Below are 57,671 nucleotides of genomic sequence, written 5' to 3' on the forward strand. Positions count from 1 at the left end.
GAAGAAGAAGTTACCGAAGACGCTGAGGATATAGAGACCGTGGAAGTATATTCCACGACAGATTCTTCCAAAGACATTCAGATCGGTGCTGACCATGCCGCAGAAGACGAAGAAGATGATGTGCCACAGGCAAAAGATGTGGAAAAATTGTCTGATTCCGTTTACTATCGGATGTATCTGGATGAAGTCAGAGGACGCGGAGAGGCAGACGAAGCAAAAATGCGAGAGCTGTATCAGCAGATTTTGCAGGGAGATCAGGATGCTGTCAACGGAATCGTAGACGGATGGTTGATGCGGATCATTCACATGGCGGGTATGTATGATGATGTGCCGGTCAATATGGAGGATCTGATTCAGGAAGGAAATATGGCGCTCTGGATGGCGCTGAGTGCATTGCCGGAGGTAGAAGGAGCCGCAGAGCTGGATTCTTATCTGGAAAAACAGGTAGTGGCAGCATTTGAAAATCATATCCGCGAGGTGACTGGCGATACCGATCAGGTGCAGGCGGTGCTTGGAAAGGCAGCGCTGCTGCATGAGGCACGTAAGTATCTGGCAAAGGAGAATTCACAGGATCCATCGATTAGACAGCTTAGTGAGTACACACATATTTCGCCGGAAGAAATACAGGATATACTGGCGCTCCAGAAGGAAAAAACGGAGTAAAAGTAGTGAAGAAAAACGACTCAATATTGAATCACGGGGACTAAGACGTCCCCTTAGATTAAATATTGAGTCGTTTTTCATACAAGTTACTGAAAGATTCGTTTTTTCTTTCTTCCGCGCCCTTCTATAAATTAAAGTATAAAAAGCGAAATTTTACCGTTCTTCCGGTAGCAGATATTTATTGAACAGCGGAATGACCGGATTTAGGTTGTTTTTTCTCCAGACAGCGACGAGATGCAGTGGATCTGTCTTGTAAAATGGCAATGACAGCACCGCAGTATTGGAGTTGGAGATACAGTTTTCGTCCAGTACGGAGAATCCCAGTCCGGCTTCTACTTTCAACAGAATATTCTGGATGGAGGATGCGTAAATGGTATTGGACGGTGTAAATCCATGTCGTTCGCAAAACTGCACGATGTTGTTGTAGGCACCTTTTGAAATGGCAGGATCGATGGCGATCATGGTTTCTGTACTCAGAGAGTCGAAATGAATTTCGTCTGATTTGGCCAGTGGGTGTGCCTTTGAAATGACACATTTTGGTGCTGATTCGAAGAAAACCTGATAGATGATATCATCGGTCGGATAATCGATTAGGTCAAAATCAAGTGTCAGCGCAATATCAATTTTACCATTCATAAGGGATTCCCTCAGTTCCTGAAAGTTTCCACTGATGATATCGATCTTGATGTTCGGATGTTTTTCGCGAAGTGCATGCAAGGTATGCGGCAGAAAGTTTTCGGAACGCTGTGTTTCGATGACACCGAGTACGATGGATCCATTTTCTCCAAGTTCGGCGTTGCGTGCTTTTTGCACGGCAGCTTCCCCTAATTTTAATAATTTTGAAAATTCTTCGTATAATACCGCACCACAGGGGGTGAGGCGTACGTATTTTTTTGTACGGACAAAAAGCTGCATTCCAAGTTCTTCCTCAAGATTGGAAATGTTTCGGCTTAAGGAAGACTGTGCCACAAACAGATGATTTGCGGCTTCTGTGAAGTTTAAGTATTCAGCTACATTCAAAAAACATTTAATCTGAAAAATTGTCATCGTATTTCTCCATGAATTATTGAATATAAATAAAAAGATAAGTTTGTTAAGCAAAAAATAAAAAAGTTTAAGCAAAAAGTTAAGCGCAAATAAAAGTCTGGTTACCGGCATATAGAGTATGTTAGTAAATAGGTGCAATTATCTGCATGAAAATTTAAGGTCTGCGCAGCAGCACAATTTCTTCCTTGTACGGTGGATACGTTTTTTTCGGATTTTCCGGATCGACTAAGTATGGAGTCTCCAGAATCTTCGGAATGTTTTCAAAATCCGGATGATGAACAATGGTGTGCAGTGCATCAAAACCAATCTCACCCTGTCCGATATTTGCATGGCGGTCTTTGTGTGAGCCACAAGGATTTTTACTGTCATTGATATGAAATACCGCAATCTGATCTTTTCCGAGTATCCGGTCAAACTGCTCGATTACACCGTCAAAATCATTTATAATGTCGTAACCTGCATCGTGTGTATGGCAGGTATCAAAACAGACACGCAGACGTTCCGGATGACAGACTCCGTCATAAATCGCAGCGAGTTCTTCAAAGGTTCTTCCGATTTCGGAACCTTTTCCTGCCATCGTTTCCAGTGCGATATAGCATCCTTCGGATTCTGCCAGCACTTCATTTAATCCTTTGATGATCTGAGCTGTTCCGGCTTCCACACCGGCACCGACATGTGCTCCCGGATGCAGGATCAGAATCTGACTTTTCATGGCAACGGTGCGCTGAACTTCCAGTGTCAGAAAATCAACGGCAAGCTGAAACGTTTCCGGTTTTACCGTATTTGCCAGATTGATGATGTAGGGCGCATGTACGACGAATTCTTCCATGCCGTACTGATGCATGGCTTCCCATCCGGCATCGATATTTAATTCTTCCACCGGTTTGCGTCTGGTATTCTGTGGAGCCCCGGTATACAGCATGAACGTATGGGCTCCATACCCGGCAGCTTCCCTGACAGAATTTAAGAACATGTCTTTTCCGGACATGCTCACATGAGAACCTATTTTCAACATATTTCCTGTCTGCCGCGCTTGTAAAAAACACGGCATTTCCCCTTATTCATAGTTGTTTCCAGTTAAAACGATTATATAAGATATATATTTTCGTATATGTATTTAGTATAGTACAAAAAATAAAATTTGCCTAGCGGTAAGTAGAAAAAGAAGGACCATCTTAAGTGAAAAAACTTTTGCCCAAAAGCGCGTTGAAATGAAAAGTTCTCACTTTAAGGTTGGCAAACGGATGGAAATTAGGTACAATAAAAAGTAATTATGTATGAAAAGATGACTTTTTATAGCGACACAGTGAAAATACATAAAAATGTGTGTTCAGAATGATTCCTATCAGAAATGCTCTGTGTGGGTGCACATTGTCTGAGAGACGATGGTTTTATGCCGACTGAAACAAAGTGTAGAGTATAGTAATTCTGAGCGTATAAAAAAGATTGGGAGAGGAAAAAGAATGCCTAAATTTGAGGTGGAATTAAAAAAAGTAGTGGATGATTCCTATGAGATTGAGATCGGACATGGACTTCTGGATCTCGTCGTAGCGGATCTTGCAAACGGTCTGGTTGGAAAACTTCATAAATTTGCGATTATCACAGACAGCAATGTGGAACCGTTGTATGCACGTCCATTGGAACAGAAATTGCTGGATGCCGGATATCAGACCGATGTTTTCGCGTTCCCGGCAGGAGAAAAAAGTAAGACACGCCAGACAAAGGCGATGATCGAGGATGCGATGCTGGAAAAAGGCTATCGCCGCGACTGCTGTATTCTGGCAGTAGGTGGTGGTGTTGTTACCGATCTGGCAGGATTTATCGCAGGTACTTATGGCAGAGGAGTACCGTTTATTAATTATGCAACCAGTCTGTTGGCAGCAGCAGATGCTTCCGTGGGTGGCAAGACTGCAGTAGATACCCCGCTGGCAACAAATCTGATCGGACTGATCAATCAGCCGAAAAAAGTATATCTGGATCTGGATACCTGGAAAACATTGCCACAGCGCGAGATTTACAGCGGACTGGCAGAGACCATCAAGCATGCGTGTCTGGCTGATGCAGCATTTTTCGATTATCTGGAAGCGCATATGGATGAAATCCTGGAGCTTGATCAGGAAGCATGTGAGCATATCGCAGAGAAAAACTGTAGCATCAAATATCATGTAGTTATGCAGGATGAACGCGAGCTTGGATTGCGCGAAGTGTTAAATCTTGGACATACCGTGGGACGTGCGGTGGAGACCGTCAGCGATTATCGCCTGCTGCATGGTGAGGCAGTTTCTATCGGTCTGGTGGCTGAGGCGCGTCTGGCACAGAACATGGGATATTTGTCAGAAGCAGATGCTGAGCGTGTGATCGCATTGCTGAAACGCGCAAAATTGCCAACAGAGATTCCGGAATATATCGACCGGGAAGCACTGGTGAAGAAACTGTATACAGACAAAAAAGTACGTGACGGGAAATTGCGTTTTGTCATTCAGGATGGCATCGGTGCCATCGCAACCTTCGGTGAGAATGTTTATGCATCTCCAATCTCTGAGGAAAAAGCAAGAGAGATCATTATGCAGTTATAGTACATGCTATAATTTGTAAAATACTCACCGCTTGTAAAAGTGGGAGTCTCAATTCCAACTGAGATAATGGAGGCAAAACGCAGGAATGAGATATGAGCGCAAAAAGGAGGAAAATTCGGAAGTTTTTTATGAAGTGCTGGACAACAGTACAAAAGCAGCAGAATTTTCCTATCAACAGAAATTCGATGAGACGGGACAGGTCTGTGAACAGTTCTGGATCAGGCGGATTCATCTGGAGCAGAAGTGTCTGGACTACCGTTATTTGGATGCGATACTGCAGTTTATCCAGTATAAATGCTGGTGCAGTGGCTGTCGGTCCATGTATGTCAGACTCAGCGCCAGAAATTTGATGGATATCGAGCGATACAAGCGTTATGGTTTTTATGTGATCGCGCAGGAAGAACAGACGACCGTACAGGGGGAGGTTTCCTGTGCCTATGTTCTGAAATATCCATTGCCCAGAGAGTGGGAAGAAATGATGAATAAAAAAGAGAGGGCTTTTTACTATGAAGGAAAGAGATAAATTCGGGTCCCGATTGGGATTCATACTTGTGTCTGCCGGGTGCGCGGTCGGACTGGGAAATGTGTGGAAATTTCCCTATATCTGTGGTCAGAACGGCGGCGCGGCTTTCATTCTGATCTATCTGGTATTTTTGGCAATTCTTGGTTTGCCGATCCTGATCAGTGAGTTTGCGGTTGGACGAGGAAGCCGCTTAGGAGCATCTAAGGCATATGAAAAATTAGAACCGGCAGGAACCAAATGGCATCATTTTAAATGGTTTTCTATTTTCGGAAACTATCTGCTGATGATGTTTTACACCATGGTCGGCGGATGGATGCTGTTTTACATTTACCGCAGCGCCAGCGGAAAACTGACAACCATGTCTGCAGATGAAGTTGGAGCAGCATTTTCCGATATGCTGGCTTCTCCGGGAACGATGGTTGGCTGGATGATTCTGGCGGTTTTGATTGCTTTTGGAATCTGTGCACTTGGCTTGCAGGGCGGTATGGAAAAAATCATGAAAGTCATGATGAGTATTCTGATCGTGTTGATTGTCATTCTGGCGATTCATTCTCTGGTGTTGCCAAACGCCATGGAAGGTGTAAAATTCTATCTGGTGCCGAATCTGGATGCCATCAAGAGTCGTGGTCTTGGAGCCGTAGTATTTGACGCCATGACGCATTCATTCTTTACATTGAGTGTTGGTATCGGTGCCATGGAAATTTTCGGAAGCTACCAGAAGCGGGAGCATTCCATTCCGGGCGAGGCAAAAAATATTGTTATTCTGGATACGTTTGTTGCATTAATGGCAGGATTTATTATTATTCCGGCATGTTTTGCATATGGTGTACAGCCGGATGCAGGTCCGTCCCTGCTGTTTATCACCTTACCAAACGTATTTAACAACATGGCAGGCGGCAGAGTATGGGGAACCTGTTTCTTCATCTTTATGTCCTTTGCGGCGCTGTCTACCATCATTGCCGTATTTGAAAATATCATATCCTTTTATATGGATATGGGCGGCTGGAGCAGAAAAAAAGCAGTTGTGTTCAATATTGTGCTTATTATCGCACTGTCTCTGCCGGCGGTACTTGGATTTAACCTGTTATCCGGTTTCCAGCCGATGGGTGCAGGAACTTCCGTGATGGATCTGGAAGATTTTCTGGTATCCTATAACCTACTTCCACTTGGAAGTATGATTTTTGTCCTGTTCTGTGTAAAGAAAAATGGATGGGGCTGGGACAATTTCCGCAAGGAAGCAAACGAAGGAAAAGGTATGAAGATTTCCAACAAACTTCAGTTTTATATGACCTATATCCTTCCGGCAATCATTGTTGTGGTATATCTGAAGGGATACTATGACACATTTGCGAAGATGGGACCGAAGGTTTTGGCAGGCTGGATGGCATTTGCGGCAGCACTGTTGATCACAATTTTTACCCTGTCTTCTTTAAAGAAAAAAGAAAAATAGTGAAGTTTCGGAGCCATGTCATTGTTGCATGGCTCTGACTTATTGTGAAAAAAGACTACTAGTGTTAGTTTAAAAACAGAATGTGTATGAATAAGAGTACCTTTTGCCAGATAAGAGTGCTTATGGAATATATGGAGTGAAATATATTATGTAGAAAAAGGTAATGCATTTTTGAAGTGAAATAGATATATAGAGTTGAATAAATTGGAAAGAGAGAAGTAGAATGAGAGTGTTAGAAAATTTGGAGCCGAAAGAAGTTTTTTCGTATTTTGAAGATATTTGCAGTATTCCACATGGATCCGGAAATACGCAGCAGATCAGTGATTACTGTGTAAATTTTGCAAAAGAACATGGTCTGAAATGCCGTCAGGAAGCATGTGGTAACGTGATTATTTGGAAAGATGCCACATCGGGGTATGAGCAGGCACCGACAGTAATCTTGCAGGGCCACATGGATATGGTAGCGGTCAAAGATGCCGACTGTACGCTGGATCTGGAAAAAGACGGCCTGCTTCTGGAAATCGATGGTGACTGGGTGCAGGCAAAGGGGACATCTCTTGGTGCGGATGATGGAATCGCAGTGGCTTACGCACTGGCTATTCTGGCAGCAGACGACATTCCGCATCCGGCTCTGGAAGCTGTATTTACGGTAGGAGAGGAAGTCGGACTGATAGGGGCAACGGCACTGGATGCCTCTGACCTGACGGGAAAAATCCTGATGAATATGGATTCTGAAAATGACGGTATTTTCCTGATCGGATGCGCTGGTGCGGCTACGGTGGCTTGCTGTTTACCGGTTAAAAAAGAGACTGTGTCTGGTCAGATGTATGATTGGCATATAGACGGACTGATGGGCGGTCATTCCGGTATGGAGATTGATAAAGAGCGTGCCAATGCAAATAAGGCATTTGGTCGTTTCTTAGCTTATTGTATGGAAAAAACAGGTTTGTCTATCGTTTCTGCAAATGGTGGAGAGAAGGAAAATGCTATTGCAAAACAGTGTGATGCGGTTCTGGTGGTTCCAGAAGAAGATATTGCGGCATTTGAAGATGCAGTTTCTGCGTTTGAGACAATTTTGAAAAAGGAACATCACTTTACAGATCCAGATTTGCACATTTATGTAGAGAAAAAAGAGTATGGGGAGTACGAAGCGTTGGATAAAGAGACAGCGCAGAAACTGATGGCGCTGCTGATCCATCTGCCAAACGGTGTGCAGAAACGGATTCCGGAGTTCCCGGACAGTGTACAGACTTCACTGAATATGGGAACTTTAGGGCAGGCAGAGGATGAGATTTCCATGACATTTTCTGTTCGAAGCAGTGTGACCAGTGAGAAAGAGTGGCTCATGAGCCAGATGGAGCATTTGACAAAAGCGTTTGGTGGATATTGTAGAATTTCCGGTGTGTATCCGGCATGGGAGTATCAGGAAGATTCCGCGATTCGTCCGTTGATGATCGAGACTTACGAGGAGATTACAGGTAAAAAGCCAGAGACGGAGGCGATTCATGCCGGAGTGGAGTGCGGTATTTTCAGTGAAAAACTGCCGGGACTGGATTGTATTTCTTATGGACCGCAGATCAATGATATTCATACGACCAGAGAGAGGATTAGTGTTTCTTCGGTGAAACGGAATTGGGCGTTGACGCTGGCGGTGTTGAAGAAGTTGAAATAGTTGTGGCTTAACGGGAGGTAGTGAACGAAATTTCAGAATTTGTAATGTTTTGAACGGAAGGTAGTGAACAAAATTTCAGAATGGGGGATTTTGAACGTAAAGTTGTGAACAAAATTTCAGGATTTTGTCTCAGTCGCCAGCAATCGCTCCTTGAGAAAAAATACTGAAATTTTGAATCCCAGTTATTGATTGTGTACCATTGTGATTCTGAAATTTTGCATTGCAGTTATTGATCGTGTGTTATTGCGATTCTGAAAATTCGCTTCTCAGTTATGACATGTTTGTTCAAGCAAGATGAACTTTTAGTAGAAAGTGAGAAAATCAATGGAGAAAATGGATGCGTGGGAGAGAAGGACGGTTGTATATCGTAGATTATTTCATAAATATCCGGAACCGGGCTGGCTGACTTTTTTTGCAACGATTTTTATTGCGGAGCATCTGGAGAAGGCTGGTTTTAAGGTTCTTGTTGGCAGGGAGATTTTGAAGGATGAGAAACGTATGGATCCGCCAACGGAGGAGGAAACAGCTCTCTGGGAGCAGCGGGCGGTGAAGCTGGCAATAGAACAGGGAATAGCGGAAGATAAAGTGGCAACATGGATAACGCGGATGGATCATCGTACCGGAATTGTGGCAATTTTGGATACAAAGCGGGAAGGAAAGACGAAGGCTTTTCGGTTTGATATGGATGCGTTGACTGTGGCAGAAAGTATGGATGTTGACAGAGTGCCGGTGAAGGAGCAGTTTGTTTCGCAATATCAGGGTGTTTGTCATGCTTGCGGGCATGATGGACATATGGCATTGGGGCTGACTTTTGCAGAGTATCTGGCAGAACAGGTGAAGCAGAAGCAACATGGAAATTTAGAACATTGTGTGGAAAATCAAGTAAAACAACATGGAAGATCAATAGATTGTGTGGACAGAACGTCGGCTGGTGAGGTAATATCAAATGGAAATGTATCTAAATTTAATGAAACGATAGCAGATTTATCAGGTTCAGTTGCAGGAAAAATCTGCGGTCGATATATGTTTATTTTTCAACCGGCGGAAGAAGGCGTGCGCGGTGCCTTTGCTTTCCGACATCAGTGGAATTTTGGCAAAATAGATGAATTGTATTGTTGTCATATCGGATTTGCACCGGAAGATACTTTTGTGGCAGGAGCGAAGGGTTTTCTTGCTACCAGCAAGTTTGATGTGACTTTTACTGGAAAAAGCGCTCATGCGGGATTGGCACCAGAGCGGGGACGTAATGCTTTATTGGCAGCAGCGAAGGCCACCATGGATATGCAGGTATTTCCACGACCGAAAACAGGAATCACACGATTGAATGTGGGAAAAATGGAAGCCGGAGAAGCCCGTAATACGATTCCTGCTCACGCAAAAATGATCGTGGAGACAAGAGGCGAAACGGGAGAACTGAATACTTATATGAAGGAACAGGCACTTTCCTGTATTGAGCGGGCAGCAAAAGAGTATGGTGTTACATATGAAGTGCAGTTTCAGGGAGAGAGCGTCAGTGCTGCTAGTGATGAAGCGCTTAGTCAGAAAGTACTGGCGGTGGCGAAATCGACTGGCTGTTTTTTGGATTATATGTTGACGAAGGATTTTGGGGCCAGCGACGATGGAGCTGTGTTTATGGATATGGTAGAACAGCAGAGCGGAAAAGCAGTTTATATGCTTTTGGGAACCAGAATCAGAGGATTGCATCATGAATCGGTGTTTGATTTTGATGAATCGGTATTGGATAAAGGTTTTACGCTATATAAAAATATACACGAATGTATGTAAACGTATATGCTAATATATTCTCATATAGGAATAAAAATGTTGGTATTAATAAGGAATCTTTATAGATTTTTCGTATAAGTTAATATCCGGAACCATAAAATGGTACAGTTTGCGCAGGCGGTCATGAAGTTCTTCCTGCGTCAGTTCAGAAGGAGTCTGAGAAAGAATCCAGTTATCATATATTGTATCAAAAATGCAGGAGCGTATGCCGGTCGGCTGCGCTCCGTTTTTGGTATAAAAACGATTACGATTTATCCGTTGACAGCGCTGTAAGTCATTTTTGGCTGTTTCAATGGATTCCGTCTCTATAATAACAGGTAGACCATCTGTAAAACGCCCACATTCATTTAAAAGAAGGCTTCCCAAACCCTTGGAACGGGCGGTAGAATGCACTGCCAGATAATCTAATAGATAAAAATCAGCATCCGGGCAGGTAGTAAGAAATGCAACCCCTTCAACATTAGATTCGTTATTTTTTAAGGGAAAACTACGCTGATCGGAAGTGATGCAGAGGACTCTATAAAGTTTCGTATCCATCATGCGAAGGATATTTTTTAATGGTTTTACTTCCTTTGCAGGAAAATAGGGGATGATAAAATTCTGGTATAAATATGGTACCTGTGCGGTTGTAGCTGAAAAAATGTGATATGAAGGCATATGTAATCCTTTCTTCCTAAAACGTGAATGAAAATGTAGGGATATTATAAGTAGCCTAGATTATTCACGGCACAGTCGTAAAAGTGGCTGAAAACCATATAGTTTCTATATTTTAACTGAATATTGCTTTTCGCCTATCAGGCGAATGAAAAAAGAGCATCCATTTGTGGTAAAATTAAGGTGTCGAATCTTAAAAAATAACCCAAAGGGGCCCTTTATGAGTATTGTAAACACCTTAGCCTTAGAAAGCAATAGACAGATTAAAATAAATTTTGATGGAGGAGATTTATCCTCCGATGCAGGCTTACTTCTTATCAAAGAATTTGTAAGCAAACTTGGTATTGATAAGCTTTTTGTCAAATCTTTCAAGACCAATGATTCTGCATTATTCAGATATCACACGGATCAGGAAAACCTGCTCCAGATGATATATTGGCGGGAAATATGATAACAGTAAAAGAAACGCAGAAAATGCAGGAATATACGCAGGAACGAATCGCTCAGGCAGAGCATAGAGATATAGAATTTCCAACAGATGTAAAAGAACAGATTTTTGAATATGCGAATCTGATCGGCGAGGAAGAGAAAGTTAGGACTTCGGAAGTAGAAGAACAGTTCGAGTATATGTATCAGCTGTTCTTTTTTTGTTTTCGGGCGTTAAAACGGTAATGTTTTTCTTGTGTACAGTAGAGAGCTATAGTATAATAAAACCAGTTTTTTTGCATAAGTTTAAAAGCTATAATAAGGAAATCGGCAAACCAGATGAAAGTCTGGGACGCAAAGCTACAGGGCCTTTAAAATGGCAGCCAGTTGCATAAAATGAGGTGCACTGTCTGTCTGACGGTGCCTTTTTACGGTGTTATTTCACAGACGTAACAATAATGATTTTATCAGGAAAGAATGAGGAAAATAAAAGTATGAAAAAGGCAAAACGTTGTCTGATTGCAGTGGTGTCAGGTGTACTTGTAGCATCTGCTGTCTTGTCTGGATGTGGACAGTCAAAGAAAGAAGTATCTAAAAATGATGATCATCTTACCGTTTATCTGTGGGAAAATCGTTTGATGAAAAATATTGCACCCTATATCCATGAACAGTTTCCTGATCAGGATATTGAATTTATTATTGGTAACAATGATACCGATTTATACAGTTATTTTAAAGAACATGATGAATTACCGGATATCATAACAGTACGTCGATTCTCCGGAACAGATGCACAGGACTTACAGCCTTATCTTATGGATTTTGCTTCTTATGATGTTGTTTCCAAGTACTATTCTTATGCGGTGCAATATTATAAGAATGAGGAGGATGAAATCCAGTGGCTGCCAATCTGTGGTATTCCGCAGACGATCATTGCCAACAAAACACTGTTTGATCAGTATGGTGTAAAGATTCCAGAAAATTATGAGGAATATGTACAGGCCTGTCAGCAGTTTTATGATAATGGCATAAAACCGTATTCCATGGATCTTGGGGAAGACTGGTCAAATAATGAAATCATCCAGGCGGCGGCAATCGGTGAGTTTACAAGCCTGGATGGTATTGAATGGCGAAACGGTGCAGAGACTGCAGCGGATGAAGTAAAGTTTGATGATACATTATGGAAACGTATTTTTTCAGAAACCAGTCAGTTTCTTAAGGACTCGCACTTTGGTAAAGAAGATATCAATATTGACATCAATACAGGAACCCAGATGTTTGTCGAAGGAAAATCAGCAATGTTTCATGGACATCCGACGGTTATGCAGCAGCTGCAGAAACAGATGGATGCGGAGCTGATCCGTATTCCTTACTTTTCACAGACATCGGATGAATCCTATGTGTACATGACTCCGTCATTAAACATTGCATTTAACAAAAACCTGGAAAAAGACCGGGAGAAACTGGATACTGCACTGGATGTGCTGGATTGTATGATTTCAGAAGAGGGGCAAAATCTGATTGCGGATGGAAGCGGTGTTATTTCATTGAATACAGATGTTCCAACCATGATGCAGGATGTACCTGGACTGGAAGATGAAATTAATAATAATGCTGTTTATATCCGATATTCCGCCCAAAAATCATTTGATGCAAGTCTTGAGGCTGTTCACGGATTACTGTCAGGGGAAATGGATGAAACACAGGCTTTTGATACTTTTCGCAGTGTAATGAATCGTAAAGATCCAGAAAAAAAAGCAACGGTGAATTTTGAAAATGAATATTCCATTTCACTGAACGATAGAAACGGCCGTGATGCAGCATCTTCCATTTTAACTACGATCAGAGAAGAAAATGATGCACAGCTGGCTCTGGCACCATATTATTATTTCACTTCTTCTATGTACAAAGGAGAATGCACCAGTAGCCGGATTGGGATGATGACAGCGAAGAGTTCAGATACAGCATTATATTTTGCAAAACTTAATGGTAAACAGGTTTATGAACTCGTGGAAAATTATCTCGCCGAATCTGATGAGAATTTTTATGTAACCAATAAATACGAATTACCAATTGCATCCGGTATGAAAATGATCGTCAATCAAGCGGAAAGTGGATTTTCGTTAAAGGACTTAACAGTTAATGATAAGAAAATAGACAAAGAAAAGGAATACTCGATTCTTCTTACAGACACCACAATGTCTGTTTTGAAAAAAATAAATCCGAAATGTGAGATTGAGCAGCTTAAAGATACAACATTATCAAGTGCATGGATCGAAGCAATGTCAAAAGGACAGCAGCCGTCAGCACCGGAAGACTATATAGAGGTTGAACAGTAAAAGTGGAGATAGAACAAACGGTAAATAAAAGAAAAAAAATAACAAGGCTGTTGCTTATACTACTTATTATTCTTTTAAGCTTAGGTTGTATCAAGTATCTTATAAGTAAGTCTAGCAAGTATATCAGCGAAAATGGAAAAAGCAGTATGGGAGCTGTTGTTGAGCAGATACAGCAGACCTATGATCTTCAGGTGAGTGGATACTACAACCAGCTGCAGTTGGTTGAGGAATTTTTACTTCATGAGAGGGAGCTGTCTCTTGAAACGGATGTGAACAAAAGTTTCTTTGAAGCATGGGAAAAAGAATCGGAAAGTACACTTATATTCCTTCAGGAAAATGGTCAGGCAATATCAGCAGGTGGAACAAAAATGCGGATTGATATGCCAAGTAAACTTCTGCTGGACTTAAAGAACGGATACAATATTGGAAAACTGGTACGTCTTGATTATGATCAGAAGAAAAAAGACGGTTATCTGGTTGCGATTCCATGTCAGGAATACACTATCAATGGAGAAACTTATACGGCAATTGGAACTGTGTATGATCATTCGAAACTGGATTCCATGTTAAAACTGAAAGGTTATGACGGGAAAGCATATTTGTTCATGCTGGATCATGACGGAAATATTACGTATACGAACCAGAGTGGAGATAAATACCTGCGTAATTATTCTTTGTTAAAACATTTAAAAGCGGAACAGGCTATTACAGAAGAAGAGGCTGATTTGTTCAAAAAGAAGTTTGATAACAGAGAATCCGGAGTTGTATTTTTAGGAAAACAGAACCCCTATTATCTGGGGTATTGCCCGATAGAAAGCAACAACACCATTTTGGTATGCATTGTGGCAAAGGGAGTTGTTGACAATGCGCTGACGGATTACCAGAAAACGGTGTTGTTTACAACAATACTCATGGCAGGGTTTATACTTTTACTTTTTACCGGATTATTCTACAGTATTTCCAGACTCAGTCTTGCAGATCAAAAAGCAGAATATGAAAAAAGAAATAATGAACTTCATTTACAAACAATGAAGGAAATGGAAGCAGTCAATCAAAAACTGAAAAAGGCAAAGAACGTTGCAACAGAGGCTTTACAGACAGCTGAAAATGCAAATAAGGCGAAAACGGATTTCCTGTCTAATATGTCACATGATATTCGTACACCTATGAATGCAATCATTGGTATTACGTCTTTGATCAGACATGATGCAGGTAATAAAGCAAAAGTTATAGAGTATGCAGATAAAATAGATATTTCATCACAGCATCTGTTAGGAATCATTAATGATATTTTGGATATGAGTAAGATTGAAGCAGGAAAAACAGTCTTCAAGTATTCTGACTTTTCTATTCTGGATCTTGTACAGGAACTTGACACTATATTTCATACTCAAATATATGAAAAGCAGCAAACCCTTACAATCATAAAAGAAAATATTCAGCATGAGTGGGTGAATGGGGATCAGGTTCACCTGATGCAGATTTTCAGCAACCTGCTTTCCAATGCAGTGAAGTATACCCAGGAAGGTGGGGAAATTCAGTTCTTTGTAGAAGAATGTGAGACAAAGTCATCTGTCTATGCAAAGTATCGTTTCTTAGTTAGTGATAATGGTATGGGAATGTCGGCAGATTTCAAGGATACAATTTTTGATGCGTTTACCCGTGCGGAAAGTTCCCTTACAAATAAAATACAGGGAACCGGACTTGGAATGGCGATTACTAAGAATCTGGTTGAGGCAATGGGAGGTACCATTGATGTGGACAGTGAACCGGGACAGGGAAGCTGTTTTGAAGTTCTCATAGATCTGAAGATTGCAGAGGATAGAACGGTTGCTCTGGCGGCACAAGAAGAAACAGATGAGCAGGATGGAAATATCCTTCAGGGAATGAAATTCCTGTGTGCAGAGGATAATGAGTTGAACGCAGAGATTCTGACGGAATTGTTAAAGATAGCAGGTGCGGAATGTACCATCTGTGAAAATGGCGAAGAGATTTTGAAAGCATTTGAGCAGTCTGCTCCAGGTGATTATGACATGATCCTGATGGATGTGCAGATGCCTGTTATGAATGGCTATGAGGCGACGAAGGCAATCCGCAGAAGCTCCCATGAGCTGGCAAAGAAGATTCCGATCATTGCCATGACTGCCAATGCATTCTCAGAGGACATTCAGCATTCCCTTGCGGCTGGCATGAATGCACATGTTTCAAAACCGGTTGAGATGAAGGTGCTGGAAAAGACGATCAGAAGTATAAAATCAGGCGGGGGGGGGTACCGAACCGCAGGTCACTGAACAGTGACGAATGGAAAGTAACCGGACATAGAAGAATCAAAAAGGATAGTTAGGGATAGACAGAAAATGAAAGGAAAAAGAGTGATTGCAGGCATTCTGCTTGTGGGAATTTTAGCAGTCACCCTGGCGGGGTGTAAAAACACAGACAGCAGTAAAAAAGAAACCGAAAAGCCGGTCATTACGCTTGGCAGTGACAATTATCCTCCATACAATTATCTGAATGAGGATGGTGTACCGACGGGAATCGATGTAGAACTGGCTACAGAAGCTTTCAAAAGAATGGGCTATCAGGTGGAGGGTGTCCAGATCAACTGGGAGAAGAAAAAAGAACTGGTGGAGAGCGGAGAGATTGACTGTATCATGGGCTGCTTTTCTATGGAAGGGCGCCTTGACGATTACCGCTGGGCGGGACCATATATAGCAAGCCGTCAGGTGGTCGCTGTAAATGAGAATAGTGATATTTATAAACTGAGTGACCTGGAGGGAAAGAACCTGGCTGTCCAGTCCACAACCAAACCGGAAGGCATCTTTCTGAACCGGACGGATGAGAGAATCCCCAAGCTGGGCAATCTGATTAGTCTGGGACACAGGGAGCTGATCTATACATTTCTGGGAAAAGGATATGTAGACGCAGTCGCCGCACATGAGGAATCTGTTGTCCAGTATATGAAGGATTATGACGCAAGCTTTCGTATCCTGGAAGAACCTTTGATGATCACTGGAATAGGTGTTGCTTTTGCAAAAGATGATGACAGAGGAATCTGTGAGCAGATGAGCCAGACGCTGGAAGAAATGCGTCAGGATGGCACATCCCTGAAAATCATTGAAAAATATCTGGATGATCCCCAGAAGTATCTGGAGGTGGATGATCTTGGATATTAAAAGAAAGAAAAAAGAAAAACGAATCCAGCTATTCGGTGGTCTGATTGGAATCTGTGTGGCTGTAGTTTCTCTGTTTTATTTCTTTCATGCGGAGAAAGCGGAAGCAGAGAAAAGAATGGTAGAGATTGTAAATTATGTCAAAGTGCAGTGTTCCACCTATACCCATTATAATGAATCTTCGGAATCCAAAAGTCTTCTCCGTGCCATTGAAAGTGCCCGACAGATGAGTACAAATATTAACATGGAAACAGAAAACGGCGGTCAGCTAAGCAAGGATTTTCTGAAAGAAAATCTGCAGACTCTCTGGGTGGATGGCATCATTGTACTGGATACAGAAGGAAAGACAGACTGTGAATACAGCGCGGACGAGTCTCTGGCTAATGAGATTACGGAGTATCTTCAAAAAGAAATTATCATGGATTTTGCCGGATATGAAGAAAGATCTTATTCGGAACGGCTTACCAGGGAAGATGGATCCTTTATTGACATTGCAGCCTGCGCCAGAAAAGATGCACCGGGTATCGTTGCAATCTATTATTACACATCTCCTGAATTTGCCAGAAACTATACGCTGACGATACAGGGGCTTTTAAATGGTTATAGTATCCAGAAAGATGGAACGATTATTGTTGCAGATGACGGGATCGTTGTTGCCAGCAATGATGAGAGTCTGTTGGGACAGAATACAGCCGACAACGAAGTTGTTCAGGCAATGAAAAAGCATACAGACAGTCAGCATATCTATCATTTTAGGAAGGAAGGAATTGGATGTTATGGAATCATGCTGAAGCAGCGTGATTATTATATCTACGCATATCTTCCGGATACGGAAGTGTTTTGTAATCTTCCATTAAGTGTTATAGGTGTTATTTTTCTTTATTTTCTGATGTCCGGCATATTCTGGTTCTGGACATACAGAACCAATCTGGCGCACTGGAAACAAGAATTTGAAAAAGATGAAAAATATAAAGCAGAACTTCTGATAGCAGCAAAAAAGGCAGAAGCCGCCAATGAGGCAAAAACAGAATTCCTTCATCGTATGAGCCACGATATCAGGACTCCGATTAATGGAATCTACGGTTTGATCAATATGGCAGACCATTATGCAGATGATATGGAGAAGCAGAAGGAATACAGAACAAAGGTTAAAGCGGCATCCAATCTGTTGCTGGAACTGGTAAATGATGTTCTGGACATGAGTAAGCTGGAGTCGGGTGAAGTTGTTCTGGAAGAGAGTCCATTTAATCTGAGCAAAATCTCTGAGGAAGTGCTTGTTGTAATTGAACAGATTGCTGCAGAACAGAATATCCGGATTGTATGGGAGAAAAAAGAAATCATACACCGTGATCTTATTGGAAGTCCGGGGTATGTAAAACGTGTGATGATGAATATCCTGTCCAATGCAGTGAAATATAACAGAGAAAATGGACATATTTATCTTAGCTACATGGAAATCCCATCCGAACAGCCAGGAATGACGACAATGGAATTTATCTGCCGGGATACAGGAATCGGAATGACTGAGGAGTTCCAGAAACATATTTTTGAACCATTTGCACAGGAATATACGGGAAGCCGCACAAAGTTTGTCGGAACCGGACTGGGAATGGCCATTGCAAGGAAGCTGGTCGAGAAAATGGGTGGAACCATTACTTTTGAAAGTGAAAAAGGCGTAGGGACGACATTTGTGATCAGGGTTCCATTTAAAATAGATCCGGATGCGGATAAACGTGAAGAACAGAAGGATGTATCCGAAAAATCTATAAAGGGATTGCATATTCTTCTGGCGGAAGATAATGAGCTGAATATGGAAATCGCTGAATTTATGCTTCAGAATGAGGGCGCGGACGTGATTAAAGCGTGGAATGGGCAGGAAGCGGTTGAGCTGTTCAGCAAAAGTGAACCTGGTGAATTTGATGTCATTCTTATGGACATTATGATGCCTGTAATGAATGGTTATGAAGCCACAAAGATGATCAGGTCTCTGGACAGAGAGGATGCAAAGGAGGTACCGATCATTGCAATGACAGCAAATGCGTTCACGGAGGACAGAATAAGAGCAAAAGCAGCAGGGATGGATGAACATGTTGCTAAGCCAGTTGATGTGGAATTACTGATAAAAGTAATTTATAAATTGGTTAAATAATTGATACGACAGTGTCAAATAAGCGGTGAAATATAGACAGGAGGACTAAAATATGACAATGCAAGAGTGTTATGAAGCTAAGAAGGGACTGTAGCATTAAGTGATGCGACATGACTTTCTGCCTTGAATCAAGTGCTTGGAAGATCATAAAAAACGAGTGGATAAAGGAAAGAAAAATGTGGATAAAAAACAAAAAATACTGATTGTAGATGATGCAAAATTTAACAGGGACATATTGAAGGAGATTCTTGGAGATGCTTATAACTATCTGGAAGCCGAAAACGGAAATCAGGCAATCCAGATGATAGGAGAAAATATTGGAATTGATCTGATGCTTTTAGATATCAATATGCCACAGATGAATGGTTTTGAAGTCTTGAAAATAATGAAAAGAAGCCAGTGTATTGCTGAAACTCCTGTAATCATGATATCTTCTGAAGATGCTGTTGATACTATGCGTAAGGCATATGAGCTGGGAATCACAGATTATATCACACGACCGTTTGATTCTGTGATTGTAAAGAAAAGAGTCCAAAACACTTTAGGGCTCTATGCGAATCAAAAGCATCTGATTAATGTAGTTTATGATCAGGTTTACGAAAAAGAAGAAAATAATAACATCATGATCCAGATTATGAGTAATATATTGGGATCCCGCAACAGCGAGAGCAGAGAACACATCCTGCATATTAAAACAGCAACGGAGATGATGCTGAGACAACTGGTAAAAGTAACAGATGCTTATCCTTTGACAGAGACAGATATTGCTTTGATTACAACTGCTTCTTCCCTTCATGATATTGGTAAGATTCGTATTCCGGAAGAAATATTGAATAAGCCAGGCAGACTTACCGATGAAGAATTTCAAATTATGAAAACCCATAGTGAGCTTGGCGCAGCTATAATTAAGGATATGGACTTTCCACAAGATCATCCACTGGTGCATACCGCATGGGAAATCAGCAGATGGCACCATGAAAGATGGGACGGAAAGGGTTATCCGGATGGCTTGAAAGGTGAAGAAATACCAATCTCTGCACAGGTGGTATCAATTGTCGATGTTTATGATGCACTTACAAGTGAAAGATGTTATAAGAAAGCATTTGATCATGACACAGCGATTCAAATGATCCTGGATGGGCAATGCGGACAATTTAACCCAATCCTTCTGAAATGTTTGAAAGAACTGAGGCTTCAATTTTCAAATATGTTTGATAAGGAAATGGATGAAAATAGCTATTACCATGAAGTACAGAGACTTTCTAATGAAATACTTAGCGACAGATCTTTACCGAGCCAAAACTATTCACAGAGTGTTGTCAAGGTCATGCAGGAAAAGATCGATTTCTTTAAATCAAACAGTGGAATGAACTCAATTGATTACAATGCAATTTCAGGCCAATTAACTATCTTAAACGGAGAACATCAGATATTATGTCAGAGAGATAATCCGAAATTCAATTTGTTCAAAGAATTTGGAGTAAATGAAGAAGATGTTCAATGTATTCGTGTTTTATTACATCAGACATCTGTACAAAATAAAGAAATATCTGCCACGATAAAAGCGATGGTGGAAAATAACAGTCAGATGTATAGAATGAAATTGCATACATTGTGGTCGCCTTTAAAGAAGGATGGATACATTGGAATCATTGGATATTTTGACACTGTAAAATAAATATGAAGATTACAATCATAGAGTGTATGGAATCAAATCCATACGCTCTTTTTCTTGAAAGTGGTAGCTGAAATTGACTTTATTCGCACTTGGAATTATAATTTAAAAATAGAAACATAATTGATCGTGAACTCACTATAATATGGAGATGAAGGCATGGAATATCTTTCAATCAGTCAAACAGCTGAAAAATGGGGACTGTCGAAACGACGAGTGCAGGTTCTTTGCTCTGAAAAAAGCAGTGAGACGGCAGATCTTTTTATGTCAGTTATCATGTATCGTTTAAAAGAAAATGGTAGAGCAGCGGTAATTCTGCTAGATGGATTTTTATTTGGAACAGACAATGCAAAAGTAGCAATTAAAACAAAACTGTTTTCTGAGTTTAACCGAATCAAGTAAGTCCCCTGCTTCAATTGCGAAAAGCAATAAGCAGTGGGTGGGGACTTGCTTGTATCAGGAGGAGTGCAAGCTCCTTCTGATAAACTGCGGAGCAGTTATTCGGTTATGATCAAGTAGCGAAGCGGATTGCGAATATCCGCTTGACTGTACATACAATTGTACGTATGCCTGGAAGTGTTTTTTCTCCGTATACATCAATCACATAGGTGTTTTATAAACACCACAAACCCTTTGATTTTAAGGGCACTAAAAAAGCCTAATTCTTTTTTCGAAGAATTAGACTTTTTCAGTGCCCTTGATTTATAAGGCTTCCGCACCAAATTAAGTAATGCGGAAGATGGGACTTGAACCCACACGATTGCAATAATCACAAGATCCTTAGTCTTGCTCGTCTGCCAGTTCCGACACTTCCGCATTTGTCATTATGTAGTTGTTTCAAACGACTTGATTATAATAACAAAATAAGTAGGAGATGTCAAGCTATATTTAAAAATTATTTAAAAATGCAAAGACATCATCCCAGTATTCATCTCCCAGAAGATACATGGCTTCTCCATGGCCTGCGCCCGGAGCGGTGATTTTTTCTTTGTTATCACCAGGTTTTGCCTGATATAAAGTATCCATCATTTCATATGGAATGAAATCATCGGCTGTGCCATGGATGAACAGCATTGGTTTTTCACAGTTTTTTACCTGATCCAGAGCAGATGCTTCTTTGAATGAATAACCGGCTTTTGCTATGGCAAACAGGTTTGCTGTATACATCAGCGGAAATTTCGGCATGCCAAATCGAAGTTTTAATTCACTGGAGAAAATGTCCCATACGCTGGTATAACCGCAGTCTTCAACGAAGGCAACTACCTGATCCGGAGTATCTTCTCCGGCTGTCATCATGGTTGTGGCAGCACCCATGGAAATACCGTGAATAACGATTTTGGCATCGGAATCCTGAGCAATGATCCAGTCAATCCAGGAAAGAATATCTTTTCGGTCTAACCATCCCATTCCAAGATAATTGCCATCCGTATCACCGCAGGCACGAAGATCTGGTGTTAATACCTGATAATTGTGATCGTGATAATGCTGAGCCAGACTGGTTGCACCGAGGTGGTCGCCACGGTAGCCATGCAGGGCAATGACCCAGTCATGGGAGTTGCCATTTGGATAATAGATGCCACTGCAGTGAATATCATCCTCAGATGTGATCTCAACTGTCTGACCGGGATTTTCAGCAAGAAATGCTTCGTTTGCTTCCTGCTGTGCAATTTTTCCTTCTGCAATGGTACGTTCGGTATCATCGGCAGTTTCCGGGATTTCCAGTGCAACAGTTCTGTTTCCACCATCACCAGAGCGGCCAATAGAATAATTTACAAGGTAATTTCCGGCAAACAGGGAAATCAGAACGAGCAGAGCAACAAAAATTGTCAGGATGATCAGTATGATCTTTTTGATGCTGAGTTTTTTCTTTTTTATGATTTTCATTTATGTAAAAACCTTTCTTTGAAATTTGTTTGATTATCAAACTATTTTAATATACATGATTTTAGAGGAATATTCAAGAAAAATAATATTTCAAATGACGTGGTGTTCTTGGGATGAATGTGCGTATTACTATAGAACTTTGTCTGATGAATTATACGTTCTGCAATATAATAGACATTTTTTCAACGGAACCGCTGAAAGATAGGGTATCTGCCTATGAAGCAGCAATCAGTGGCAAAATGCCACATGTGAACGTGTTCAAACAGTTTAAAAACAAAAAAAGCGCGGAAGCCTTGATTATAAGGCTTTTGCACCAAATTAAATAATGCGGAAGATAGGACTTGAAGAAATTGTACCTTCCGTAAATCAAGAAAAGAAAGGCTTTCAGCACACTGTCTGATTGTTACGTGTTCAAAACGTGTTCAAAACGTGTTCAAGTAGTAGAAACAGTCTGGTTAAGTGAAATTAACCAGGCTGTTTTTCTAAATTTTGGGAATAAAACATATCGAACGAAAAAATAGTAGTTTAGAAATTATTAAATGTGCGATATTCTAGAAGCTAGATATTTTTTTGCCTGTATGAGATTGCCGAAAATGTATTCTTATGATATGATAATAAATAACTATATAAATAATTTTTTCAACAAATAAGAATGAGGTGAAAAAAGGAAAATTTGTTACAAGAAACTGGTCGTTTTGCAAGGACAGGATGTCGAGATTCGTACTTATAGAGAAAATTTATCATTTTGCTGGACAGACGATTTCCATTGACTTAGATGACGGTATAAAAAATATGCAATTTTACAAGATGTTTTAGTAAAAATAAAGTAAAGGCGGGATAATGAAATGAAACATAATGTTTTTGATTCAATACCATCCAATATAGTTTCTGATAAAGAAAATGAGTTTGTAAATTTTCTACAGACAGCGGGACTTTATGATTCTATAAAAATAAATGAGGACAATATTGATGACTTGATTTTTTTACTTGATGGAAAAGTTCGGATAAGTGTTTATTGTAAAGAGTGCAAGACAGAACGCGTTTTCACAATGAAACCGTATAAGTATTTTGTAGATGATGGTAAGGAGTGCTATTCAAGAAGTCTTTCAGCGGAAATGAGGAGAATTAAACAGGTGAATGATCTTCAAAATTCATCATCACCTAATGGCTTGGAAAGTCGAAAAAATAAAATATGGGAATGGAAGAACTGGCAAATTGAAGAAGTGTCAAGAGTTTTGTTATTCAAATTTATTTGTAGCATGAATGATGAACATCATCTTGATTATATTGTATTAACAACAGATAATTCGATGATGAAAATTGGGCAGTATCCCTCTGTTGCAGATATGACATTTCCAGAATTGGATGCTTATAAACATGTGATTTCTAAGGAAGATCGTAGAGAACTTGGAACAGCAATAGGACTTTTTGCAAGTGGAATTGGTGCTGGCTCATATGTTTACTTAAGACGAATTCTTGAAAGACTTGTCTATAGTGCAAAAGAAACTGCGGGTGATGATATTGATAAAGAAAAATTTGAACAGGCAAGAGTGGCTGAACGAATTAAAATGTTAAAGGGGTATCTTCCGGATATGCTTGTCAAGAATACAACTATTTATGGAATTCTAAGTAAAGGCATTCATGAATTGAGTGAAGAAGAATGCAGAAAGTATTTTCCTGTTGTGAAACAATGTATTTATCAGATACTTGGTATGTGGGAAAGCTTAAGAAAAAAACAGGATGATGAGATAGCTTTAAGTAAAGCGTTGAGTGCAATAACGACATCAATAAAGTAATAAAATAATAGTTGTATTAACTTAATGAGCAGATTTTTTTGAAAGATAAATGTATCTTCCCTTAATGAGAGTCCACCTTTTCTTGAAAAGAAAATATGATAGTTTTATGACATAATATGAAGAAATAAAATAACAAAAGTAGAAACGGGAGTGGGGTTATATATGTTGAATTCAGAAGTAGGGGAAATAATAAGGCAATTAAAAAATGCTGAAATCAGCGTTTTCGATATCCCGGAAGATTATAAAAATGATATGCAAATTGTAGATTTTGAGCGAAAATTGGGATTTCGGATGTTAGGAAAGAGAGGGTTTGATGTTATTACCAATTCCTTTTTTGTGGAAGAATCTTTATTACGGATAAATGAAGATGGGAGAGAAGTATGCAGGAATATTTTTTCTACATTTGATAATTTTGATTCATACTTTGATTTCCTTCAGGGGGATATTTATGACAATGCTTGTTATATGTTTTGCGATTTCACGAAGCGTATCGTTACTTCACATCAGATAGATATGCAAAAACTAAGGGCGCGAAAGGCATTTGTTGATGATAACGTAGATAACTATTTCTTAGCAGTGTCTGATGAGGAAATTTCTTCTTACGACGATGCAAAGAAAATACATAGTTTATGTAAACGTTGGATTCAAAAATTTAATGCCTGTGATAGTTATGACCAATTCGAAAAAACTGTTAGTAATTATCAAAAATCTCAAATTGCGTCAATTGTAGATGTTACATTTTTCTTCTTTCAATATATATTTGCCGATGTAGATAGCAAAGAACGCTTTAACATTATTATGGAGTATATGTCATCTGAGAAGTATCCAGTGTTTGAGATGATAGAAGGACTGTGCTCAATTTATAATCCAGATGATGTAGAACGGGCATATAATGCTTCTTATAAACATAAGAAAAATTTGAAAGAGTATATTCGGTTGTTAAAAAATAAAAAAATAGATTTTGGCACAAGAGGATATTTTGATAAAAAAACACATTATTATTGCGAAAAAGAACTTGGGTATAAAAAAGGTAATAGATTGATCCCAGATGCAACAATATATCGGTACTTTGAATCTTTCGATGAGTTTGTTGATTACCTTGATGGAGATTTGAGATATTGTGATTTATCAGGGCTGCTTGAATGTGATATTGATTTTTCAGATTATATCGTAGATGAAACAACAAAACTTCCAATTCAGGTGGATTCGGATGGAATTTATTCGATAGAAAAGTATTATCAGAATAAAAAGTTCTATGTAGTGCAACGTTGGCACAATATCTCTGGAGCCATGCTAAAAGAAGATACACATACTTTTGATTATTTTTTTGATTTTGTTGCATTTTTGAAGAATGATTTGTCGGGAGCAGATTTGCTTTTTTGCGATGGTTTAATATTTTTAAGCCAGTGGGATACTATTGATTTTTTTAATGCAAAAATGAAGAGTTCGCTATGCGAAAAGTTTGGTCTGAACTATGAAGTTCAAGAAGTGAATGATGGTGTGATAGAATTCTTTGATTGCGTAGAACAAAATGAAAATGAGACGGCTTTGGTGCTCCAGACTTCGAGAGATTTAGCGGAGGAAGCAGCAGAAAAAGATTTAAGTTCGTGGGATGTTTTTTTAAATTTGAAATGTCAGAGAATTGACTATATTTCAGATTTACATCTTATACATAGACTTAAAAATGCAGGTTGCCGCTCCAAGGAAGACATTAAATATGTGATTCAAAAAATAGCAGAAACCATTGCAAATGAGGCAGGGAGTATATTGTTAATTGATGGTGATGTGGCATCTGATTTCAGCATATTTCAGTTGTTTGTAAAAATTTTGTCGAAAACATTGGGGGGGAATACGCAGGTCATATTTACTCTTGGAAATCATGAATTGTGGAGTTTTCCTGGATTGACAATCAATCAGATTACTTTAAAATACCGTACATGTTTGGAAAAATATGGGATGTATTTACTTCAGAATGATCTCCTGTATAAAGACGGAAGGGATTTATCGTCTTCATTGGATCCGAGTTTGCAAATGATTCAATATGAAGAGTTATGTTCAATGGGCAAAAAACAAATTTCTGAACGGTTGCGGAGCGCAAGATATGTTATTCTTGGAGGATTAGGATTTTCAGGTTATAATACAGAATTTAATGCTGATAATGGCATTTACCGTTTGACTGTAGATAGATCTGAGGAAATAAAGCAATCGAAAGTTTTCGAGGAGTTATACCATCGTTTTTTGCCTGTTCTGGAAAAAAAGAACACCATTATTCTAACGCATACACCGAAGAAGGATTGGTGTAGTGAGACAGTTCCAGATAAAAATTTTGTTTATGTGAGTGGACATACTCACAGAAATTTTTTTCATGATGATGGTGAATATAGAATCTATTCAGACAATCAGATTGGCTACCGTTGCGATACACCACATTTGAAAACATTTTTAATCGATAACGACTACGATTACTTTTCTGGTTATGATGATGGCATTTTTGAAATTACTAGAGAACAATATAATGATTTCTATCGTGGAATAAATATTCAAATGACCTTTCAACGGAATGTAAATGTACTTTATATGTTAAAACGAAATGGTTATTATTGCTTTATCCATAAATCTAAAAGTGGTTCACTCACGATCCTGAATGGAGGTGTTATGAAAAAAATAGGAGTACAGGAGATTCAGTACTATTACGACCATATGGATGCAATGATTGCCACAATAAAAAAACCGCTAGATAAATTTAATTCTTTTCAAAAACATATTGCAAATATAGTGAAAAGAATTGGTGGAGATGGGACAATTCACGGATGCATAATTGATATTGATGTGAACAACCATATATATGTGAATCCGTTTGATTTATCTACTACAGGATACTGGGCATCCGATATGATTAATAAAATTGTATATCCATCTATTCCAGATTTACTGAAAGAGAAATGCCCTGTATTGTTTGGCGAATATGTTAAGCTTATTGATGATAATAGTGAAAATGCATTAGTATTGAAACAGCAAATAAAAACTTCATGGAGTCCTCAGTTATATCTTGATACAAACATTTATAAGGCATCAAGAGAAATAAGAAAAATGCAGAGATTGAACTCCAATGTATTAACCACTTGGTACGAAAATGCTATTCCACAAATAACCAAAAAATGATAGATTTTTTGAATATGAGATGTATTTTCTGGTTAGATTTTTTGAAATTTATAATATTTTAACAGAAACGGTTTACTCGTTTGCAAGCTGTAGGGTGCGAAGGCACCCACGGCATGTGAACGAGTAAACCGTTAAATTATGTCAGAAACCGTGTAAGTGAGATGAAAAGCCAGAAAAAAACAGAGGTCATTTGGATGATAAAAAAGGACTAACAGATTATGTAGGTAAACAAATAGTCATAGAATGAATCGGAAAAATGAAAAATGCCAGCGATAATTTTTTTATCTTTCATAATATAATTGTCAGATGACAAATGGAGTACAATTTATTGCCCGATAGAATGTCGAGAGGCATAAGGGGCAAGACACAGACGTTGTTTTGACGTCAGAAGAGCTGTTGCGTTGTCAACAGTTAAAAAAGGACAGTGTTTGCTGTCTGTTCCGTTCGTGAGACGGAAAAGTATGTGGGTATCATACTTAAAACAGATACTCTCCGGCAGAAAAGCCGGAATGGATGCTTAGCTGCCATGGCTATAAGGAACATGGCTCAGGGCTCACATACCTGAGACCGTCACTGAACGGCATGAGATGTGATCGGTACTGATCCCGAAAGATTTCTGAATCTAATCGGCTGCAAACGCAAGCAGAAAAATGCGTTAGAAAGTCACACACCAGACTGGTCGACGAAGAGCCGACGTTATGAAATGGTGTTGCGGGAGTCTTTTCAGACATCCTGCGGCAAATTGCTTTAACAAAGAAATACAACGGAAAGGAGGCGAGAAAAATGGGAAAAAGTAAATTCAGGAAATATAAAAAAACACTTCATCAACAAGCCTACAGTCATTTGCAGAAGATGATGGCATTGGGAGAGTCAAAGGAAGAAGCTAAAAAAGAAGGAAAAACAGGCGATAAAATATATTCACCTGAGACATACAAGGTCTATATGAAACATATTAATTATTTTATTCGATGGATCAGAAAAGCACATCCGGAAATCACAAGTATGAAAACAGCCAGACGATATGTCAACGAATGGCTGCAGACCAGAGTTGATAAAGAACTGTCTGCCTGGACGGTTCAGACGGAAGCAGCGGCACTGAATAAATACTACGGCATTGCACGGGATGATCCAAAGAGATTTCAATGTCCAAGCAGAAAACGGGTGGATATTAAGCGTAGCCGTGGCGAGAAAGTCAGGGATAAACATTTTTCAAAACAGGCGAATGAGGAATTGATTCATTTTTGTCAGGCTTGTGGTTTTCGGCGGAAGGTACTGGAACATTTACGTGGTGACGACCTGTATGATCGTGCACGAGTGGAACAGAAACTGAAAGATGCCAGAGAAGCAGGAGATATAGCGGTGATTCGTGCATGTGAGGATGCATTAACTTTTTTTCCGGATCAGGATTATTTTATGATTCACCGCCGGGACAAAGGAGGAAAAACAAGAATTTCTCCGATCGTGGGTCCACATAAGCAGGATGTCATTCGGAGAATGCAGAATACCGGTCCTGATGAACTTGTATGGCGGTATGTGAATAAAAACTGTGATGTGCATGGATATCGTGCAGATTATGCAACGTACCTGTACAAGCAGTATGCAAGACCGATAGAAAAATTAGATTATAACCATAAAATCATGTGTGCAGATGGAAAAATGCGGTCAGAGATATATATATGCCGTTCTGATGAAAGCGGAAAAAAGCTTGATCGGAGAGCTGTCCGGATCGTCAGTGTGGCATTAGGACATAACCGGGAGGATACGGCAATTACAACTACATTCGAAATTTATAAGAAATATCAAAACGAGCGGAAAAATTGTAAACGTAAACGCGTAAACGTTTACGAAACATGAGTATCTTTTTGATGAATCATTCGAAAAATAACTGCGGATTATCAACCAGGTGTTGACATTTTAAAAAATTAGTGCAAACATATGTTTGCAAATAAAAATTATACCGAGAGGAGTGATGCCAAACGGCCAGTATTTCGATATTGGACGCCTGTGATATTTTGAAGAAACTGATGTTTTTTCATACGAATGCAGAAGCGTTGTCAATATTGAAATCCGTGCGAAAAAGAAACCATTAGACAGGGTGCTGGATGATATCGACAATATGGAAAAAGAATATTATTTAGCACAACATCCTTATAAAATCTATTATTCACAAAAAGACCAGCGTTACCGTACTTATGTAAAAAATAGTGACGGAAAACGTAAACCGCTGACATCAACATCAAAAGAAGAACTGGAAAAGAAAATAGTAGACTTTTATAAGAAAAAAGAGGAAGCAAAAGTATTAGAACGGCCAACTTTTGAGACATTATATCCCATGTTCATGAAGTATAAAGAAAAAGAAACTTCCAGTGCCAATGCACATAAACTGAACTGGGTATGGGAAAAATATTACAAACAGGATGAACTGGTGGCGAAATATCTGGATGAGATTACCGTAGCATTTTTGAAAGAGTGGTTTTTAGATAAGATAGAAACGCTTCATCTTACCAATAAACAGTTTAAAGAGATGAAATCACTTTTAAATATGTTATCTGATTACGCCATTGATTCTAATTTAACAAAATACAATGTTTCACGGAATGTCCGCAATATATCTTATAAAAAGTTTGCAGTGCCGAAGAAAAAAATATCGGCAGAGCAGATTTATATGGGAGAGGAAGAGACGTCTGTGATTGAGTTGGCGTTACAACAGTTTAAGAAAACCAAAAACATTGCATATCTGGCAATCTGCCTGAATTTTACACTGGGATTACGTGTGGGAGAATTGGTTGCGTTGAAAATAACTGATTTTTCTGAGAAAACGGTGCATATCCAGCGGCAGGAGATAAAAAAGTATGTACATGATGAAAACGGAGTTGTACAGCGGTCAGGATATGAAGTAGTTGAACATACCAAATCGCTGGAATCAAACCGTGAAATCGTGCTTACCAGCAATGCAAAACTGTTTTTTGAACTGATCTGTCAGATAAATGATTCGAGGGGATTTCACTCGGAATATTTACTTTTAAACGCGCAGGGAGAACGAATGCATAATGATGCAATCAATAATACGCTGCGCAGAATCAATAAAAAAATTGAAACATCACAAAAAGGAAATCACAGTATCAGAAAAACGTGTATTTCGAATTTAGCAGCATCGAAGCTTTTGTCAGATGAAGAAATCAGAATGTTTGCAGGGCATAAAGATATTTCTACAACACAGCAAAGTTACATTTTTGCAACGGAACCACTGGAAGATAGGGTATCTGCCTACGAAACAGCAATCAGTGGCAAAATGCCAGATGTGAACGTGTTCAAGGGTGTTCAAACAGTTTAAAAACAAAAAAAGCGCGGAAGCCTTAATTTATAAGGCTTCCGCACCAAATTAAATAATGCGGAAGATGGGGCGCACGAGATCCGGTGGATCTCGGATTTGCGCCGACCGGAGCGAAGCGGAGATATGAACCTTGGGTTCATGTCTCCGTCCGCAAAAAAGACCCCAACCAAAGGTTGAGGTCTTTTGATGCGGAAGATGGGACTTGAACCCACACGACTGCAATAGTCACAAGATCCTTAGTCTTGCTCGTCTGCCAGTTCCGACACTTCCGCATGTGTCGTCATTATTGTTTCCGACAAGAAGAAATGATACCAAAAGTAAGGCATAATGTCAACAGTTTTTCGGAAAAAATATAAAAAATATGCATTTGAAAAAACAGAAAAAAAGTGTTGACATTTAAATGTCGTTGTTGTATTATATGCTTTGTCAGCTGCGGGGCAGCAAAGCAATTTGATATGCAGGAATGGCGGAATTGGCAGACGCGCACGGTTCAGGTCCGTGTGACTATTGCAGTCATGAGGGTTCAAGTCCCTTTTCCTGCATTTTACATCAACGATGCAGCAAACAATTTAATACGCAGGAATGGCGGAATTGGCAGACGCGCACGGTTCAGGTCCGTGTGACTATTGCAGTCATGAGGGTTCAAGTCCCTTTTCCTGCATCATTGAAATCAGCAGAGAATATCTGCTGATTTTTTTGTCGTAAAGAGAAAAATTGGTATCTTAACGATATATCTTTTTTGCGTGAACAATGGAATATTTCTTTTTATAAGTACAATCATTCTCTGGATACATGTAATAATTTTTCCCATCTTTGTTTCCTCCTGTTTGCTATGTTTTATAAGTACAATCATTTTCTGAACACATGTAATGAATAAAATGTAATATACTGATACGAATTTACAGTATTTGGGAAAAATCCTTCTATATTTCTTTACCCTAAAGTAGTAAAATCATTTTTATAAGATGAGTGATAGATATAGTCAAGCGGATATTCGCAATCCGCTTCGCTACTTGCTCATAACCGAATAACTGCTCCGCAGTTTATCAGAAGGAGCTTGCACTCCTCCTGATAAAAGCAAGTCCCCTCCCACTGCTTATTGCTTTTCGCAATTGAAGCAGGGGACTTACTTGATTCGGTTAAAAATCAGTTCAATTTGGGGGCAGACAATGAACACTACAAACATAAAAAAAGAATCTAGAAAAATATCTTTATGGGAAAAATTCAGCTACAGCGGTGGAGACGTGGCAAGCTGCATTACATTTGGTGCAGTCAGTTCTTACCTTTCCTATTATTATACGGATATCGCAGGAATTTCCATTGCGGCAGTGGGCGTGATCTTTGGTGTGACGAGGTTAATAGAAGCACTGGTGAATTTCCTGACGGGAGTCGCCATTGACGGCAGTCATTTCAAAGGGGGCAAGGCAAAGCCTTTTATTTATACCACCACGATTCCGCTGACGATTATGTTTATCCTTGTTTTTATGGTGCCGGATCTGAGCGCACACGGGAAAGTGCTGTTTGCGTTTGTTACCTATTTGCTATTCTGCATTTTGTATGCGGTCAACAATACCGGTTATGGCACGTTGCTGTCATTGCTCACCAGTGATGTAAAAGAACGCCGTGTATTGAACAGTTTTAAAGTATTTGGAAGCGGAACCGGAAGTCTGCTGGTGAGCTTTCTGACCTTGCCGTTGGTGGCGTTGTGCGGTGTGCAGGGACGTTTCAGTTTTGCACCGGTGGCGGTAATTTACGGTGTGATAAATCTGGTGTTACTTGGAAACTGTAGTATTTCCTGTCGGGAACGTGTGCGGACAGAAGGGGAAGCGCGCATGAGTTTAAAAGAATCTCTGCAATGTGCGGTAAAAAGCCGTTCCTGGATTTTGCTCTGTGTGATCGGGGCTTGCGTCATGGTTGTGATGATCCTGCAAAACCAGAGCATTATGTATTATTCCAAATATATTCTGATGGATGAAAGCCGGGCAACTTTAATTCTTACGATCTATACGATGGCGCAGCTTTTGGCGGCGTTGTTTATGGATAAGATGCTCAATCGGCTTGGAAACAGAAACTGCATGCTGTTTGGATTTGGAGCCTTTCTGGTGCTGACAGTGGTTATGTTTGTGTGCAGAAAAAATCTGGTCTTGTTCTGTGTATTTATGCTTTTGGCAGAACTTGGAAAAAGCATGGCAACCAGTCCGTGTTATGCCATCTGTGCAGATACAGTGGATGAAGTGGAATCGTTGACCGGAAAACGCCCGCAGGGTGTGATGACATCTTTTATGATGTGCACGATGAAAGCGGGAACAGCTATCGCCGGTGTGGTATTTTCGGCTGTGCTTCATGCGGGACATTATGCAGCAGAGGCAGCGCAGCAAAGCCCGGAAGCGATTCGTGCAATTTATATGAATCTGTTCTGGCTTCCGATGCTGATCGTGGCAGGCTGCATGGTGCTGGCATTTTTCTTCAAACGGCAGCCGGTTCAAAAATAAGGAAAAAATTAGAGACAAAGAGAGACTTCTCTTTTTACACACTCTGTGCTATAATGTGACGACAAGTGACAAGACAGACAAAATAAAGAAATTAAATGAATTAATTACGCATGAAAATGTATTTGTCTATTCTATGAAAAAGTCATGCTCTTATAGCAATATGAGAAAATATAAAGGAGAGAAGTTTTATGAAAAAAGTACTGAATCACATTTTTATTGATGGTTTGAGTGGAATGGCGCTTGGACTTTTTTCCACACTGATCATCGGAACGATCATTGGACAGATTGGAACTTTAGTTGGAAATGAGATTGGAACTTATCTGATTGCGATTTCCAGTGTGGCAAAAACAGTGACCGGAGCAGGTATTGGTGTCGGTGTCGCTGCAAAGTTTAAACAGGGACCGCTTGTAACAGTTTCTGCTGCGGTGGCCGGTATGATCGGAGCGTTTCCGGCACTGGGAATGGAAAGTTTTGCATTGGGAAAAGCAGGAGAGCCTCTGGGAGCTTTTGTGGCAGCTCTGATCGGCATTGAGTGCGGCAGGCTGGTTGCAGGAAGAACAAAAATTGATATTATTTTGACGCCACTGGTATCCATTTGTACCGGTGCGGCAGCAGGATTCATCGTTGGACCGCCAATTTCCAACTTTATGAAATGGCTTGGAAATCTGGTAAATATTAACGTAGAGGCATCTCCGATCCTTGGTGGTATCGCAGTATCGGTTCTGATGGGAATGATTCTGACATTGCCGATCAGTTCCGCGGCACTTGGCGTTTCCATGGGACTGACAGGACTGGCAGCAGGCGCGGCAACCATCGGATGCTGTTGTCAGATGGTTGGCTTTGCGGTTGCAAGTTATCGTGAAAACAAATTTGGCGGATTTATCGCACAGGGAATCGGAACATCCATGCTTCAGGTACCAAATATTCTGCGCAGGCCGCTGATTTGGCTGCCACCGATTATTTCCAGCGCGATTTTGGGACCGATCGCATCTGCGGTCTTACATATGGTAAGTACACCGATCGGATCAGGAATGGGTTCCGCAGGTTTCGTTGGACAGATCGCAGCTTATGGCGCAATGATTGAGACAGGAATGTCATCCAAAGTGGCACTGATTCAGATTATTCTCATGCATTTTGTTCTGCCGGCAGTTGTGACATTGATTTTCTCAGAAGGAATGAGAAAAGCCGGATGGATCAAAGACGGTGACATGAAACTGGAAGTATAGAATTTGAAAAATAGAAATGATACCAAAATCCATTTACAAAATGTGGGCTATATTTTGTAAATGGATTTTTTTGTGAATGGTACAGGGAATGGTGACGTAAATTCTATGGAATATCGAAGGATTGGTTGAACATTTTTACGGATTGTTATAAAGTAATAGCAACACAAGTAAATGTTTGCTGGAGGTAGAATGGTATGGAAAACTTTGTATATGAAACACCCACGAAAGTTTATTTTGGAAAAGAGGAAGAATTAAACGTTGGAAAAATCATTGCCGGATATGCACCGAAAAAAGTGTTGGTTCATTTTGGTGGTCAGTCTGCCAGAAAAAGTGGACTGTTAGACCGCGTGGAAAAAGCGTTGGAAGCAGAAGGCATTGCTTATGTGGAACTTGGCGGTGTGACAGCAAATCCGGAGCTGAAGCTTGTGCGGGAAGGTATCGCACTCTGCCAGCGGGAAGGCATTGATTTTGTACTGGCAGTCGGTGGAGGTTCTGTACTGGATTCTTCCAAAGACATTGCAAACGGTGTGGCAAATCCGGACGTCGATGTATGGGATTTCTCCCTTGGAAAATGTGTACCGCAGAAAACATTGCGAAAAGGTGCGATTCTGACACTGGCAGCAGCTGGTTCGGAAATGTCCAATTCCTGTGTTATCACAAATACAGAAACAAACGAAAAGCGAGGCTATGGATGTAGCTGCAACCGTATGGATTTTGCCATTGAAAATCCGGAACTGACCTATACCGTGAACCCGTATCAGACAGCTTGTGGTATCGTGGATATTGCAATGCATACGATTGAGCGTTATTTCTGCCCGGGCGAAGACACTTATCTGACGGATGCCATTGCAGAAGCTGTGATCAAAAACGTGATGAAAGCCGGAAAAGACTGTCTGGCAGATCCGGAAAATTATGAAGCGCGTGCAAATATGATGTGGGCATCTTCACTGGCTCATAATGGTCTGACAGGATGTGGACGAAAGACTCAGCTTGTTGTTCACCAATTAGAGCATGAGGTTTCCGGAATGTATACACAGGTGGCACACGGAGCTGGCTTGGCAGCACTCTGGTGCAGTTGGGCACGTTATGTATACAAGGCAAACATCAACCGCTGGTTACAGTATGCACAGAATGTATGGAATGTAGATGTGGATTTTGAACACCCGGAGAAAACCATTGAGACGGCCATTAACATGCAGGAAGCATTTTATGCATCTATTGGAATGCCAACAAATTTGAAAATGCTTGGTGTGAAAGAAACAGATTTGGAGATGCTGGCGTTTAAGTGCTCCAGAGGGAAAACACGTACACTGATTGGTTACAAAGAACTGGCATACGATGACATATTGGAAGTGTTCTGTATGGCGTATGATGTCTAAAAACTCAGTTAGTGGAGAGTAAATGATGAATTTTATTGATTCTTATAAGAAACTTGAAAAATTATGCAATGAGATGTACGGCGATAAGCATGGTGTCTCATTATATATTGATGAAATGATTAATACACCTGTGGGTTCGCGTTATGTTAAAAGTTGGAATGAGGATTTGAACGCAGAATAAGCATTCCCCCGCTTCAAGTGCGTAGAGCACTAAGCAGGGGGGATGCTTATGTCAGTGGGAGTTAAAAGCTCCCACTGACAGGTCGCAAAGCGACTGCGTTCATGAGCAAGTAGCGAAAGCGGATTGCGAATGTCCGCTTTACGCAATTGAAACATTATCGTTGGGTGAGAAATCAAATTGTGCATGAACCGGGATGTACGGAAACAAACATGTGTAACCGTGATGATATACAATGGATAAATAATTTTTATACTCGGATGATGTCTACAAGTGATCCGCTGTCTTTATATCGAAAAACAATCAGGTCAAACAGAAAGACTCATTCATCATCAGGGGGTAAATCGGCATCGCGGCAGTGTGACGATTCACAACAAAAAGGAAAGCACAGTAGATTTTCACAGGAATCTCACAGGTGTGGAGTGTTCGTTTGGGGCACTATAATTGCAGTGATAGTTATATTCCTGTTTTTTAAAGTTATATTATAAATTTTTCTCAGAGATATATCGATATATTTTTATGACTTAGTACCTTGTCTATGGTTTTGAATGGACAAGGTACTTTTTTCGTTTTTATCTATTTTGTGTTTTAGGATAACATCTTTTGTAAAAAAATATTATGAAAATGGAAAATTCTGTAGTAAACGACAGGCTTTTTCCGTTATTATATATAGAAAAGATAAAACACAATCTTTTTACTACGGATATCTGTAACAAAAATTTTCAAATCTTCACTTAAAAGATTTCGGAAATACACGTAAATAACGGGGAGGAAACGTTATGCTTTTGTTTTTAACCATGCTGGACAGCGATGAGGAACAGTCCAAATTTGTTCAGCTTTATCATAAATATCGGTATTTTCTATGGTATCTGGCGCGTGAACGGTTGCAGGACGACCATCTGGCAGAGGATGCGGTACAGGAAACATTTTTAGCACTGACGCGTCATATGGACAAAGTTGGCAGTGTAGAGTCTGCCGCAACGCGGAATTTTTTGGCAACCATTGTAAAAAATAAGGCAACGGATCTATGGAGAAAGCGTCAGGGAATCATGGAAGAGAAAGAAGCTTCCCAAAAACAGGAAGCAGAAGTTTCCGGTGAAGATGTGCTGGATCAGTATCTGGTGAAGGAAAGTTATGAACGCATTTTGCAGGCCATTCAAAAACTGGATGAAATTTATCGTGTGGTATTTGAATATAAATATTTGCATGAACTTTCAGATCGGGAGATTGCCGATCTGCTTGGCGTGACACCAAAAGTTGTAAATGTGCGGATTTTCCGGGCGCGGAAAAAGTTGCAGAATCTTCTGAGAGAGGAGTGTGGGAGCAATGAACAAACAAAATCAGGACAGAGCAGATAAAGTCGCACATGTTTATAAAAAAAGCAGAAAAGTGCGTAGCGCGGACGAAGTACTAAAACGGGCGCTGACAGACTGCATGCAGGAAGAAGCAAACCAGGTGCAGAAAAAGATGGAACGAGAAGGACAGCATGCATTTTCAAAGCCGTTTATTGAAAAAATGCAGTTTGTTTTAAAGCTGGGAAAACAGGCAGAAGAACAGCAGAAAAAGAAAGCACGTGGGCGGCGATGGACCCGTGTGGCAGCCGCATGTATTGTATGTGTGGTTGTGGCAGGCGGAAGCTGGATCGGACTGCGTGGAAATGTTAAAATGTCGCAGAATGAATCGTCTGCTTTAACTGGCAAAACAGAAACGGCAAGCCAGGAGGAAAGCCCTGAAATGGGAAAGTCAGATTATGCTGATACAATAAGTGGAAACGTGGATGCTTCGGATACGCAGGAGAATGAATCTAATGTTTTAAATGAGGATAAGAAAGAAACAGAAAGCAGTCAGGATTCGGCGGGCACAGAGGAAGACGCATCAGCATCTACGGGGATACTTGCACAGAATGTGGATATAAAAGTGTTAGAAGTGACACCAACATCCCTGAAAGTAAGATTGACAAATAACGGTGATGAAGATATTAGTTTTGGAGATGATTACGAAGGCATAGAAGTTTATGATGAGGCGACAGATACATGGATGGAGTGTCAAAAGCAGTATGAAATCGCATGTCACGATATTTTACATTTAGTGAAGTCAGGGGATAAACAGAATTGGTTTGACTGGTACGTAGACTGGGCAAATGTATACGGTTCTCTTGAGGCAGGGCATTACCGCCTGCTGAAAAATATTTCTATTGGAAATATCGATGGTGGTGATCAGTATGTGCAGTCAATTCAGATTGAATTTGATGTCAGATAACAGCAGCGATTGCAGGAGGAGAAGGATCATGAGAGAAAAGAAAAAAGCGAGAAAATGTTCTGTTTTGAGAAAATGGATACTTTGTATGTTGTTGGCTGGATGTATGCTATTAACAATCGGATGTGGAAAAAGCGCAATGTCAAGTGCAAACGGTGGTGCCACAAATCGCAGTGAAAGTGGTTTCGGTGCTTTTCGGGCAGATAATCAGAAAACAGCCAGTGAGGGAACAACGGCTGAGGATGGTGCCACAGAAGCAACAGTAAATACAGACGATGCCGTGGAACAAAGTGCACAGGACTTTGGAGAACAGGGAGCAGATACGAATGGAACAGAATTTGAACAGATGGAAGGGGTTAACACAGAGCAGAAACTGATCAAAACAGTCAATATGTCAGCGGAGACTACCGAGTTTGATACATTGGTAGCGGATGTGCGGGCAAAGACGGAGAGTGCCGGCGGTTATGTGGAAAGTTCAGATGTTGGCGGAAATTATGGCGGGGATACAACACGTTATGCATATCTTGTACTTCGAATTCCGGCAGAAAAATTGGATGATTTTGTGGGTGGCGTAAAGGATGCGTCCAATGTTCGGACATTTAGTGAAAGCACCGAGGATGTTACGTTGCAGTATACAGATATGGATACTCATATCAAAGCGCTGCGGGAAGAACTGGATGCACTATTTTCCATGATGGAACAGGCAACATCCATGAAAGATATTTTATCCATCCAGTCTCAGATTACAGATGTGCGATATGAGATTGAAAGCTATGAGTCTCAGCTTCGCGTATACGACAATCAGGTTACTTACAGTACCGTCTATCTGGATCTGTATGAGGTGAACCGGGAAAGTTCCACAACGGGAACAACCTTTGGAGAACGTGTGAAAGCAAAATTCAATGATAATATGTATCAGATGGGACAGGGATTTCAGAATTTTATGGTTGGATTACTGGGCGGTCTGCCAATATTGCTCCCGATCGTTGTCATTTGTGTGGTGGTTGTCGTAGTGCTTCGCAAAATCTGGAAAAAGAGAAAAAATGATAAACAGAAGAAAGAGGAAGAATAAGATGACACATGGGAAGGTGTGATACTATGAAAGGGAAGAACATCATTCTGATTATTTCGTTGTGTATAGTTTGCATATTTGGAGTATCAGGATGTAGCAGAGAGAAAACTACAGTCACATCAAATGAAGAGATGAGTAGTACACAAATAAGTACATCCGAAGAGACATCTGTAAAAAATAAAATGATAATTGTATTAAAGGACAATGAGACAGGAGAATCGCTGGAAAGTAAAATCATTGATGATGAAGAGGTGATTTTGTCATTCAATAAAATATGCAGTGAATTTGAAAATCCGATAAATGAGAAGTATTCAAAGGCTTTTTTCGATAGCATAACCAGTGATGAATATACACTATACTTTTCCAGTAGTGATTTTGCTGAAACTGTACTTACAGGAGATGGTGTTGTGATTGTTGAGTGTAATGGTTTTTGTTATGAGCTGATAGTTGGTGGGAAAGAATGGCAGAGCATAGTTGATTATCTGGAAAGTATCTGTTAATGGAAGATGTAAATATTGTTGTATCCTTTTCAATGAATCTTTTGTAATGGGAATCCACCTTGCGGGATTCCCGTTTTTGTGGTAAAATAGAAAAACTTTAGTGAACATTTGTTCACTGACTTGAAAGGATGAAAAAATGGCAGATAAAGTAACATATGACGCGGGAAGTATTTCCGTACTGGAAGGCCTGGAAGCGGTTCGTAAGCGTCCGGGTATGTACATCGGAAGTGTGTCCCGCAAGGGTTTGAACCACCTGATCTATGAGATCGTAGATAATGCGGTGGATGAGCATCTGGCGGGAGCCTGCAGTGAGATTAAGGTCACACTGGAAGCAGACGGTTCCTGCACGGTGGAGGATAATGGACGTGGAATTCCGGTTGGCATGCATGAAAAAGGTGTACCGGCAGCACGTCTTGTTTTTTCTACGCTGCATGCAGGTGGAAAGTTTGATGATTCTGTATACAAGACCAGCGGTGGTCTGCATGGTGTTGGATCTTCGGTTGTAAATGCACTGTCTACCTATCTGGATGTGCAGATCAGCAGAGACGGAGCAATTCACCATGACAGATATGAGCGTGGTGTGGCAGTGGAGCCACTGGTAGATGGTTTATTACCGATTATTGGAAAAACAAAAAAAACAGGAACAAAAATCAATTTTCTTCCGGATCCGGAGATTTTTGAAAAAACACGGTTTAAGGAGGATGAGGTAAAAAGCCGTCTGCATGAGACAGCTTATCTGAATCCAAAGCTGACAATTATATATGAGGATCTTCGCGGAGAAGAACCGGAGCATATCGTGTATCATGAAGAGGAAGGAATCATCGGCTTTGTCCGCGATCTGAACAAAAAGGCGGAAGTGCTTCATGATGTGGTTTATTTCAAGGGTGAGAGCGAAGGTATTACCGTAGAGGCGGCTTTTCAGTATACGAATGAATTTCATGAGAATATCATGGGATTCTGCAACAATATTTACAATGCAGAGGGCGGCACGCATATTACCGGTTTCAAGACGATTTTTACAACCGTTATGAATCAATATGCCCGCCAACTTGGAATTTTGAAGGAAAAGGATGCAAATTTCACCGGTGCAGATGTGCGTAATGGTATGACTGCAGTTATTTCCATCAAGCATCCAGATCCGCGTTTTGAGGGACAGACCAAGACAAAACTGGATAATCAGGATGCGTCCCGTATTACGGCGAAAGTAACCGGCGACGAGATTCAGCTGTTTTTTGACAAAAATCTGGAGACACTGAAAATAGTATTATCCTGCGCGGAGAAAGCGGCAAAAATCCGTAAGACAGAAGAAAAGGCAAAGACAAACTTGCTGACAAAGCAGAAATTTTCTTTTGATTCCAACGGAAAACTGGCAAACTGTGAGAGCAGGGATGCTTCCAAATGTGAGATTTTCATCGTCGAGGGAGATTCTGCCGGTGGTTCCGCAAAGACTGCCCGCGATCGTAATTTCCAGGCGATTCTTCCAATCCGTGGAAAAATTTTGAATGTTGAGAAAGCAAGTATTGATAAAGTGCTGGCCAATGCGGAGATCAAGACCATGATCAATGCGTTTGGATGCGGTTTTTCCGAGGGATACGGCAACGATTTCGATATTTCCAAATTGCGTTATGACAAGATCGTTATTATGGCAGATGCCGACGTGGATGGTGCGCATATTTCCACATTGCTTCTGACCCTGTTCTATCGCTTTATGCCGGAACTGATTTTTGAGGGGCATGTATACATTGCGATGCCGCCACTTTATAAAGTGATTCCGTCAAAGGGAAAAGAAGAATATCTTTATGATGATGCGGCACTGGAGCGTTACCGCAAGACGCACACCGGAAGTTTCACATTGCAGCGTTACAAAGGTCTGGGCGAGATGGATGCAGAACAGCTCTGGGAGACAACGCTGGATCCGGAGACACGTATGCTGAAAAAAGTAGAGATTGAGGATGGACGTATGGCATCGGATGTGACAGAAATGCTGATGGGGACGGATGTACCGCCACGAAAAGCATTTATTTATGAGCATGCTAACGATGCAGAATTAGATATCTAATAAATGAAGTGACGAAATTGCAAGTAAGCAATGTAGAATTGATATCTGATAATAATGGAAGCAGATTTTACAAATATCCGATAAATGAAAAGAATAAAAAGTCCAGATCAGAAAAATAAGTATCTTCTGATTTGGATCAGGATTCGCAGGCGAACCCTGAATGATGATTGTAGGAGAAAAACATGGCAGAAAACAGAGAGCAGATTATCAGGACTGAGTATTCGGAGATCATGCAAAAATCATATATTGACTATGCAATGAGTGTTATTATTGCCCGTGCCCTGCCGGATGTGCGGGACGGATTAAAGCCGGTACAGCGCAGAACGCTGTATGATATGCACGAGCTGGGCATCCGCTATGACCGCCCGTATCGTAAGTGTGCGCGTATAGTCGGCGATACCATGGGTAAATATCATCCGCATGGTGACAGTTCTATTTATGGAGCCCTGGTCGTTATGGCGCAGGACTTCAAATATGGTATGCCGTTGGTGGATGGACACGGAAACTTTGGCTCCATCGAAGGTGATGGCGCCGCAGCAATGCGTTATACCGAGGCACGTCTGCAGAAAATCACGCAGCAGGCGTATCTGGCAGATTTAGACAAAGATGTGGTAGATTTTATCCCGAACTTTGATGCGACAGAGAAGGAACCTTCCGTACTTCCGGTAAAAGTGCCAAACATTCTGATCAACGGTGCAGAGGGCATTGCGGTAGGTATGGCGACCAGCATTCCGCCGCACAATCTGGGTGAAATCATTGACGGCGTGATCGCATATATGAAAAACCCGGATATCACCACAGAAGAAATGATGGAGTACATTCCGGGACCGGATTTCCCGACAGGCGGAATCGTCATCAACAAAGACGAACTGGTTTCTATTTATGAATCCGGAAACGGCAAAATCAAACTGCGTGGAAAAGTAGAGATCGAGCCGATAAAAGGAGGAAAAGAGCGTATCGTTATTACCGAGATCCCATACACCATGATCGGCGCAAATATCGGTAAATTCCTGAATGATGTATACAGTCTGGTTGAGACGAAAAAAACATCCGATATTGTGGATATTTCCAACCAGTCTTCCAAGGCAGGTATCCGTATCGTCATTGATCTGAAAAAAGGAGCCGATGCGCAGAACCTGTGCAACCTTTTATATAAGAAGACACGACTGGAAGATACTTTTGGCGTAAACATGTTGGCCGTAGCAAATGGCAAACCGGAGACCATGGGACTGGTGTCCGTGATCCGTCACAACGTACAGTTTCAGTATGAGCTTGCAACCCGCAAGTATACAACACTGTTGAAAAAAGAACAGGACAAGTGTGAGATTCAGGAAGGTCTGATCAAGGCCTGTGATGTCATTGATCTGATCATCGAAATCCTGCGCGGAAGCAAAAATATCAAACAGGCGAAAAAATGCCTGATCACCGGAGAGACGGAAGGAATCAAATTCAAATCTAAACTTTCCGAAAAGACAGCTTCCATGCTTCATTTTTCCGAGCGTCAGGCGACTGCCATTTTGGAAATGCGTCTGTACAAGCTGATTGGACTGGAGATCGAAGCCCTGATGGCAGAACATGAGGAGACACTGAAAAACATTGCACTGTATCAGGAAATCCTTGGAAGCCGCGCGGCAATGGCAAAAGTCATCATCAAAGAGTTGAAAGCACTGAAAAAAGAATTTTCCCATCCACGACTGACTGTGATCGAAAACGGAAAAGCTGCTGTATACAAAGAAAAAGAGGCAGAAGCGGTGCCGGTTGTATTGTTGATGGATCGCTTCGGTTATGTGAAAACTGTGGACAATTCTGTATATGAGCGAAACAAGGAAGCAGCAGACAGTGAGAATAAACAGATTGTTCCGTGCATGAGTGACGGAAAAATCTGTCTGTTTACGGATAATGGTCAGATGCATCTGGTAAAAGTTGCTGATATTCCATATGGAAAATTTCGTGATAAAGGAATTCCGGTGGATAATATCAGTAATTATGACAGCAGCAGTGAGAACATTATCTCTGTCATGGCTCTGGAGCATATCATGGATAAAAAACTGCTGTTTGTGACAGAACAGTCTATGTGTAAAGTGGTATCCGGCAGCGAATTTGACGTATCAAAGAAAACCACTGCAGCCACAAAACTGCAGGAAAACGATAAGATTCTGTATCTGGCAGTGGCGGAGCCGGAGTCTACAATGGTACTTCAGTCACAGAAAAACTATTTCCTGCGTTTTGCCACAGAAGATATCCCGGAGAAGAAAAAAGGAGCGGTCGGTGTGCGCGGCATGCGCATGACCGATGGCGAATTGCTTACGGCAGTATGGCAGTTGACGGGAGAAGAAGAACAGATTATCATGATCAAAGAAAAAGCCGTTCATCTGAACCGGCTGAGAATCGCAAACCGTGATACGCGGGGCGTGAAGAAGTAATTCCTGTTTAGGTGAAAGCAAAAAAGATGAATAGTCCAACTGGAGGAGTTTCACTCAATCATGATAAGACTGTTCATCTTTTCTTACATATTTATTGTTTGTGAGCATGTATAGTGCTTCAAATAATGTGTAATCCGCTGGACGACCTTTTATCTTCTGGAAACACTTCCTAACCGAAAGATACCGGAATGATCTATTGAACTTCAGGTGCGTTTTTATTGTGTAAATTATGCGCGAGTCGTAACAGAAATATTGTTATTGTGTAAATTCTCGCGTGGCGCAGTGTGCAGGCAAGTTTGGTGACTTAATTTCGTCTTCGATACCTCACGTTTAGCCACCAAATTTACCTAAACAGGAATTTAATTGAAGAATTCCTGTGCAGCCCGTACGAGGTACTCGGTATCTTTGACACCGGCTGTTTCGTATGGTGAGTGCATAGCCAGCTGTGGCAGTCCAATATCTACGGTATTTAATGCAACCTGTGTGTTGGAGATGTTTCCAAGTGTGGATCCGCCGGCGATATCAGAGCGGTTGGTAAAGGTCTGAACCGGAACATCAGCCTGATTACAGATATCACGAAACATAGCTGCTGATACGGCGTCTGTACAGTACTTCTGGTTGGCATTGAATTTAATCACAATACCGTTATTGAGATAAGGACGGTTGGTTGGATCGGCCATATCAGTGTGATTTGGATGAACTGCGTGAGCATTGTCAGCGGAGAGCATCAGGCTGTTAGCCAGATGAATGCGGTAATCCTCTCTGTCATAGCCTAATACTTCATGGATACGCTGCAGGGTATCACGTAAAAAAGTAGACGCAGCTCCCTGTTTGGTGCCGCTTCCGACCTCTTCGTTATCAAATACACAATGTAAAGCAAGAAAATTGTTTTTTCCTCCGTACAAGAAACCTTTCATGGATGAAAATGCACATTGCAGATCATCGAGTTGCGGAGCGGAAATGAATTCCTCATTGGCTCCCCAGATGCTGGCAGATTCTCTGTTATATAAGAAGAGATCGTGTCCGAGAATATCGTTGACAGACACATTTGCTGCCTGAGCGATTGTTTCCGTAAAGGTGTCCTTTGCTGTACTCATACCGTAAAGCGGAAGCATGTCTTTTTGTGCATTATATTTATAGCCGCTGTTTACTTCCCTGTTCATATGGATGGCCAGGTTGGGTATCATGACCAGATCACGGTCTACATTGACCAGTTTACTTTCCAGTTTCCCGGTGGAAGGATTTTTGAGGATCAGACGTCCGGCTACAGAAAGCGGACGGTCAAACCAAGGTGCAAAAATCATGCCACCGTAGCATTCCACGTTGAGTTTGATATATTGTTTTTCCACTTCTATTTCCGGATTTTCCTTGATTTTAAAGGAAGGAGAGTCGCTGTGGCTGGCCATGATACGCATGCCGTCAAATCCATTTTCCGGGATGGAAAAAGCAATGATGGAAGAGTCGTTTCGAGTGACAAAATATTGTCCGCCGGCTTTCAGACTCCAGCGCTCGTTTTCTTCCAGGGCTGTAAATCCATTTGCCAGGAACTCTTTTTTCATCGTATCTACTGCATGAAAAGCAGATGGACTTGTCTTTATAAACTGTATTAATTCTGTTGCAATATCTGACTGCATAAACATTCACCTCGAATAATATAATTAGTAATAAAGCATTAAAAATGCCATGCATTATTGTAGCATAAAACATACATTTATGGAAAATGAAATTGAATCTGATTTATTATGAAAAATAGTGATTCTTGAAAAAATGTGGAAAAAAGCGGAAAAAGCATATGGAATAATGACGAAAAGAATGGTGATATCAAAGGTAAAATAGTTGGATTTGCACAGAACAGATTGATAATTGCATAACAATCGTTGACAAGCCTATTTTGCATATGCTAGTATAATGCCTAGACAATTTTTGCAGGCTTTTATAGACATGGCATCATTTTTGATATGAAATAAGAATGTATGGCATGAAATATGAAAGTTGCGGAGATTAGTTATTCACAATGAAGTATGGAAGTTAGAACATACTTTATGACTATTGAAGGGAGAGTTAATACATCATGACTTGGACTATTATTATTCCAATCATCGGCATCATTGCTTTATTGGTTGCCGCAGGATTAGCTGCCAATGTAAAAAAACAGTCTGAAGGTACAGACCGTATGAAAGAAATTGCAGCAGCAATCCATGAAGGTGCTCGCGCGTTCTTATTCGCTGAGTACAAAATTCTCGCAATCATTATTGTCATTGTATTCGTGGCAGTAGGATTTGCAATTGGCTGGACAACAGCTATTTGTTTCTTAATTGGAGCTTTCTTCTCTATTATTGCTGGTTTCTGTGGTATGACAGTTGCTACAAGAGCAAATGTCAGAACAGCAAATGCTGCAAAAGAGAAAGGTATGGCAGCTGCTTTATCCGTTGCATTCCGTGGCGGTGCAGTTATGGGACTTTGTGTAGTTGGACTTGGTCTGTTTGGTGTCAGCATCATTTATGTTCTGACAGGAAACGCATCCATCCTGTTCGGCTTCAGTCTCGGTGCTTCTTTCGTTGCTTTATTTGCCCGTGTTGGTGGTGGTATCTATACAAAAGCTGCTGACGTTGGAGCTGACCTTGTTGGTAAAGTAGAAGCTGGTATCCCGGAAGATGATCCTCGTAACCCGGCCGTTATCGCTGATAACGTAGGTGACAACGTAGGTGACGTTGCTGGTATGGGAGCTGACCTTTTCGAGTCTTATGTAGGTTCTATCATTTCTGCAATCACACTTGGTATTGCAGCATCTACATCTTACATCGGAGCAGCAGGAACCATTGGAGCAGCTTTCTATCCGTTAGTACTTTCCGCAGTTGGAATCATCGCTTCTATCATCGGTATTTTCTTTGTACGTGGTAAAGATGGTGTGAATCCGCAGAAAGCACTGAACACTGGTGAGAATGTTTCTTATATGATCACAATCGTGCTCGCTGCAATTCTTTCCAAAGTTATGCTTGGTTCTATGAAACCGTTTGTTGCAATCGTTGCAGGTCTGATTGTTGGTCTGCTGATCGGTAAAATCACAGAGTGGTATACATCTGATCATTACAGACATGTACAGAAAATCGCAGATCAGTCTGAGACAGGATCTGCTACAAATATCATCAGTGGTCTTGCAGTTGGTATGCAGTCCTGTGCATTACCGGTTGTTCTGATCGCAGTTGCAATTATCGTAGCTTTCATGATGGCTGGTGTATACGGTATCGCTCTTGCAGCCGTAGGTATGCTTGCTACAACAGGAAGCACAGTAGCCGTTGATGCATATGGTCCGATCGCAGATAATGCAGGTGGTATTGCAGAGATGTCCGGTCTGGATGAGAGCGTTCGTGACATCACAGACTCTCTGGATTCTGTAGGTAATACAACAGCAGCTATCGGTAAAGGTTTTGCTATCGGTTCCGCAGCTCTGACAGCTCTTGCACTTTTCGTAAGTTATGCAGAAGCAGTTAATCTGATGGAGTCCGGTATCAGTATCCTGAACCCGGTTGTTATCGCTGGTCTGTTCATCGGTGCCATGTTACCATTCCTGTTCTCATCCATCACAATGGAAGCAGTTTCCAAAGCTGCTTACAAAATGATCGAGGAAGTTCGTCGTCAGTTCAGAGCTGACAAAGGAATCCTTGAGGGAACAAGCAAACCGGATTACAAAACTTGCGTAGGTATCTCTACACAGGCATCCTTAAAAGAGATGATCGTTCCGGGTGTTCTTGCAATCGTTGTTCCGATTGTCGTTGGTCTCCTGCTTGGTACAGAAGCTCTTGGTGGTCTGCTTGCAGGTGCTCTGGTTACTGGTGTTATGATGGCTATCTTCATGGCTAACGCCGGTGGAGCATGGGACAACGCTAAGAAATTCATCGAGGGTGGAAATCATGGTGGAAAAGGAAGCGAGCCGCACAAAGCAGCCGTTGTTGGTGATACTGTAGGTGATCCGTTCAAGGATACATCAGGTCCTTCCATCAATATCCTGATCAAACTTATGACAATCGTGTCATTAGTATTCGCCCCACTGTTCTTACAGGTTGGTGGACTGTTATTTTTCTAAGATAAGATAATAGATCGTTGACGAAGAATATTCATATGTGTTTGATGAAATAAATATTGGATAAGAAGAGAGAACCTCCGGTTCCTGTCTCAGGCAGGAATCGGAGGTTCTCTTTTTGTTGTACAAAGCTATATAAAAAACAGCCGGGACGTTATTGTAAGTAGTTTACGAATTATTTTGGCAGATATATCAGAAAAGGTTTGGAATTGGTAAAAATATATAAAAAATAAAATGATTGTAGAATTATATTGTAAAATAAGGATAAAAGTGATAGTATTACTATCATAAAAGAAGGTGATAAACATATGAGTGGAGATAAAATAGCACTCAGCACAAGAGAACGACAGGCACAGCAGAAAAGAAAGCAGATTCTGACGGCATCGATAACCTTGTTTGAGAAAAAATGTATCGAAGACACTTCAATAGAAGAAATTGCGAAACATGCCGGTGTGGGTGCTGCGACGGTATATCGTTATTTTTCTACGAAAATCGAACTGGTGATTGAAACTGCGGGACACTACTGGGAACAGGTGGCAGGAAAATATCTGACAGAGCTGGAAAGAGCGGAATCTGTTTCTTTAAAGAAGTGGAGCGGTTATCAGCGTTTGGAACAGATTTTACATATTTTCTGCCGGATTTTTGAAGAAGAGAAAGCATTTTTGAAATTTTTACAGGAATTTGATGTGTTTGTAAAAAAATATGAGATTTCCAAAGAAGGTCTGTCTGATTACGAAGATGGCATTTTGAAGTTGAAACCATATGTGACAAATGCACTGGAAACAGGGCTGGAAGATCGGAGTCTTACTTTTTCCTGTTCGGTAGATGAAATGTATTTTTCACTGACACATACCCTGTTGTCACTGATGGAAAAACTGGCAGTGGGAGGAGACATTTTAACTTCAGATCAGATGGTAGAAGGAAACGTACAGCTTCAGGTGATGACAAGGTTGATTTTGAAGGGACTGACACAGAATGGTTCTGATTATGAATGATGCTGTGTGGACTTTGGAGATGGTTGGAGGGGTTATTCCATTATAGAATAACAGATAAATAATGTAGTTTAAATTTTTTTATGATGAATCATGAGAAAAGATAAGATAGAAAAGGAGACGGTATTATTATGAAGAAACTTTCAACGGCAAAAATATGGCAGTTTGCAGCAGGTCAGTTTGGCTGGGCAATGCTGTCAGGAATTATTTCAAACTGGCTGGTATACTTTTATCAGCCGGATCAGGTAGCAATCAGTCAGGGACAGACGGTATTTATTCCACAGGGACTGGTGGTATTTGGTATTTTTACGATTATCGGAGGAATTACCGCGTTCGGACGTATTTTTGATGCGTTTACCGATCCGATGATCGCATCGTTATCCGACCGGTGTACCTCGAAACACGGTCGAAGAATTCCGTTTTTGAAATGGGCATCCCTGCCCCTGGCACTTTCCACGGTGTTGGTGTTCTGGTCACCGGTGAATAAAAACAGCCGGATCAATGCAGTATTTTTATTAATTATGATTCTGGCATATTATTTATCAATTACGGCATATTGCACACCTTATAATGCGCTGATTCCGGAACTCGGACATACGCAGCAGGAGCGTCTGAATATTTCCACAGTGATTTCTTTTACATTTATTGCAGGAACTGCAGTCGCTTATCTGGCACCGACGATCTGGGGCATGTTTATTCCGGCGTTTGGAAGAGTCGGGGCAATTCGTGTGACTTTTACGATTATGGCAGTGATTGCATTTATCTGTATGCTTGTTCCGGTATTTTGTATCAAGGAAAAAGAGTATGTCAATACGGCTCCGGCAAAAGAATCCGCATTCCGTTCTCTTGTGGAAACATTTAAAAATGGGGAATTTCGCAAATTTGTCGGATCTGATATTTTTTACTGGATTGCACTGACCATGTTCCAGACCGGACTTCCGTTTTTTGTGACCAGTCTGTTACGTCTTCCGGAGACAATGACAACGATTTATTTTGTTGGAATGACTGCATTGTCTCTGGTATTTTATATACCGGTTAATAAGCTGACACCGAAGATCGGAAAGAAAAAGATGATTCTGTTTGCATTTGTGGTATTCAGTCTGGCTTATTTTTATACCGGTTTTATGGGGAAAATCTCTTTTATTCCGGAAAATGTGCAGGGACTGATTCTCATGGTAGTGGCAGCGCTGCCGATGGCAATTTTCGGAATTCTCCCGCAGGCAGTGGTTGCAGATATCGCACAGAGTGATGCTATAACTTCCGGAAGCAACCGGGAAGGCATGTTTTATGCAGCAAGAACCTTTGCATTTAAACTTGGGCAGAGCCTTTCCATGCTGATTTTTACAGCTGTTTCTACGATTGGAGCGGGAAACGGAACCGGTTATCGGGTCGCAGCATTTGGAGCAGCAGTATTTTGCTGTGTTGGCGGTATTATCCTTGCGTTTTATAATGAAAAAAGAATTAACGGGATTATTAGCGGGAAATAATCTTATATGAAAAGGAATAACACTATGGAAATTATACAGGAAATAAATTATGATGTAACGATGAAGGAAACGGTGGAGCTATATTTGAAACAACGATGTAAAAGTGGGTACACAGACAGTTCTGATGCAACAGGAAAATTGCATGTGATGCGTTATGAGGCAGACACCCCAAAAGGCGTAATCATGATCTGTCATGGATTTACGGAATCTTATCCGAAATATGATGAACTGGTCTATTACTTTTTGCAGGCTGGGTATCATGTGTATCTGGCGGAACATTGCGGACATGGATGGAGCTATCGTCTGACAGAAGATTCTTCGCTGGTACATATTGATACATGGAAACGTTATGTCAGAGATTTTCTGAAGGTTTGTCAGATGGCAAAAAAGGAATATCCGGATTTGCCGTTCAATCTGTTTGCCCATTCGATGGGAGGGGCGATTGGAGCGATTGCAGTATCATGGAAGCCAGAGTGGTTTGCACATGTGATTTTGAATTCACCGATGATCCGGCCGCATACCGCAAATGTTCCCTGGGGGATTTCTGCATCCGTATCAACGCTTCAGTGTCTGATTGGAAAAGCAGAGCATTATGTCATGGGACAGAAACCTTATGATGCCAGCGAAACGTTTGAGACTAGTGCGTCAACATCAAAGGCGAGATTTACCCGGTTTAACGAACGCAGAAAAGCAACAAAAGAGATGCAGATCTGTGCGGCATCTTATGGCTGGTTGGCAAATGCTGCAAAGATGAACACTTACCTGATGCATCATGCTTGGAAAACGTATACAGCCCCGATGCTGATCGTTCAGGCAGAGCAGGACGATTATGTGTGGACAAGTGAAATACAGAAATTTGCGGATAAGATTAAAAAGAACGGTGTGGCTGACTGTGAATATCTCTATCTGCCGGGAACTAAGCATGAAACCTATAGCAGCGATGATGAGACGATGGACAGGTATGTGAATACAGTGCTGGAATTTTTTCAGAAATAACTTGTTAGATTTTTTTAATCGCTATATACTGTTTTACATGCAAGAATATGCGAAACAGCATAGAAAGACATAACAAAGCGAAGGAGAAACAAAAAATGGGGATTTTTGATCGATTTAAGGTTTTAACGGTAAATGATGCTATCAATGAGTCAAGAACAGATAAAAATGCAGTGCTGATTGATGTTCGTGCCAAGGATGTATATAAACGGGGATATATCAGTGGCAGTATCAATATTCCAATGATGCAGTTAGAACTGATCGAAAAACGTGTGCCGGATAAGGAAAAGAAGATTTATATCGTTGGAAGCTATGATAATGATCCAAAAAAAGCTGCGAAAAAATTGAAAAAAATGGGATATGAAAATGCAATTCCGGGTGGAAGAATGGAAGAACATGAAGGCTCATTGAAGAAGCTGAAATAAATAGTAATTTGAGGCTATGTAAAAATATAACAGAAGCTTCCAAGAAAATTTGAAATAAGTGCTAATAATTGTTAAATTAATTTATAAATGCGGCATAATATCAAAAAAATGATATTATGCCGTATTTGTATTGTGATTTGCGGAAAGAAAATATATTATAGTATGAAGAGATAATTAGCAGGAACGCGAGGAGTCATGATATAGAATGAGAGCTGAAAATGATGGAAAAGAAAGAAATCAGAAAACAGTATAAGATGCTGCGAAATAAAATGAGCGAGATGGAAGTAAAAGAAAAATCAGATCGAATCTGCCAGAATATCATTTCAAGCAATTTATTTCAGCAGGCAGAAAAAATGCTGGTATATGCGCCGCTTGGAAATGAAGTAGATATCTGTCCGGTGATGGAAGAAGGCTGGCGGCAGCAGAAACGGATTGCTTTCCCGAAAGTATTTGGAGAAACAATGCGATATTTTGAAATCAGCAGTTTTTCACAACTGGAGGAAGGTACTTTTCATGTGATGGAACCGGTGGAGACAAATCCAATTGATTGGGAAGAAGCTCTGGTGCTTGTGCCGGGAGTAGCTTTTGACCGTCAGGGTAGCCGTATGGGATATGGCAAAGGCTACTATGACCGGTTTTTTGAAGGAAAAACAGATTGTGTAAAAGTAGGAGTGGCTTATGAACTGCAGGTGGCGGATCAACTGCCAACAGAAGAAAATGATCTTCCTATGGAATATCTCGTGACAGAAAAAGGAGTATGGAAAAGGCAATGAATTATATAGAAGCAATGGATTTTCTGGAAGAAACAAAAAAATATGGCAGTCAGTTAGGTTTGACCAGCATTCAGAATCTGATGGCAGAACTTGGCAATATACAGGATGAAATTCCACTGGTGCATATCGGCGGTACAAACGGAAAAGGTTCTGTGGGCGCTATGCTTTCACAGGTCCTGACAGAATCCGGATATCGTGTGGGAAGATTCTGCACGCCGGATGTATTTGCTTATGAAGATGAATTTCAGATGAATGGTATAAATATAAAAAAAGAGCGGCTGGCACAGCTTTTTACCAAGGTAAAAGCGGCCTGTGAGAAACTGGTGGCACAGGGAAAGGCACATCCTACCCGGTTTGAGGTGGAAACCGCGGCAGCTTTTTTATGGTTTTATGAGGAAAAATGTGATATTGCATTGCTGGAAGTCGGAATGGGCGGTGCGACAGATGCGACCAATCTGATCAGAAAGCCACTGGTCAGCGTGTTGACATCCATCAGTATGGATCACATCCGTTTCCTTGGAAACTCACTGGCAGAGATCGCAACTGTAAAAAGCGGCATTATCAAATCGCAGGTGCCGATAGTTACCATGCAGCAGAAACCGGAGGCAATGGAAGTCATTAAAAGGAAAGCAGAAGAAATGCAGGCAGAACTGTTTCTTGCGGATGCCACGCAGGTCCAGAATGTGACACAAATAGGTGGCCGGTATGCGTTTGAGTGGAAAACACCGATGAATAGTAATAAGGTATGTATTGCAGCGGATACTGTAAAAAATAATATTCGGAAAGACGAGTCAGCAAGTGATTCCCCATGCATTACGGTTAACCTGTCTCTCTGTGGTGCATTTCAGGTAGAAAATGCGGTCTGTGTGTTAAATATATTGCATATTTTACAGAAAAAGTATCCGAAAATCACAGAAACTGTGATTCAACAGGGACTTTCACATACCACCTGGCACGGTCGTATGGAACAAATTGGAACGGAACCGGATTTCTATCTGGATGGGGCACACAATGAAGATGCAGTGCGCAAACTGAGAAAAACATTGGACGATGGTTTTTCTGAGCGTAGAATCGTATATATTATGGGCGTTCTGGCGGACAAAGATTATGAAAAAATGATTGCAATGATGTTTCAGCCGGGAGATCATGTGTATACAGTGACACCAAAGAATCCCCGTGCATTGGACGGAAAAGAGCTGGAAAAGCAACTTTTGAGACAAAATATTCACGCACAATATTGTGAAAATATCCAGGATGCGGTATTATATGCTTTACGGGATGCGCAGAAAGAGGATATGATACTGGCTTTTGGTTCTCTGTCATATCTGAGGGATGTGTGTAATACATATGAGAGTGAAAAATAAACTACTGGTGTTAGGATAAAAATCACATAAGTAAATTAGTTCGTGTAGACAATTTGAGTAGCATTGATTGCAAAATTAGGTTAGTCAGATTAAAACTTTGCATGGAAGAGACAGTCGGAATGGGTAAATTTGCATGAAAAAAATAATTTGATAATGGATAACACCAGAACAGTAACAGTTGCACAGAAACAGGAAAAGAAAGATTTATGAAATTTACGGAAAAACTACTGAAACACCCGGAATTTTTGCAATTGCAGAAACGTGTGCAGGAGATGGAACAGGACAGAATGTACTGTCATCATGAACTGTCACATGCGCTGGATGTCTGCCGGATGGCATGGATGATGTATCTGGAAGATGAATATAGGACACATTTGAAAGACCATTGGCAAAAAACAGAAACGAGAGCGCATGTCAATGCACTGGAAAACAATATGACAATTGCAGGACAACATGTGACAGATATGCAAAATGACAATGTTGACTATGCAGAGGAAACATACCTGAATGCAGATAACATCCAAGAGAAAAAAGATCAGTTTTATGTGACCGGTCTGTTGCATGATATTGGCAGAGTGGCGCAGTATGAGACCGGGGAACATCACAGCGTTGCCGGTGTGCGGATTGCAAAAAAACTGTTGATGGAAATTGAATATCCGACAGAATGGATGAAGGAAACATTACAGATCGTGGGTGTGCATCATGGCAGAGAAGAAGATGAAGGAGAGCTTTATACGATGGAATACTATATTCGCAGAGCGGATCATCTTTCAAGAAACTGTTTTTTCTGTGAGGCATCAGACTCCTGTAAATGGAAGAAAGAAGAACGTAATCAGACGATTTGCTGGTAAACTTATAGTGAGGGCTAATGTGATTTTTTACATGAAAACAGTGGCTAAAATACAAAACAGTGAAGAAAAACGGAAATAGTCGATGATATATTTGATTTTAGAAGATATGGGAAACAGCTAGAAAAATTGCGGAACGTTTTGACAATAAAGAAGAACATAACAATTTAGTAGAGGGAAAGAAATGATAATAGGAAAGAAAAATTTCGACACGGATCATGAGACTTATATTATGGGCATTTTGAATGTGACCCCGGATTCATTTTCTGATGGTGGCAATTTCAATTGTATGGATGCTGCACTGCGTCATACAGAAGAAATGCTGGCAGAGGGAGCAGATATCATCGATATTGGTGGAGAATCTACCAGACCGGGACATGTACAGATCACAGATCAGGAAGAAATTGACCGTGTGGCACCAATCATTGAGGCGGTAAAAGCCAGATTTGATGTTCCGGTATCTCTGGACACTTATAAAAGTGCGGTAGCAGAAGCTGGAATTGCAGTCGGTGCGGATTTGATCAATGATATCTGGGGACTGAAATACGATCCGAAGATGGCAGATGTGATCGCAAAAGCAGATGCGGCATGTTGCCTGATGCATAATCGCGACAATAGCGATTATGGCGATTTTTTAAGTGAATGGTATCAGGAAACCGCCGAGTGCGTAGAACTGGCGAAAAAGGCTGGTATCGCAGATGACAGGATTATTCTGGATCCGGGCGTTGGATTTGGAAAAACTTATGAGCAGAATCTGACAACGATTAAATATATGGATGATCTGAAAAAGCTGGGCTATCCGTTGTTGCTTGGGACTTCACGTAAATCTGTGATTGGACTGACGCTTGATACACCGGTGACTGACCGTGCTGTGGGAACAGCTGTTACGACTGTATTTGCCGTTCAGCAGGGGTATGCATTTGTGCGTGTGCATGATATAAAAGCTAATAAACAGGCTATTCAGATGACAAAAGCGATTTTGAATGCGTAAAAAATCTGGATGATTGGTCTTCGGATACCTGTAATGATGAAAATACAGATTCGAGACAGGAAAAAATGAAAATAAAAAGCTGGCTGTGGAAAATTCAGCCATTGGAATGCAAACAGAGAGGAGAGAAGAATCCGATATGGATCGTATTAAAATACAAAATCTGGAAGTATTCGGGCATCATGGCGTATTTTCGGAAGAAACCAAACTGGGACAGAAGTTTCTGATCAATGCGACGTTATATACTGATACGAGAGCAGCAGGATATTCCGATGAACTGGAATATTCCACAGATTATGGAAAAATCTGCCATTTTATGACAAAGTATATGCAGACACATACTTTTAAGTTGATCGAGGCTGTGGCAGAGCAGATGGCACAGGCATTGCTGCTGGAATTCCCTTTATTACAGAAGCTTGACCTAGAGATTCAGAAACCATGGGCACCGATTGGTCTGCCACTGGAAAATGTATCCGTAGAAATCAGTCGTGGCTGGCATAAGGTGTATCTGTCTGTCGGTTCCAATCTCGGGGAACGGCAGCAGTTTTTGCAGGCAGCAGTGAACTTGTTGCATGAATGTAGAGAAATCCGTAAAGTAAAAGTATCCAATCTGATAGAGACAGCACCTTACGGCTATACAGATCAGCCGCCATTTTTAAATGGGGCAGTAGAACTGGAGACTTTATTTACACCGCAGGAATTACTGCATCTATTGAATAAAATCGAAGCAGAACTTGGTCGGGAACGTCTGATTCACTGGGGTCCACGTACTGTCGATCTGGATATTATTTTTTATGACGATGAAATAATCGCAGAAGCGGATCTGATCATTCCACATGTGGATATGCAGAATCGCCTGTTTGTACTGGAACCATTGAATATGCTTTGTCCGGGAAAAGTACACCCGGTATTGCACAGAACGGTGGCACAACTGCGTCAGGAACTGCTGGAAAAGGCAGAACACAGATAAGTACTGATATAAAGAAAAAGAGTAATTGGAGTAGTAAATGAAGAAATATAAATTTATTTTCTGGGACATGGACGGAACAATGGCAAACACCTACGAAGGCGTGAAAAAATGTCTGGAATATGCCCTGGAACCCTATGGAATTCATCTGGAAGGTGAACAGGAAATCCGTAAATTTATCGGACCGCCATTTCGCCTGTCTTTTAGAAAATATCTGGGATTTGAAGAGAATCAGATAGAGGAAGCAATTGCACGTTACCGGGAGCGTTATATTCCGACTGGTGTATATGAATGTGAATTGTTTGAAGGGATACGCGAGACGATTCAGGCTTTTCAAGAAGCCGGTTATATTCAGGTAATCACTTCTTCCAAGCCGGAGGCACAGTGCCGCCAGATCCTGGAAAAATTTAATCTGATCTCAGAATTGGATGAAGTTGTGGGAGCAAGCCACGATGGGAAAATCGATACGAAAATGCAGGTATTGCGAGAGGCATTTCGTCGCATGGAACAGCAGTATGCTGATTTTTCAAAAGAGAAAACCGTACTTCTTGGGGATACCCATTATGATGCGGATGGTGCAAAAGAAGCTGGCATTGACTGTATTGGAGTAAGCTATGGATTTGGAACCGCAGAGGAATTACTGAGTGCCGGTGCAGTAGCAGTTTATGATGACCAGAAGATACTCAGAGAAGCATTGCTGTAGCGTATTACAATTTTGAAATGAAGTGAATTCTTACATCTACTGAAAAATGTATGCAAACGATATTTCTGAAATTATTCTTTAAAAAAGAAAGTTATCAGGAATAAGTGGATTCGTAATTGTTTGAGTGTACATAAAAAAATCAGAGAAGAAAGAATCACAG

At 40.8% G+C, this 57,671-nt stretch carries 44 protein-coding genes, 4 tRNA genes, 1 pseudogene and 1 riboswitch (1 of these 50 only partly in view); of the genes and pseudogenes, 42 read left to right on the plus strand and 7 right to left on the minus strand.

Translation table 11 applies throughout. The features are described 5' to 3' along the window. Positions 1–663 carry the 3' portion of a hypothetical protein gene (locus tag DXB15_RS09615; protein ID WP_118702818.1) on the plus strand. It extends 192 nt beyond the left edge of the window, so the window shows 663 of its 855 coding nt (coding positions 193–855); its start codon lies off the left edge, out of view; the stop codon is at positions 661–663. 153 nt (positions 664–816) lie between these two features. On the opposite strand, the gene DXB15_RS09620 is transcribed toward DXB15_RS09615, so the two are convergent. Both DXB15_RS09620 and DXB15_RS09625 read right to left on the minus strand, forming a co-directional pair. After that, a complete protein-coding gene (locus DXB15_RS09620; RefSeq protein WP_158582237.1) occupies positions 817–1,710 on the minus strand; it encodes a LysR family transcriptional regulator in 894 nt (297 codons plus the stop codon). Positions 1,711–1,864: 154 nt separating this feature from the next. Further along, complete coding sequence (locus DXB15_RS09625) at positions 1,865–2,725, minus strand: deoxyribonuclease IV (RefSeq protein ID WP_187119654.1); 861 nt, start codon at positions 2,723–2,725, stop codon at positions 1,865–1,867. Positions 2,726–3,173: 448 nt separating this feature from the next. Here DXB15_RS09625 and aroB point away from each other — a divergent pair, with 448 nt between their 5' ends. From aroB to DXB15_RS09650, 5 genes are all read left to right on the plus strand, one after another. Continuing rightward, the gene (gene aroB, locus DXB15_RS09630; RefSeq protein ID WP_118702819.1) at positions 3,174–4,286 is read left to right on the plus strand and encodes a 3-dehydroquinate synthase; all 1,113 of its coding nucleotides are present in this window, start codon (positions 3,174–3,176) and stop codon (positions 4,284–4,286) included. An 85-nt stretch (positions 4,287–4,371) separates the two neighbouring features. Next, the gene (locus tag DXB15_RS09635) at positions 4,372–4,809 is read left to right on the plus strand and encodes a hypothetical protein (protein WP_109215822.1); all 438 of its coding nucleotides are present in this window, start codon (positions 4,372–4,374) and stop codon (positions 4,807–4,809) included. Further along, a complete protein-coding gene (locus tag DXB15_RS09640) occupies positions 4,793–6,259 on the plus strand; it encodes a sodium-dependent transporter (RefSeq protein ID WP_109215821.1) in 1,467 nt (488 codons plus the stop codon). The genes DXB15_RS09635 and DXB15_RS09640 overlap by 17 nt, the downstream gene beginning before the upstream one ends. A 223-nt stretch (positions 6,260–6,482) precedes the next feature. After that, positions 6,483–7,931 carry an aminoacyl-histidine dipeptidase gene (locus tag DXB15_RS09645; protein ID WP_118702820.1) on the plus strand — a complete coding sequence of 483 codons (1,449 nt, stop codon included), beginning with the start codon at positions 6,483–6,485 and terminating at the stop codon, positions 7,929–7,931. 324 nt (positions 7,932–8,255) lie between these two features. Beyond that, on the plus strand, positions 8,256–9,716 hold the full coding sequence (locus DXB15_RS09650) for a M20/M25/M40 family metallo-hydrolase (protein WP_118702821.1): 1,461 nt from the start codon (positions 8,256–8,258) through the stop codon (positions 9,714–9,716). 45 nt (positions 9,717–9,761) lie between these two features. Here DXB15_RS09650 and DXB15_RS09655 read toward each other — a convergent pair whose 3' ends face one another. After that, positions 9,762–10,373: a GNAT family N-acetyltransferase gene (locus tag DXB15_RS09655; RefSeq protein ID WP_118702822.1), complete on the minus strand. Its 612-nt coding sequence runs from the start codon at positions 10,371–10,373 to the stop codon at positions 9,762–9,764. A 217-nt stretch (positions 10,374–10,590) separates the two neighbouring features. Here DXB15_RS09655 and DXB15_RS09660 point away from each other — a divergent pair. The 8 genes and pseudogenes from DXB15_RS09660 to DXB15_RS17280 all read left to right on the plus strand — a co-directional run. Then, a pseudogene (locus DXB15_RS09660) lies at positions 10,591–10,806 on the plus strand (transposase); the annotation flags it as partial. Between the two features lie 11 nt (positions 10,807–10,817). Next, the gene (locus tag DXB15_RS09665; RefSeq protein WP_187119656.1) at positions 10,818–11,042 is read left to right on the plus strand and encodes a hypothetical protein; all 225 of its coding nucleotides are present in this window, start codon (positions 10,818–10,820) and stop codon (positions 11,040–11,042) included. A 73-nt stretch (positions 11,043–11,115) separates the two neighbouring features. Next, positions 11,116–11,191, plus strand: a riboswitch (cyclic di-GMP riboswitch). A 99-nt stretch (positions 11,192–11,290) separates the two neighbouring features. After that, entirely contained in the window at positions 11,291–13,135 is a 1,845-nt protein-coding gene (locus DXB15_RS09670) for an ABC transporter substrate-binding protein (protein ID WP_118702824.1), read from the plus strand. A gap of 146 nt (positions 13,136–13,281) precedes the next feature. Further along, entirely contained in the window at positions 13,282–15,426 is a 2,145-nt protein-coding gene (locus DXB15_RS09675; protein WP_118702825.1) for an ATP-binding protein, read from the plus strand. Positions 15,427–15,492: 66 nt separating this feature from the next. Further along, positions 15,493–16,308, plus strand: coding sequence for a substrate-binding periplasmic protein (locus tag DXB15_RS09680; RefSeq protein WP_118702826.1), 816 nt, complete (start codon positions 15,493–15,495; stop codon positions 16,306–16,308). Next, positions 16,292–18,454 (plus strand): ATP-binding protein, encoded by a 2,163-nt coding sequence (locus DXB15_RS09685; RefSeq protein WP_118702827.1) that lies wholly within the window; start codon positions 16,292–16,294, stop codon positions 18,452–18,454. Before DXB15_RS09680 ends, DXB15_RS09685 begins: the two co-directional genes overlap by 17 nt. A 178-nt stretch (positions 18,455–18,632) precedes the next feature. Beyond that, the gene (locus DXB15_RS09690) at positions 18,633–20,132 is read left to right on the plus strand and encodes a response regulator (RefSeq protein WP_118702856.1); all 1,500 of its coding nucleotides are present in this window, start codon (positions 18,633–18,635) and stop codon (positions 20,130–20,132) included. 156 nt (positions 20,133–20,288) lie between these two features. After that, on the plus strand, positions 20,289–20,531 hold the full coding sequence (locus DXB15_RS17280; protein ID WP_243115625.1) for an N-6 DNA methylase: 243 nt from the start codon (positions 20,289–20,291) through the stop codon (positions 20,529–20,531). Between the two features lie 329 nt (positions 20,532–20,860). Here DXB15_RS17280 and DXB15_RS09700 read toward each other — a convergent pair. Next, positions 20,861–20,945: transfer RNA gene (locus DXB15_RS09700), tRNA-Leu, on the minus strand. A 72-nt stretch (positions 20,946–21,017) separates the two neighbouring features. Then, positions 21,018–22,013 carry an alpha/beta hydrolase gene (locus tag DXB15_RS09705; RefSeq protein WP_118702828.1) on the minus strand — a complete coding sequence of 332 codons (996 nt, stop codon included), beginning with the start codon at positions 22,011–22,013 and terminating at the stop codon, positions 21,018–21,020. An 845-nt stretch (positions 22,014–22,858) separates the two neighbouring features. On the opposite strand from DXB15_RS09705, the gene DXB15_RS09715 reads away from it, so the two are divergent. The 4 genes from DXB15_RS09715 (at position 22,859) to DXB15_RS09730 (ending at position 30,305) form a co-directional block, all read left to right on the plus strand. Beyond that, positions 22,859–23,809, plus strand: a complete 951-nt coding sequence (locus DXB15_RS09715; protein WP_118702830.1) for a hypothetical protein — start codon at positions 22,859–22,861, stop codon at positions 23,807–23,809. Positions 23,810–23,971: 162 nt separating this feature from the next. Next, positions 23,972–26,971 (plus strand): metallophosphoesterase, encoded by a 3,000-nt coding sequence (locus DXB15_RS09720; RefSeq protein ID WP_118702831.1) that lies wholly within the window; start codon positions 23,972–23,974, stop codon positions 26,969–26,971. 783 nt (positions 26,972–27,754) lie between these two features. Further along, entirely contained in the window at positions 27,755–28,825 is a 1,071-nt protein-coding gene (locus tag DXB15_RS09725) for a phage integrase N-terminal SAM-like domain-containing protein (RefSeq protein ID WP_118702832.1), read from the plus strand. A 262-nt stretch (positions 28,826–29,087) separates the two neighbouring features. Then, positions 29,088–30,305 carry a tyrosine-type recombinase/integrase gene (locus DXB15_RS09730; RefSeq protein ID WP_147404795.1) on the plus strand — a complete coding sequence of 406 codons (1,218 nt, stop codon included), beginning with the start codon at positions 29,088–29,090 and terminating at the stop codon, positions 30,303–30,305. A 187-nt stretch (positions 30,306–30,492) separates the two neighbouring features. Here the strand turns inward: DXB15_RS09730 and DXB15_RS09735 are convergent. Continuing rightward, positions 30,493–30,577, minus strand: a tRNA-Leu gene (locus tag DXB15_RS09735). Positions 30,578–30,762: 185 nt separating this feature from the next. Here DXB15_RS09735 and DXB15_RS09740 point away from each other — a divergent pair. From DXB15_RS09740 to DXB15_RS09790, 13 genes are all read left to right on the plus strand, one after another. After that, a tRNA-Leu gene (locus DXB15_RS09740) sits at positions 30,763–30,847 on the plus strand. A 34-nt stretch (positions 30,848–30,881) separates the two neighbouring features. Further along, positions 30,882–30,966: transfer RNA gene (locus DXB15_RS09745), tRNA-Leu, on the plus strand. Positions 30,967–31,474: 508 nt separating this feature from the next. Next, positions 31,475–32,797, plus strand: a complete 1,323-nt coding sequence (locus tag DXB15_RS09750; RefSeq protein WP_118702834.1) for an MFS transporter — start codon at positions 31,475–31,477, stop codon at positions 32,795–32,797. Between the two features lie 188 nt (positions 32,798–32,985). Then, positions 32,986–34,023, plus strand: a complete 1,038-nt coding sequence (locus DXB15_RS09755; protein WP_109215797.1) for a PTS transporter subunit IIC — start codon at positions 32,986–32,988, stop codon at positions 34,021–34,023. A gap of 194 nt (positions 34,024–34,217) precedes the next feature. Beyond that, positions 34,218–35,402 carry an iron-containing alcohol dehydrogenase gene (locus tag DXB15_RS09760; RefSeq protein ID WP_109215796.1) on the plus strand — a complete coding sequence of 395 codons (1,185 nt, stop codon included), beginning with the start codon at positions 34,218–34,220 and terminating at the stop codon, positions 35,400–35,402. A gap of 22 nt (positions 35,403–35,424) precedes the next feature. Beyond that, entirely contained in the window at positions 35,425–35,583 is a 159-nt protein-coding gene (locus tag DXB15_RS16955; RefSeq protein WP_158582238.1) for a DUF6548 family protein, read from the plus strand. A gap of 146 nt (positions 35,584–35,729) precedes the next feature. Continuing rightward, a complete protein-coding gene (locus DXB15_RS17890) occupies positions 35,730–36,068 on the plus strand; it encodes a DUF6548 family protein (protein ID WP_431602621.1) in 339 nt (112 codons plus the stop codon). Positions 36,069–36,359: 291 nt separating this feature from the next. Further along, a complete protein-coding gene (locus tag DXB15_RS09765) occupies positions 36,360–36,938 on the plus strand; it encodes an RNA polymerase sigma factor (RefSeq protein ID WP_118702835.1) in 579 nt (192 codons plus the stop codon). Continuing rightward, entirely contained in the window at positions 36,907–37,839 is a 933-nt protein-coding gene (locus DXB15_RS09770; RefSeq protein WP_118702836.1) for an immunoglobulin-like domain-containing protein, read from the plus strand. The genes DXB15_RS09765 and DXB15_RS09770 overlap by 32 nt, the downstream gene beginning before the upstream one ends. 28 nt (positions 37,840–37,867) lie before the next feature. After that, the gene (locus DXB15_RS09775; RefSeq protein WP_158582239.1) at positions 37,868–38,908 is read left to right on the plus strand and encodes a DUF4349 domain-containing protein; all 1,041 of its coding nucleotides are present in this window, start codon (positions 37,868–37,870) and stop codon (positions 38,906–38,908) included. Positions 38,909–38,934: 26 nt separating this feature from the next. After that, positions 38,935–39,408 (plus strand): hypothetical protein, encoded by a 474-nt coding sequence (locus tag DXB15_RS09780; RefSeq protein ID WP_147404796.1) that lies wholly within the window; start codon positions 38,935–38,937, stop codon positions 39,406–39,408. 136 nt (positions 39,409–39,544) lie between these two features. Beyond that, positions 39,545–41,467 carry a DNA gyrase/topoisomerase IV subunit B gene (locus DXB15_RS09785; protein ID WP_118702839.1) on the plus strand — a complete coding sequence of 641 codons (1,923 nt, stop codon included), beginning with the start codon at positions 39,545–39,547 and terminating at the stop codon, positions 41,465–41,467. Between the two features lie 182 nt (positions 41,468–41,649). Further along, on the plus strand, positions 41,650–43,890 hold the full coding sequence (locus tag DXB15_RS09790; protein WP_118702840.1) for a DNA gyrase/topoisomerase IV subunit A: 2,241 nt from the start codon (positions 41,650–41,652) through the stop codon (positions 43,888–43,890). Between the two features lie 359 nt (positions 43,891–44,249). Here the strand turns inward: DXB15_RS09790 and DXB15_RS09795 are convergent, their stop codons facing one another. Further along, the gene (locus DXB15_RS09795) at positions 44,250–45,524 is read right to left on the minus strand and encodes a M18 family aminopeptidase (protein ID WP_118702841.1); all 1,275 of its coding nucleotides are present in this window, start codon (positions 45,522–45,524) and stop codon (positions 44,250–44,252) included. Between the two features lie 437 nt (positions 45,525–45,961). Between DXB15_RS09795 and DXB15_RS09800 the strand changes: the two genes are divergently transcribed. The 11 genes from DXB15_RS09800 to DXB15_RS09850 all read left to right on the plus strand — a co-directional run bounded on the left by DXB15_RS09800 (position 45,962) and on the right by DXB15_RS09850 (position 57,511). Next, the gene (locus DXB15_RS09800; RefSeq protein WP_118702842.1) at positions 45,962–47,974 is read left to right on the plus strand and encodes a sodium-translocating pyrophosphatase; all 2,013 of its coding nucleotides are present in this window, start codon (positions 45,962–45,964) and stop codon (positions 47,972–47,974) included. 305 nt (positions 47,975–48,279) lie between these two features. Then, entirely contained in the window at positions 48,280–48,966 is a 687-nt protein-coding gene (locus DXB15_RS09805) for a TetR/AcrR family transcriptional regulator (RefSeq protein WP_109215418.1), read from the plus strand. A 128-nt stretch (positions 48,967–49,094) separates the two neighbouring features. Further along, complete coding sequence (locus DXB15_RS09810) at positions 49,095–50,450, plus strand: MFS transporter (protein ID WP_118702843.1); 1,356 nt, start codon at positions 49,095–49,097, stop codon at positions 50,448–50,450. Positions 50,451–50,474: 24 nt separating this feature from the next. Then, the gene (locus DXB15_RS09815) at positions 50,475–51,446 is read left to right on the plus strand and encodes an alpha/beta fold hydrolase (protein ID WP_109215420.1); all 972 of its coding nucleotides are present in this window, start codon (positions 50,475–50,477) and stop codon (positions 51,444–51,446) included. 95 nt (positions 51,447–51,541) lie between these two features. Beyond that, on the plus strand, positions 51,542–51,868 hold the full coding sequence (locus DXB15_RS09820) for a rhodanese-like domain-containing protein (RefSeq protein WP_158582240.1): 327 nt from the start codon (positions 51,542–51,544) through the stop codon (positions 51,866–51,868). Positions 51,869–52,086: 218 nt separating this feature from the next. Next, entirely contained in the window at positions 52,087–52,641 is a 555-nt protein-coding gene (locus DXB15_RS09825; protein ID WP_109215422.1) for a 5-formyltetrahydrofolate cyclo-ligase, read from the plus strand. Beyond that, positions 52,638–54,005: a bifunctional folylpolyglutamate synthase/dihydrofolate synthase gene (locus tag DXB15_RS09830; RefSeq protein WP_158582241.1), complete on the plus strand. Its 1,368-nt coding sequence runs from the start codon at positions 52,638–52,640 to the stop codon at positions 54,003–54,005. Before DXB15_RS09825 ends, DXB15_RS09830 begins: the two co-directional genes overlap by 4 nt. Positions 54,006–54,211: 206 nt before the next feature. Further along, positions 54,212–54,856, plus strand: coding sequence for an HD domain-containing protein (locus DXB15_RS09835; protein WP_109215424.1), 645 nt, complete (start codon positions 54,212–54,214; stop codon positions 54,854–54,856). Positions 54,857–55,037: 181 nt separating this feature from the next. Then, entirely contained in the window at positions 55,038–55,844 is an 807-nt protein-coding gene (folP, locus tag DXB15_RS09840) for a dihydropteroate synthase (protein WP_109215425.1), read from the plus strand. A gap of 136 nt (positions 55,845–55,980) precedes the next feature. After that, positions 55,981–56,811, plus strand: a complete 831-nt coding sequence (gene folK / locus DXB15_RS09845) for a 2-amino-4-hydroxy-6-hydroxymethyldihydropteridine diphosphokinase (protein WP_109215426.1) — start codon at positions 55,981–55,983, stop codon at positions 56,809–56,811. A gap of 37 nt (positions 56,812–56,848) precedes the next feature. Next, positions 56,849–57,511, plus strand: coding sequence for an HAD hydrolase-like protein (locus tag DXB15_RS09850; RefSeq protein ID WP_109215427.1), 663 nt, complete (start codon positions 56,849–56,851; stop codon positions 57,509–57,511). Positions 57,512–57,671 lie beyond the last annotated feature (160 nt).

Origin of the sequence: Roseburia sp. OM02-15 (assembly GCF_003481835.1) — a bacterium.
GTDB classification, from domain to species: Bacteria; Bacillota; Clostridia; order Lachnospirales; family Lachnospiraceae; genus Eubacterium_I; species Eubacterium_I ramulus_A.

Coding starts and splice junctions, on each gene's coding strand:
- DXB15_RS09620 (WP_158582237.1), bottom strand. CDS start 1,710: ATGACAATTTTTCAGATTAAATGTTTTTTGAATGTAGCTGAATACTTA.
- DXB15_RS09625 (WP_187119654.1), bottom strand. CDS start 2,725: ATGTTGAAAATAGGTTCTCATGTGAGCATGTCCGGAAAAGACATGTTC.
- aroB (WP_118702819.1), top strand. CDS start 3,174: ATGCCTAAATTTGAGGTGGAATTAAAAAAAGTAGTGGATGATTCCTAT.
- DXB15_RS09635 (WP_109215822.1), top strand. CDS start 4,372: ATGAGATATGAGCGCAAAAAGGAGGAAAATTCGGAAGTTTTTTATGAA.
- DXB15_RS09640 (WP_109215821.1), top strand. CDS start 4,793: ATGAAGGAAAGAGATAAATTCGGGTCCCGATTGGGATTCATACTTGTG.
- DXB15_RS09645 (WP_118702820.1), top strand. CDS start 6,483: ATGAGAGTGTTAGAAAATTTGGAGCCGAAAGAAGTTTTTTCGTATTTT.
- DXB15_RS09650 (WP_118702821.1), top strand. CDS start 8,256: ATGGAGAAAATGGATGCGTGGGAGAGAAGGACGGTTGTATATCGTAGA.
- DXB15_RS09655 (WP_118702822.1), bottom strand. CDS start 10,373: ATGCCTTCATATCACATTTTTTCAGCTACAACCGCACAGGTACCATAT.
- DXB15_RS09665 (WP_187119656.1), top strand. CDS start 10,818: ATGATAACAGTAAAAGAAACGCAGAAAATGCAGGAATATACGCAGGAA.
- DXB15_RS09670 (WP_118702824.1), top strand. CDS start 11,291: ATGAAAAAGGCAAAACGTTGTCTGATTGCAGTGGTGTCAGGTGTACTT.
- DXB15_RS09675 (WP_118702825.1), top strand. CDS start 13,282: ATGGGAGCTGTTGTTGAGCAGATACAGCAGACCTATGATCTTCAGGTG.
- DXB15_RS09680 (WP_118702826.1), top strand. CDS start 15,493: ATGAAAGGAAAAAGAGTGATTGCAGGCATTCTGCTTGTGGGAATTTTA.
- DXB15_RS09685 (WP_118702827.1), top strand. CDS start 16,292: ATGATCTTGGATATTAAAAGAAAGAAAAAAGAAAAACGAATCCAGCTA.
- DXB15_RS17280 (WP_243115625.1), top strand. CDS start 20,289: ATGGAATATCTTTCAATCAGTCAAACAGCTGAAAAATGGGGACTGTCG.
- DXB15_RS09705 (WP_118702828.1), bottom strand. CDS start 22,013: ATGAAAATCATAAAAAAGAAAAAACTCAGCATCAAAAAGATCATACTG.
- DXB15_RS09715 (WP_118702830.1), top strand. CDS start 22,859: ATGAAACATAATGTTTTTGATTCAATACCATCCAATATAGTTTCTGAT.
- DXB15_RS09720 (WP_118702831.1), top strand. CDS start 23,972: ATGTTGAATTCAGAAGTAGGGGAAATAATAAGGCAATTAAAAAATGCT.
- DXB15_RS09725 (WP_118702832.1), top strand. CDS start 27,755: ATGGGAAAAAGTAAATTCAGGAAATATAAAAAAACACTTCATCAACAA.
- DXB15_RS09730 (WP_147404795.1), top strand. CDS start 29,088: ATGGAAAAAGAATATTATTTAGCACAACATCCTTATAAAATCTATTAT.
- DXB15_RS09750 (WP_118702834.1), top strand. CDS start 31,475: ATGAACACTACAAACATAAAAAAAGAATCTAGAAAAATATCTTTATGG.
- DXB15_RS09755 (WP_109215797.1), top strand. CDS start 32,986: ATGAAAAAAGTACTGAATCACATTTTTATTGATGGTTTGAGTGGAATG.
- DXB15_RS09760 (WP_109215796.1), top strand. CDS start 34,218: ATGGAAAACTTTGTATATGAAACACCCACGAAAGTTTATTTTGGAAAA.
- DXB15_RS16955 (WP_158582238.1), top strand. CDS start 35,425: ATGATGAATTTTATTGATTCTTATAAGAAACTTGAAAAATTATGCAAT.
- DXB15_RS09765 (WP_118702835.1), top strand. CDS start 36,360: ATGCTTTTGTTTTTAACCATGCTGGACAGCGATGAGGAACAGTCCAAA.
- DXB15_RS09770 (WP_118702836.1), top strand. CDS start 36,907: ATGAACAAACAAAATCAGGACAGAGCAGATAAAGTCGCACATGTTTAT.
- DXB15_RS09775 (WP_158582239.1), top strand. CDS start 37,868: ATGAGAGAAAAGAAAAAAGCGAGAAAATGTTCTGTTTTGAGAAAATGG.
- DXB15_RS09780 (WP_147404796.1), top strand. CDS start 38,935: ATGAAAGGGAAGAACATCATTCTGATTATTTCGTTGTGTATAGTTTGC.
- DXB15_RS09785 (WP_118702839.1), top strand. CDS start 39,545: ATGGCAGATAAAGTAACATATGACGCGGGAAGTATTTCCGTACTGGAA.
- DXB15_RS09790 (WP_118702840.1), top strand. CDS start 41,650: ATGGCAGAAAACAGAGAGCAGATTATCAGGACTGAGTATTCGGAGATC.
- DXB15_RS09795 (WP_118702841.1), bottom strand. CDS start 45,524: ATGCAGTCAGATATTGCAACAGAATTAATACAGTTTATAAAGACAAGT.
- DXB15_RS09800 (WP_118702842.1), top strand. CDS start 45,962: ATGACTTGGACTATTATTATTCCAATCATCGGCATCATTGCTTTATTG.
- DXB15_RS09805 (WP_109215418.1), top strand. CDS start 48,280: ATGAGTGGAGATAAAATAGCACTCAGCACAAGAGAACGACAGGCACAG.
- DXB15_RS09810 (WP_118702843.1), top strand. CDS start 49,095: ATGAAGAAACTTTCAACGGCAAAAATATGGCAGTTTGCAGCAGGTCAG.
- DXB15_RS09815 (WP_109215420.1), top strand. CDS start 50,475: ATGGAAATTATACAGGAAATAAATTATGATGTAACGATGAAGGAAACG.
- DXB15_RS09820 (WP_158582240.1), top strand. CDS start 51,542: ATGGGGATTTTTGATCGATTTAAGGTTTTAACGGTAAATGATGCTATC.
- DXB15_RS09825 (WP_109215422.1), top strand. CDS start 52,087: ATGATGGAAAAGAAAGAAATCAGAAAACAGTATAAGATGCTGCGAAAT.
- DXB15_RS09830 (WP_158582241.1), top strand. CDS start 52,638: ATGAATTATATAGAAGCAATGGATTTTCTGGAAGAAACAAAAAAATAT.
- DXB15_RS09835 (WP_109215424.1), top strand. CDS start 54,212: ATGAAATTTACGGAAAAACTACTGAAACACCCGGAATTTTTGCAATTG.
- folP (WP_109215425.1), top strand. CDS start 55,038: ATGATAATAGGAAAGAAAAATTTCGACACGGATCATGAGACTTATATT.
- folK (WP_109215426.1), top strand. CDS start 55,981: ATGGATCGTATTAAAATACAAAATCTGGAAGTATTCGGGCATCATGGC.
- DXB15_RS09850 (WP_109215427.1), top strand. CDS start 56,849: ATGAAGAAATATAAATTTATTTTCTGGGACATGGACGGAACAATGGCA.